The following is a 57,671-nucleotide window of genomic DNA, read 5'->3' on the forward strand; positions in this document are numbered from 1 at the left end:
GGGCGGTCCGCGGCACCGTGGTCCTGCTGGTACTACGTCCTGCGGTCAAACGTCCTTCAGCGTGCGCCCGCCGCGGCGGCGAGCCGCACCTCCGCCCGGCGCTCGGCACCGGCGTCGTCCTCGGACTTGGAGCGCTGAAGTGCCCGCTCCGCCCGGTCGACGTCGATCTCGTCGGCGAGTTCGGCGATCTCCGCGAGGACGGAGAGCTTGTTGTCCGCGAAGGAGATGAACCCGCCGTGCACGGCGGCGATGACGGTGCCGCCGTCGCTGGTCCTGATGGTGATCGGACCGGACTGGAGCACCCCGAGCAGCGGCTCGTGGTTGGCCATGATGCCGATGTCACCCGACTTGGTACGGGCGACGACCAGGTTGGCCTCGCCGGACCAGACGTTGCGGTCCGCGGCGACCAGCTCGACGTGAAGATCGGCCAAGACGGCTCCTCGGGTTGGCACCCACCGCCTGCGGAGGATGCATAGGACACAGAATAAGGGGTGCGACCGGAAGGCTGGTCCGAGGACCCCCTGCGGAGTCCACCGGATCGCCCCCCGGTCGCGTGGGCCTGGCGGCCCGGGTGGTGCGAGGCGTCAGCTCACGCCCAGCTTCTTGGCGTTGGCCTTGAGGTCCTCCAGGCCACCGCACATGAAGAACGCCTGCTCCGGGAAGTGGTCGAACTCACCATCGGCGATCGCGTTGAACGCCGTGATGGACTCGTCCAGCGACACGTCCGAGCCGTCCACACCGGTGAACTGCTTCGCCGCGTGGGTGTTCTGCGACAGGAAGCGCTCGATCCGGCGGGCACGGAAGACGGTGAGCTTGTCCTCCTCGCCGAGCTCGTCGATGCCGAGGATGGAGATGATGTCCTGGAGGTCCTTGTACTTCTGCAGGATTCCCTTGACGCGCGAGGCGCAGTCGTAGTGCTCCTGCGTGATGTACCGCGGGTCCAGGATGCGCGAGGTGGAGTCCAGCGGGTCCACCGCGGGGTAGATGCCCTTCTCCGAGATCGGCCGCGAAAGCACGGTCGTCGCGTCGAGGTGGGCGAAGGTGGTGGCCGGGGCCGGGTCGGTCAGGTCGTCCGCGGGGACGTAGATCGCCTGCATCGAGGTGATCGAGTGACCACGGGTCGAGGTGATCCGCTCCTGGAGCTGGCCCATCTCGTCCGCCAGGTTCGGCTGGTAACCCACCGCGGAGGGCATCCGGCCGAGCAGCGTGGAGACCTCGGAGCCGGCCTGGGTGAACCGGAAGATGTTGTCGATGAAGAACAGCACGTCCTGGCCCTGCACATCGCGGAAGTACTCCGCCATGGTCAGACCGGCCAGCGCGACCCGCAGCCGGGTGCCCGGCGGCTCGTCCATCTGACCGAAGACCAGCGCGGTCTGCGGCAGCACGCCGGACTCTTCCATCTCCGCGATCAGGTCGTTGCCCTCACGGGTGCGCTCGCCGACGCCGGCGAACACGGAAACGCCCTCGTGCAGCTTCGCCACACGCATGATCATTTCCTGGATGAGCACGGTCTTGCCGACGCCCGCGCCGCCGAACAGGCCGATCTTGCCGCCCTTGACGTACGGGGTGAGCAGGTCGACGACCTTCAGGCCGGTCTCGAACATCTCGGTCTTCGACTCGAGGTCGTCGAACTTCGGCGCCTTGCGGTGGATCGCCCAGCGCTCGGTGACCTCGGACTCGGCCGCCGGCTCGTTGAGGATCTGGCCGAGGGTGTTGAAGACGCGGCCCTTGGTGACGTCGCCGACCGGCACGGTGATGCCGTCGCCGGTGTCGGTCACCGGGGCCTGGCGGACCAGGCCGTCGGTGGGCTGCATGGAGATCGCGCGGACCAGGCCGTCGCCGAGGTGCTGCGCGACTTCGAGGGTCAGCGTCTTGGTGGCGCCCGCCTCGGCGTAGTCGTCGACCTCGACGTGGAGGGCGTTGTAGATCTCCGGCATGGCGTCGACGGGGAACTCCACGTCGACGACCGGGCCGATGACCCGGGCTACGCGGCCGGCGGCCACGCCGGCCGTGGGTGCCGTTTCAGCAGTGGTGGTCATAGTGGTCAGTCACTCCCCGCGCTCGCGTCGGCGAGGGCGCTGGCGCCACCGACGATCTCGCTGATTTCCTGGGTGATGTCGGCCTGTCGGGCCGCGTTGGCAAGCCGCGTGAGCGACTTGATGAGGTCTTCCGCGTTGTCCGTGGCGGACTTCATCGCCCGGCGGCGGGCCGCGTGCTCGGAAGCGGCGGCCTGGAGCAGGGCGTTGTAGATCCGGCTCTCGACGTACCGCGGCAGCAGCGCGTCGAGCACGCCTTCCGCGGACGGCTCGAACTCGAACAGCGGCAGAGCCTCGCTCTTCGCCGGTGCGGCGTCGCCGTCGCCGGCCCCGCCGTCCTGGTCCTTGACCGACAGCGGCAGCAGCCGCCGGTCCACCGGGTTCTGGGTCATCATCGACACGAACTGCGTGAAGACGATGTGCAGTTCGTCCACGCCGCCGTCGGCCGTGTCCGCCAGCACCGACTCGATCATCGGTGCCGCCGCGGTCTTGGCGTCGGCGTAGCTCGGGCTGTCCGAGAAACCGGTCCAGGAGCCGGCGACCTTGCGCTCACGGAACGCGTAGTACGCCACCGCCTTGCGGCCGATCAGGTAGGAGTCGACCTCCTTGCCCTCCGCGCGCAGCCGCTCAGTGAGCCGCTCGGCCGCCTTGATCGCGTTGGACGAGTACCCGCCGGCCAGACCGCGGTCGCTGGTGACGACCAGTACCGCGGCCCGGGTGGGGTGCTCCGCCTCGGTGGTCAGCGGGTGCTTGGTGTTGGAGCCGGTCGCGACCGCGGTCACCGCGCGGGTCAGCTCGTCCGCGTACGGGGACGAGGCCGCCACCTGGCGCTGGGCCTTGATGATCCGCGAGGCCGCGATCATCTCCATCGCCTTGGTGATCTTCTTGGTGGCGGTGACGGACCTGATCCGGCGCTTGTAGACCCGAATCTGTGCGCCCATGCGATCAGCCCTCGACCAGCAGCGCGCCCGAGGACGTCTCGAACTGCTTCTTGAAGGCGGCCACCGCGTCGGTCAGCGCGTCCACGGTCTCGTCCGGCAGCTGGCCGGTCTCGACGATCGCGGTGAGCATCGACTTGTGCTCGCGGTGCAGGTAGTCCAGCAGCTCGCGCTCGAACCGGCGGATGTCCTCGACCGGTACGTCGTCGAGCTTGCCGGTGGTGCCGGCCCAGATCGACACGACCTGGTCCTCGATCGGGAACGGCGCGTACTGGCCCTGCTTGACCAGTTCCATCATCCGCTGACCACGGCCGAGCTGCGCCTTGGAGGCCGCGTCGAGGTCGGAACCGAAGGCGGCGAACGCCTCCAGCTCGCGGAACTGCGCCAGGTCCAGCTTGAGCCGGCCGGCCACCTTGCGCATCGCCTTGATCTGCGCGGAGCCGCCGACCCGGGAGACCGAGATACCGACGTTCAGCGCGGGCCGCTGGCCGGCGTTGAACAGGTCGGACTCCAGGAAGCACTGGCCGTCGGTGATGGAGATGACGTTGGTCGGGATGAACGCCGACACGTCGTTGGCCTTCGTCTCCACGATCGGCAGACCGGTCATGGAGCCGGCGCCGAGGTCGTCGGAGAGCTTCGCGCAGCGCTCCAGCAGGCGCGAGTGCAGGTAGAAGACGTCACCCGGGTACGCCTCGCGGCCCGGCGGGCGGCGCAGCAGCAGGGAGACGGCGCGGTAGGCGTCGGCCTGCTTCGACAGGTCGTCGAAGATGATCAGGACGTGCTTGCCCTGGTACATCCAGTGCTGGCCGATGGCCGAGCCGGTGTACGGGGCGAGGTACTTGAAGCCGGCCGGGTCGGACGCCGGGGCGGCGACGATCGTGGTGTACTCCAGCGCGCCGGCCTCCTCCAGCGAGGCGCGCACGCCCGCGATGGTGGAGCCCTTCTGGCCGATGGCGACGTAGATGCAGCGGACCTGCTTCTTCGGGTCGCCGGAGCGCCAGTTGTCGCGCTGGTTGATGATCGTGTCGATGGTCAGCGCGGTCTTGCCGGTCTGCCGGTCACCGATGATCAGCTGGCGCTGGCCGCGGCCGATCGGGGTCATCGCGTCGACGGCCTTCAGGCCGGTCTGCATCGGCTCGTGCACCGACTTGCGCTGCATGACGGTGGGCGCCTGGAGTTCGAGGGCACGCCGGCCCTCGGTCTCGATCTCGCCGAGGCCGTCGATCGGGTTGCCCAGCGGGTCGATGACCCGGCCGAGGTAGCCCTCGCCGACCGCGACGGAGAGCACCTCACCGGTGCGCTGCACCGGCTGGCCCTCCTCCACGCCGTCGAACTCGCCGAGGATGATCGCACCGATCTCGCGCTCCTCGAGGTTGAGGGCGAGGCCGAGGGTGCCGTCCTCGAACTTCAGCAACTCGTTCGCCATGGCCGAGGGCAGACCCTCGACCTTCGCGATGCCGTCACCGGCAACGCTGACCGTGCCGACCTCCTCGCGCGAGGCGGCGTCCGGCTGGTACGACTGGACGAAAGTATCCAGCGCGTCCCGGATCTCCTCCGGCCGGATCGTGAGCTCCGCCATCTGGGTTCCCTGCTCTCCTTGTTGGGCCCTGTATTCCTCACGGCCCAACTAGGGCCGCCTTCATGCTTGTTGCGTTGGTGGCTGTCAGCCGGCCATACGGCGGGCGGCTTCGTCGAGCCGGTCCGCGATGGAGCCGTTGATGACCTCGTCGCCGACGCGTACCCGCACCCCGCCGAGGACCTCGGGGTCCACGTCAAGGTTCAGGTGCACCGGGCGGCCGTAGATGCGGGACAGCGCGTCTGCGAGCCGCTGCTTCTGCCGGTCACTGAGCGGAACGGCCGAGACCACTTCCGCCACCGTCCGGCCCCGGCGGGCCGCTGCCAGCTTGGACAGGGATTCGATCCCGCCCTCCAGGCTACGTCCTCGCGGCGCGGTGACCAGTCGTACGACCAGCCGTTCCGTGACCGGATTGGCGCGGCCGCCGAGCAGCGTGCCCAGCAGGGCAGCCTTGGCGTCCGCGGTCGCGGCCCGGTCGGCCAGCGCGGCGCGCAGCTCGCTGCTGCCCGCGGCGATCCGGCCGAAGCGGAAGAGCTCGTCCTCGACGTCGTCCAGGTCGCCACCGCGCTGGGCGGCGATCAGGTCGGCGGTGTCGGCCAGTTCCTCCAGGGCGTCCACCAGGTCGCGCGAGCGCGACCAGCGGGACCGGACCATGCCGGCCACCAGGTCGGCCGCTTCGCCGCCGATCTGGCTGCCGAGCAGCCTGCGGACGAGCTGCGCCTTGGCCTCACCGGTCTGCGCCGGGTCGGTCAGCGCGCGCCGCAGTCCGCTCTCGCGGTCCAGCAGCGTGGTGACCGAGGACAGCTCACCGGCGAGCCCGGCCGCGTCCACCGACGTACTGTCGGTCAGCGCGTCCAGCCGCTCGCGGGCGGCCGCCAGTGCCTCGCGGCTCGCACCGTTCATCGTGCCGCCTCAGCGGAAGATGCGGCGCTCTGCTCCAGGCCGTCCAGGAAGCGGTCGACCACGCGGGACTGCCGGGCGGAGTCCTCCAGGGACTCGCCGACCACGCGACCGGCCAGGTCGGTGGCGATCTTGCCGACCTCCTGCCGGAGGCTGACCGTCACCTGGCGGCGATCCGCCTCGATCTGGGCATGGCCCGCCGCGATGATGGAGTCGCGCTGCCGCGAACCCTCCTCGCGCATCTCCGCGATGATCTGCGCGCCCTGCTCGCGGGCCTGCTCGGTGATCCGGGCCGCCTCGTGGCGGGCCTCGGCGAGCTGGGCCTTGTACTCCTCAAGCGTGCGATTGGCGTCGGCCTGAGCCTTCTCCGCCCGCTCCAGGCCACCCTCGATCGCGTCGTGCCGCTCTGCGAGGGTCTTCTGGATGTTCGGCAGGAGCTTCTTCCCGAGGATGCCGAAGACGATGAAGAAGCAGAGCAGGCCGACGATCAGTTCCGCGGTGTCAGGGACCAGCGGATTCTGCGACCCCTCCTCCGCAAGGAAGGTGATCATGTCTGAACCTTTCGTCGAGTGGCTACTGGTCGGGAGCCCAGGTCACTTCTGGAAGATGAAGGGGACGACCAGGCCGAGCAGTGCGAGAACCTCGCAGAGCGCGAAGCCGAGGAACATGTTGGTGCGGATGACCGGCATGGCCTCGGGCTGGCGGGCCATGGCCTCGATCGAGTGGCCGAAGACCAGACCGATGCCCACGCCGGGGCCGATGGCGGCGAGGCCGTAGGCGACCGCGCCCAGGCGGCCGGCAACGGTTGCGGAGGCAGCGAGGTTAACGAGCTCGGCAGACATTTCCCTGTCTTCCTTTGTGATGCTGTCCGCTGGGGGGCTTCCCAGCGGAAGGTTCGATGGATGGGTTCCGGGCGCGGGTCAGTGACCCTCTTCGAGCGCTCCACTGATGTAGATCGAGGCGAGCAGCGTGAAGATGTACGCCTGGAGGAACTGGATCAGGATCTCGAAGGCGGTCATGAACGCGGCGAGCGCGAAGGACCCGCCGGCCACGGCGGTGAACGCCGAGGGGGTCAGCAGGTACCAGCTCGCGACGCTGAACATCACGATCAGCATGTGGCCGGCGAACATGTTCGCCCACAGCCGCACCGCGAGGGTGAAGGGGCGGGTGATCACGTTCTGGATGAACTCCAGCAGCACGATCAACGGCACGAGCGGCTTGGGCAGGCCCGGAATCCAGACCAGGTTCTTCACGCCGCCACGGAAGCCGTGCGTCTTGAACGTGAGGTACATGTACGTGATGAAGACCAGGGCGGCGAGGCCCACCGGGAACGCGAACCGCGACATCGGCGGGAACTGCGCGACCGGAATGATCGACATGATGTTCATGAACCACACGAAGAAGAAGATCGACGCGAGGAAGGGGACGTACTTGTCGCCCTTCTTGCCGATCACTTCGCGGGCGATGCTGCGGGCCACGAAGGTGTAGCCGATCTCACCGACCAGCTGCAGCTTTCCCGGCACGAGCTTCGGCTTGCTGAACGCGGCCCAGAAGAATCCGACGACGAGCAGCATGCAGATGATCGCGAGCAGCATCGGCTTGGTGAAGTCGAAGCTGCCGATGCTGAAGATCGGCTTGAAGTCGAACGAGTTGAGACCCGGAGCGGGGAATGCGCAACCGTGCTGGATGTGGCATCCAGCTTCAGCGAGCAGCGTGTGGGCACTCACCCGTGACTCCTTCGTCGTGACGCATAAGTAACGGCAACCTTGTGTGTCAGCGCGGCTGGTGGGGCCGCTGTTCGGCACTGCGGGTAGGGCGTGGCGAAGCTCGCTCGGTCCGCTGAGAGCCCGCATCGCGTCGCGGGCATCCGTCTTCCGTGCCGCCAGTGCGGTTCCGGTTCCGAATACACCGCAGGGCGCGGGGGCTTGACCCTCTGCATGTGCGAGGGGCCCTCACGTCCGGATGCGACTTCGGACGATAGCAGACCTGGATGAAGGCCCCTTACCCTCCCCTTACGTAGCATCGCGCGACCCCGTCCCGACCGCGTCCGCCTCCTGCTTCCGTGCGGCGGGGACCGAGGGTTCGGGATCGACGTAGAGCATCCGGCTGGTCAGCGACTGCTTGATCTGCCCGCCCACCCAGGCGAGCGCGGTGACCAGCAGGGTCAGGCCGAACGCGCGGCCGTTGAAAGCGCTGGTGTTCTTGAAGACGACGATGAAGACGCCGATCAGCAGGATCTGCACGGCGTAGACCAGCATCCCGGCGGACATCGCCAGCTGGGGCCGGTCCTCGGTGATCCGCATCAGCGCCCAGGAGCCGGCCGCGAAGAAGACAGCGACCACTGCAACTGCCACCACCCCGCCGAGCAGTCCCTTCTCGCCTGCGACGAGGGCACTGACCACGGTGGAGATGACTCCGACGGGCCCGGCCACGAGGGCGGAGCCCCGGAGAATCCGGGCGTCGTTGGGCTGCATGGGGCGGCTCCTCCGGCGGGAGTTGGGGCGAGCGGGTGTCGTCGGAGACGAGCGGGGCGAGGCGGGACGGTGGTGAGGGTGTGCCTCTCGCCGGAAGACCGTCTCTCTCAAGGTCTTTCGGCGCGTTCCCTGCTTTCGTGAACGGTATCACAAAGTATTTGATGCGGTCTTTACCATGAAGATGTGCTGCCTGTCACACACAGGAGGTAGCAACACGCCGTCCCTTTTACCTGAGTTGTCCCTCGTTCGGGAAACGACCGATCACGGCGCGTTGTTGATCGGCTACCGTTCACCGGCCGCTGTTGGCGGTGGGCGCGGGGTGGGTGGTGGTGGTCGCGGACCGCTCCGGCAGCCGGGGCCGATCCCCCACCGCCGTCGAGCCGTTGAGCGCCGGCCGGTCCGGGCCGCGCATCTCCCGCTCGGCCGCGGCCGCGGCGGCCGCCAGCCGGCGGCGCCTGCGCCGGTAGCGCGGCGGCACCACCGACTCCGCCCAACGCGGCGCGTGCGGCCGGAAGGCCGGCAGCAGCAGGACCACCAGGCCGATCGCGCTCAGCGCCACGATCACCAGCACGATCCACAGGCTGGAGGAACTCACCGAGAACGCCACCGCGGAGAAGGCGAACAGCGCCGCCCAGAAGTACATGATCAGCACCGCGCGGCTGTGCGTGTGCCCCAACTCCAGCAGCCGGTGGTGCAGATGGCCGCGGTCGGCGGCGAACGGCGACTGGCCGCGCCAGGTCCTGCGGACCACCGCGAGCACCAGGTCCGCGGCCGGGATCGCGATCATCGTCAGCGGCAGCAGCAGCGGCATGTAGACCGGCACCATGAAGTGCACGGTCTGCCGGGTGGACCCGGTGAAGTCGGTGATGGCGTCCGGGTCGACCTGCCCGGTGATCGAGATCGCGCCGGACGCCAGCACCAGGCCGATCAGCATCGAGCCGGAGTCGCCCATGAAGATCCGCGCCGGGTGGATGTTGTGCGGCAGGAAGCCGACGCACATGCCGATCAGGATCGCCGAGAAGAGCGTCGCGGGCGCGGCCTGCTCGATGCCGTAGCCGTACCACATGCGGTAGGCGTACATGAAGAACGCGATGGACGCGATGCACACCATGCCGGCCGCGAGGCCGTCCAGGCCGTCCACGAAGTTGACCGCGTTGATGGTGATCACCACCAGCGCGACGGTGAGCAGCGTGGACTGCACCGGGGTGAAGATGATCGTGCCGAAGCCCGGCACCGGCAGCCACAGGATGGCCAGCCCCTGGAAGACCATGACGCCCGCGGCGATCATCTGCACGCCGAGCTTGATCAGCGCGTCCACGCCCCACTTGTCGTCCAGCACGCCCAGCAGCCAGATCAGCCCGGCCCCGGAGAGCAGCGCCCGCGGCTCGCTGGAGAGCTTGAAGACCCCGGAGAGGTTGCTGAGGTGCGCGGCGACCAGCAGCCCCGCGCACAGCCCGCCGAACATCGCCATGCCGCCCAGCCGGGGGGTCGGCTCCTTGTGCACGTCGCGGTCGCGGATCGGGGGCATCGCGCCGGCCGCGATCGCGAACTTCCGCACCGGGCCGGTCAGCAGATAGGTGACGGCGGCGGAGACGCACAGGGTCAGCAGATACTCGCGCACAGGCAGCCTCCGACGTATTCGGGGGTGCGGCGGGCACGCGCACACGTCCGGGGGATCTTCACAGCGTCACACCCTAGTGGTGGCCGGGCCGGGACGGCGAACACCTATCGAGACTCACAGGCGGCCCGGACGGTTGCAGATGGCCCGTTGTGGGCAGGTAAAGAGATCGGCCCGGCCGCGGTGGCCGCAGAAACCGCAGGTCGGCGGCGAGGCGGCGGTCGGCCCCGGTCGCGGGAGGATTCGCGCGGCGCCCGGAGAGCGACCAAGATCACGGTCCGGCCGCAGCCCGACGGCAGTCGGATCACGGACCGCCGGAGCGGGTCCGGCGGTCGAACGATCGGCCCGTGGGCGGCCGTGGGGCCGTCCCGATGGGGCGGTGGGGCGGTTGCAGTGCGGTGGGGCCGTGCGATGCGGCGGTGGGACGGTTGCAGTGCGGCGGTGGGGCGGTCGGCGGCCGGCGGCCGGTCGCCGGAATCCCGGTGAGCGCGGTCCTCCGGTCAGACGGTCGCCGGAATCCCGGTGAGCGCGGTCACCACCGGGTCCAGGGCGTCGTGGATCTCCTCGCCGATGCTGCGGAAGTACGAGATCGGGGCGCCGTAGGGATCGTGCACCTCGTCGGCGTCCGGGCTGGGGGCCAGCAGCCAGCCGCGCAGCGCGGCCGCGGCCCGGACCAGCGCGCGGGCCCGCTCGGTGACGCTGCCGTCGGGCAGCGTGGCCGGGTCTATCGCCCGCACCAGCCGGGTGAACTCCTTGAGCGTGAAGGTGCGCAGGCCCGCCGCGTGCCCCATCGAGATGACCTGGGCCCGGTGGTCGCGGGTGGCGGTGAGCACCAGGTCGGCGTCGATGACGTGGTCGTCGAGCAGCTCCCGACCGGTGAAGTGGGCCGGGTCCGCGCCGTGCTCGGCGAGCACCGCCGCTGCGTGCACCTCCATCGGGGCCCCTTCGTGGCCCCACGTGCCCGCCGACTCCACGAGGATGGCGTCCGCGCCGGCACCCAGCCGCTGGGCGAGGCCGTGCCGCATCAGCCGCTCGGCGATCGGCGAGCGGCAGACGTTGCCGGTGCACACGTGCAGGACGCGCAGCACGTCGAGTGGGGCGTGAGCGGGGTGGCCGCCTCCCCCGAGTCCGGTCGGCGCAGTGGTGAACCCCCGTATGGCACGCCCGTCGGGCGTGGTCAACGGCGCTCCTCCAAGTCGGGTACCACCTTGCGCAGCTCCTCGGCGCTGATCGCACCGGCCCGCAGCAGCACCGGCACCTTCCCGGTCACGTCGACGATCGAGGACGGCACGGCGGCGGGCGTGGGTCCGGCGTCGAGGTAGATCGCCACGGAGTCGCCGAGCATGCCCTGGGCGGCGTCGCAGTCCTGCGGGGACGGCATGCCGGTGAGGTTGGCGCTGGAGACGGCCATCGGGCCGGTCTCGGTGAGCAGCTCGATGGCGACCGGGTGCAGCGGCATCCGGACCGCCACGGTGCCGCGGGTGTCACCGAGGTCCCAGCGCAGCGACGGCTGGTGCTTGGTGACCAGGGTCAGCGCGCCCGGCCAGAAGGCGTCGACGAGCTCCCACGCCTGCTCGGAGAAGTCGGTGACGATGCCGTGCAGCGTGTTCGGGGAGCCCACCAGCACCGGCGACGGCATGGAGCGGCCGCGGCCCTTGGCCTCCAGCAGGTCGCCGACCGCGTCCTTGTCGAAGGCGTCCGCGCCGATGCCGTAGACCGTGTCGGTCGGCAGCACCACGAGTTCGCCGCGCTTGACCGCCGAGGTGGCCTCGCGCAGCCCGGTGACCCGGTCGGTCGCGTCCGCGCAGTCGTATCGCCGTGCCATGGGAAGTCCTCCATTAGCTCTTCTGCCGCCGTTGCGGGGGATGCTGTGTTCACGGTGCCGCTTTGCGGGCGGAGGTCCGCGCTCTCACGGTGTCGCCTTGCGGGCAGTGGTGAATCGCGGCCGTTTGTTGAGGTCGGGGTGGTCGGCCGCGTCCGCCCAGCCGGCGTCCTCCTTGAAGATCCACGGCACCTGGCCGCCCTGGGAGTCGGCGTGCTCGATGACGACGACGCCGCCGGGCCGCAGCAGGCGGTGCGCGGTGCGCTCGATGCCGCGGATGGTGTCCAGGCCGTCCTCGCCGGAGAACAGGGCGAGTTCGGGGTCGTGGTCGCGGGCCTCGGGTGCGACGTACTCCCACTCGGTGAGCGGGATGTAGGGCGGGTTGGAGACCACCAGGTCGACCTGGCCGTTGAGTTCGGGGAAGGCGGCCAGCGCGTCGCCGTGCCGCAGGTCCACCTTGCTGCCGGCGACGTTCTTGCGGGCCCACTCCAGCGCCTGCTCGGACAGCTCCACGGCGTGCACCCGGGACCGGGGCACCTCCTGGGCGAGCGCGAGCGCGATCGCGCCGGAGCCGGTGCACAGGTCGACGATCAGCGGCTCGGCGACGTCCATGGCCCGGACGGCGTCTATGGCCCAGCCGACCACCGACTCCGTCTCCGGGCGGGGCACGAACACCCCTGGCCCGACCTGGAGTTCCAGGTAGCGGAAGAAGGCCCGGCCGGTGATGTGCTGGAGGGGTTCGCGGGCCTCGCGGCGGGCGACGGCCTCCCAGTAGCGCGCGTCGAAGTCCGCGTCGGCCACGGTGTGCAGCTCGCCGCGCTTGACCCCGTGCACGTACGCGGCCAGTTCCTCGGCGTCGAAGCGGGGCGAGGGCACGCCCGCGTCGGCGAGTCGCTGGGCGGCCTGGGCCACCTCGGCGAGCAGCAGGTTCACGTCCGCCCCCTTCTCAGCTGCCGTCGCCGGCCGCGGCCAGCTTCGCGGCGGAGTCGGCGTCCACACACGCCTGGATCATCGCGTCGAGGTCCCCGTCGAGCACCTGGTCCAGGTTGTACGCCTTGAAGCCGACCCGGTGGTCGGAGATGCGGTTCTCCGGGAAGTTGTAGGTGCGGATGCGCTCGGAGCGGTCCACGGTGCGGACCTGGCTGCGGCGGGCGTCGGACGCCTCGCGCTCGGCCTCCTCCTGGGCGGCGGCCAGCAGCCGGGAGCGCAGGATGCGCATCGCCGACTCCTTGTTCTGCAGCTGGCTCTTCTCGTTCTGGCAGGAGACCACCAGGCCGGAGGGCAGGTGGGTGATCCGGACCGCGGAGTCGGTGGTGTTGACCGACTGCCCGCCGGGGCCCGACGAGCGGTAGACGTCGATCCGCAGCTCGTTGGGGTTGATCTCGACCTCGACCTCCTCGGCCTCCGGGGTGACCAGCACGCCGGCGGCGGAGGTGTGGATACGGCCCTGCGACTCGGTGGCCGGCACCCGCTGCACCCGGTGCACGCCGCCTTCGTACTTCAGCCGCGCCCACACGCCCTGGCCGGGCTCGTGGCTCGCCTTGGCCTTGACGGCGACCTGGACGTCCTTGTAGCCGCCGAGGTCGGAGGCGTTGGCGTCGAGGATCTCGGTCTTCCAGCCGACCCGCTCGGCGTACCGCAGGTACATCCGCAGCAGGTCGCCGGCGAACAGTGCGGACTCCTCGCCGCCCTCGCCGGCCTTGACCTCCAGGATGACGTCCTTGTCGTCGCTGGGGTCCCGCGGCACCAGCAGCAGCCGCAGCCGGTCGGTCAGCTCCTCGCGGTGCTTCTCCAGCTCCTTGACCTCGGCGGCGAACTCCGGGTCGTCGGCGGCCAGTTCACGCGCGGTCTCGGCGTCCTCGCCGGTCTGCCGCCAGGAGCGGTAGGCGGCGATGATGGGGGTGAGCTCCGCGTACCGCTTGTTGAGCCGGCGGGCGTTGGCCTGGTCGGTGTGGACCGCGGGGTCGGCAAGCTGCTTTTCGAGGTCGGCATGTTCGCCGATCAGTTCCTCGACCGCCTCGAACATCATGTATTCCTGGAGGAGTAGGTGCTGCCTGGGACCGGGCCGCCGTGGGACGGGCGCCGCCGGCTGGGACGCGAGGACGACAAAGCGCCGGTCCGGTCACCCTGGGCTGGGCGACCGGAGACCGGCGCTGGTCGGGTCGCTACTTCTTGGCGGACCCGGCGTTCTTGCCGAAGCGGGCCTCGAAGCGGGCCACGCGGCCGCCGGTGTCGAGGATCTTCTGCTTGCCCGTGTAGAACGGGTGGCACTCGGAGCACACGTCCGCGCGGATCTGGCCGCTGGTCTCGGTGCTGCGGGTGGTGAACGAGGCGCCGCAGGTGCAGGTGACCTGGGTCTCTACGTACTCGGGGTGGATCTCGCGCTTCAAGGGTGCTCCTAGGTTCGGGAGGGCGCCGGGTCGCTCATGCGGGTTGCGTGGGCGTGAACCGGGGCCAGCGGACCAGTCTGCCAGCACTGGCCGCAGCTACCAAAACCAGGTCGGGCCCCGGATAATTCCCGCGACGTCCTCGCAGGTCAGCGCGGTGCGCGCGAGGGTGACGCCGGGAGGACGGGGCTGACGCGGCGCGCGGGGCGGACGCCTACGGCGAGGCCGAACCCGACGGCTTCGAGCCGGCCGGCCCCGACGGCTTCGGAGTGGCCGGCGCCGTGGCCTTGCCGCCGACCACCTTGCCGGCGTCCACGTGGTCGGCGACCGAGCCCTTCGTGGCGTCGGCCGGGATCGGCTTGTCGGCGCGCAGCGCGGCCCACACGATGTCGGCCTGCGCCCGGATCGGCTCGACCCGGTTGGGGTTCGCGGGGTCGTAGCGCACCGGCAGGGTCACCATGTGCACGTCGCCGGAGTGCAGGTGCTGCACGCTCTCGGCGAGCCCGGTCAGCTTGTTCACCGAGCCGAGGCCGGTGTCGGTGGTGACCGCCTTGGTGGCGGTGTCGGCGACCGAGAACAGCTTCGTCGGGCTGGTGAACAGCCCCAGGCCGCCGATCCGGTCGATCAGCGCCTTGATGAACGCCTGCTGGAGCTGGATACGGCCCAGGTCGCTGCCGTCGGCGACGCCGTGCCGGGTACGGACCAGGCCGAGCGCCTGGGAGCCGTCGAGGGTGTGGGTGCCGGCCGGCAGGTTCAGGTGGCTCTTGTCGTCGTGGATCGCCTTGGTGGTGGTCAGCGGCACCCCGCCGAGGTCGTTGACGAGGTTCTTGAAGCCGGTGAAGTCGACCTCGATGTAGTGGTCCATCCGCAGCCCGGTGAGCTGCTCGACGGTCTTGACCGCGCAGGCCGGGCCGCCGACCTCGTAGGCGGTGTTGAACATGACCTGCTGCCCGGCCGGCTCGACGGCGCCCTTGGCGCCGGTGCAGGCCGGGCGGTCCACCAGGGTGTCGCGCGGGATGCTCACCACGCTGGCCTTCTTCCGGCCCTTGTCCAGGTGCACGATCATCGCGGTGTCGGAGCGCGCGGTGCCGCTGTCGTGGCCGTACGCGCGGTTCGCGCCGGAGCGGGAGTCCGAGCCGAGCACCAGGATGTCCATCGAGCCGTTGTCGAGCCGGGCCGGGCGGTGGGTGCCCAGGGCGCCGTCGATGTCGACGCTGTGGATGTTGGCGTTGAGCCGGTGGTAGAGGTATCCGGCGCCGGTCGCGCCGAGCAGCACCACTCCGGACGCGGTCCAGGCGACGATGTGCAGGGTGCGCCGGCGGCGTCGGCGGGCCGCTCCGGCCCCGCTGGGGCTGGAGCCGGTCCGCGGCTGCTGCTCGTCCGGCATGGCGGCACCTCGGCTTCCTGAGCGTCCGGTGTCAGGCGTCCCGCGGGTCCGGTGCGGCCCTGCGGCTCCCGACGCCGGGAATGTCCGTAACGTCAGACGTTCCATCGTGCGCCCGGGGTGCGGGTGCCGCCATTCGAGGGGCGAGCGGGCAGTGCGTCGACGGGGGCCCGACGGGGGCGGACGGGGGCCGCAAACCGCGACCGCCCGCGTATCCCCAGGTCAGCTGGGGTACGCGGGCGGTCGGACCGATCCTGGCGGTTACTGTCAGTCGTTGTTCTGGCCAGGGGTGGTCTTGGCGATCTGCATCAGGAACTCGGCGTTGGACTTGGTCTGCTTCATCTTGTCCAGCAGCAGCTCGATCGCCTGCTGCGAGTCGAGCGCGTGCAGCACCCTGCGCAGCTTCCAGACGATCGCCAACTCCTCGCGGTCCAGGAGGATTTCCTCCTTGCGGGTGCCGGACGGGTCGACGTCCACCGCGGGGAAGATCCGCTTGTCGGCGAGCTTCCGGTCGAGCTTGAGCTCCATGTTGCCGGTGCCCTTGAACTCCTCGAAGATCACCTCGTCCATCCGCGAGCCGGTCTCGACCAGCGCGGTGGCCAGGATGGTCAGCGAGCCGCCGTCCTCGATGTTCCGCGCGGCACCGAAGAAGCGCTTCGGCGGGTAGAGCGCGGTCGAGTCGACACCACCGGACAGGATGCGGCCGGAGGCGGGCGCCGCCAGGTTGTAGGCGCGGCCCAGCCGGGTGATGGAGTCGAGCAGCACCACCACGTCGTGGCCCAGCTCCACCAGCCGCTTGGCCCGCTCGATGGCGAGTTCGGCGACGGTGGTGTGGTCCTCGGCGGGCCGGTCGAAGGTCGAGGAGATGACCTCGCCCTTCACCGAGCGCTGCATGTCGGTGACCTCTTCGGGCCGCTCGTCGACGAGGACGACCATCAGGTGGCACTCGGGGTTGTTGGTGGTGATCGCGTTGGCGACCGCCTGCATGATCATCGTCTTGCCGGTCTTCGGCGGGGCGACGATCAGGCCGCGCTGGCCCTTGCCGATCGGCGAGACCAGGTCGATGATCCGCGTGGTCAGCACGCCCGGGTCGGTCTCCAGCCGGAGCCGGTCCTGCGGGTACAGCGGGGTGAGCTTGTTGAACTCCGGACGGCCGCGGCCGGAGTCGGCGCCCATGCCGTTCGCGGAGTCGAGGCGGACCAGCGCGTTGAACTTCTCGCGCCGCTCGCCGTCCTTGGGCTGGCGCACCGCGCCGGTGACGTGGTCGCCCTTGCGCAGGCCGTTCTTACGGACCTGGGCGAGCGAGACGTACACGTCGTTCGGCCCCGGCAGGTAGCCCGAGGTGCGGATGAACGCGTAGTTGTCGAGGATGTCGAGGATGCCCGCGACGGGGATCAGCACGTCGTCGTCGGCGACCTGCGGCTCGCCGCCGCCACCGAACTCCTCGCGCCCGCGGCCACGGCCACGGCGGTCGCGGTAACGGCCCCGGCGACGGCCGCGGCCCTCGCCGAACTCGTCGTCGTCCTGCGGGCCGCTCTGCTGGTGCTGGCCGCCCTGGTGCTGCTGCTGGCCGCCACCACCCTGGCCGCCGCTCTGCTGCTGGCGGTCCCGGCGGCTCTGGCCGCCGCTCTGCTGGCCCTCGCCGCCGTCCTCGCCACGGTTGCGCTGGCGGTCGCGCTGCCGCTCGCGGCGGTCACCGCGCTGGCCGCGCTGGCGCTCCTGGCGGTCGTCCCCGCCGCCCTGCTGCTTGGCGTCGCCGCCCTTGGCCTCGGCGCCCTTGGCCTCACGGCCCTCGGCGCTGTCGGCGGCGGCCTCGGCGGCCCGGTCGGCGCCGCGCTCGCCCTGCGCCCGCTCGCTCGCGGAAGCGGCAGCCTTCGCCTTCTCGCCGGCCGGCTGGCCGGGGATCTCGATCTGCTGCTGCTTCGCCTCCTTCGGCTCCTTCGCGGCCGGTGCGGCGGCCGCGGCGGACTCCGCCGCCTGCTCCAGCCGGGCCCGCGAGGTGGCGCGGCGCTTGGGCTTCTCGGCCGGCGCGCCGGTGGCGGCGGCGGGCTTCTCGGCCGCGGCGGCACCGCCGCCGGCCTGGCGCTCCTTGATCGTCTCGATGAGCTGGCCCTTGCGCATCCGCGCGGTGCCCTTGATACCGAGACCTGCGGCGACCTGCTGGAGTTCGGCCAGGACCATGCCCTCCAGGCCGGTCCCGGACCGGCGGCGCCGTGCGGCCGTGGCAGCACCGGTGGCAGGCGCGGCGGCTTCGGACGCGGCGACAGTGTTGTCTGCGCGCACGCCCATCAGATCGGTGGTGTCGCTCACGAAGGGTCCTTCCCTGGAGCGGGCGTCGGCCTGTCTGGCTCGGCGACCGGTCGTGCTGACCGGGTCTGGCGTTCCCGCTGCTTCGACCCGGGGCGGTGGTCTGCCTGATGGCGGCAGAAATACATAGATGCTCTCGGCACGGGAGAGAACTCGTACCGAATCCGGAGCGTGCTCGACACTTCCCGGACAGGCTGTCCGGCCGACCCGGACTGGCTGCCTATACGGTGTGGGAGGCTCCCGGAGAAAGTGCGGTCCCACTGCGGGGACACAGCCCATCGCGCCCAAAGGGCGGCGAATGCTGGCTTGAGGTTAACACTACCCGGTCCAACAGATATTCCCCCTCTCTTCGACCGGCAATCGTGTCACTGCCCACCTGCGAGCGGCAGGACACTCGCCCCGGCGGCGTCCAACGCCAGGCGGTTGGCCGCCCAGCCGTCACCCGCGAGCCGGGAGACCTTGTCCGCGGCGCCCTCGTCGGTGAGCGCGAGCACGGTCGGCCCGGCACCCGATACGACAGCAGGGACGCCCTCCGCGCGTAGACGGTTCACCAGCGCGAGGGATTCCGGCATCGCCGGCGCCCGGTAGTCCTGGTGCAACCGGTCCTCGGTGGCGGGCAGCAGCAGCTCGGGGCGCCTGGTCAACGCCTCGACCAGCAGCGCCGCCCGGCCCGCGTTCACCGCGGCGTCGACGTGCGGAACGGTACGGGGCAGCAGCCCGCGGGCGGTCTCGGTCAGCACCGGCACCCCCGGCACGAAGACCACCGGAACCAGCGACCCGGCCGGCTCCATCCGGACCGCCCGCGCGGCCCCGCCCTCGGTCCAGGCCACGGTGAAGCCGCCCATCAGACACGCCGCGACGTTGTCGGGGTGCCCCTCGATCTCGGTGGCCAGCTCCAGCAGGGCCGTGTCGTCCAGCCCCGCCGGGCCGCCTATCGTCACCGCGCGGGCGGCCATGATGCCCGCGCAGATGGCGGCGGACGACGACCCCAGACCGCGGCCGTGCGGGATGCGGTTCGCACAGACCACCTCCAGGCCGCGCGGCTGGCCGCCGAGCAGGTCGAAAGCGGTGCGCAGGCTACGGACCACCAGGTGTTTCTCGTCGCGCGCCAGCGTGTCGGCGCCCTCACCGGCGATGTCCACGTGCAGACCGGAGTCGGCGACGCGCACCACCACGTCGTCGTACAACCCCAGCGCGAGGCCGAACGCGTCGAAGCCCGGGCCGAGGTTCGCGCTGGTCGCGGGGACGCGCACTCGTACTGCGGCGGCGCGAAACGCTGGACCGGCCATCGTTCGACGAATCTCCTTGGTGCGTACGCCCTGCGGGCGTGGCTCCGTTGCCAGGCGGCGAGGCGGGAAATGGCGATGCGGCGGCATCAGCCGGAACTCGGCGCGATTGCGCCGCTGGGGTAAGCCTATCGAAACAAGGTTCCCCCGCGACATAGGGCGCACGGACCGCGCGTGATGCGTGTCGCCTTCGCGGCGTGCGCCCCTTACGGGAGTGACCCATGGGGAAGGCGGTGCTCCGGGGGCGCGGGGAGCTGCGCGGACCGGCCCACCGCTGCCGGTGGTCCGGCGAACTCGCCGCGGAGGCCAAGCTCGCGGGCCCGGCGCACCACCGCCGTGGCTGGTCGCGCAGTTCCCCGCGCCCCTGGTGGGTTGCCGTCTTCCGCAGCGGCGCCCACGCACCCGTGGGTGGGCGCCGAATTCCGCGACAGCGCCCACGCGCCCCTGGTGAGTTGCCGTCTTCCGCGACGGCGCCCACGCACCCCTGGTGGGTTGCCGTCTTCCGCGAGGGACCCCCGCCCCGGGGAGGGGGCACCCTGGTCCGTCGGATTCAGGCGAGGCCCAGTTGGGTCGCGGCGGCGTCCGCGTTGACGGGGACCGTGATGGGCTGGGGGGCGCCGGCGACGGCCCAGTCGGGGTCCTTGAGCCCGTTCCCGGTGACCGTGCAGACGATGCGCTGGCCGGGGTCGACGCGGCCCTCGTCCACGGCCTTGAGCAGGCCGGCCACGGACGCGGCGGAGGCGGGCTCGACGAAGACGCCCTCCTTGCCGGCCAGCAGCCGGTAGGCCGCGAGGATCTGACGGTCCGTCACCGCTTCGATGAGGCCGCCCGACTCGTCGCGGGCCTGCTCGGCGAGCTGCCAGGACGCGGGGTTGCCGATCCTGATCGCGGTGGCGATGGTCTGCGGCTCGCGCACCGGCGCGCCGTTGACGATCGGGGCCGAACCGGCCGCCTGGAAGCCCCACATCCGCGGCGTGCGGCCGGCGAAGCCGTCGGCGGCGTACTCGCGGTAGCCCTTCCAGTACGCGGTGATGTTGCCCGCGTTGCCCACCGGGAGCACATGGATGTCGGGCGCGTCGCCGAGCGCGTCCACGATCTCGAACGCGGCGGTCTTCTGCCCCTCGATCCGCACCGGGTTCACCGAGTTGACCAGCGCGACCGGGTACTTCTCGCTGAGGCCGCGGGCGAGGTCGAGGCAGTCGTCGAAGTTGCCGTCGACCTGGAGGATGCGGCTGCCGTGCACCAGCGCCTGGCCCATCTTGCCGAGCGCGATCTTGCCCCGCGGCACCAGCACGGCGCAGACCATCCCGGCCCGTACCGCGTACGCGGCGGCGGAGGCGGAGGTGTTGCCGGTGGAGGCGCAGATGACCGCCTGGGCGCCGGCCTCCTTCGCCTTGGAGATCGCCATGGTCATGCCGCGGTCCTTGAAGGACCCGGTGGGGTTGGCCCCTTCGACCTTGAGCAGGACGTCGCACCCGGTGCGCTCGGAGAGCACCTGGGCCGGCACGAGCGGAGTGCCACCCTCCAGCAGCGAGACCACCGGGGTGTCCACGCCCACCGGCAGGCGGTCGCGGTACTCCTCGATGATGCCGCGCCACTGGTGGGTGCCGGACATTCGGAGCTGGTCGACCTTGACGTTCATAACGGTGCTACTCCCCTTCCACGCGCATGATGCTGGCCACGCCGCGTACGGTGTCGAGTTCGCGCAGACTGGCGACGGTCGCCGAGAGGGCGGCGTCCGTCGCACGGTGGGTGACGACGACGAGCGATGCCTCGCCGCCCTCGCGCTGCCCGCCACCGCTCTGCTCGACGGCGGCGTCGTCGCCGCTGCCTTGGTTCCTGCCCTGCTGGCGCACCGTGCCGATCGACACGTCGTGCTCGGCGAACACCGTCGCGACCTGAGCCAGGACGCCCGGTTTGTCCGCCACGTCAAGGCTGATGTGGTAACGGGTGACCACATCCCCCATGGGGCTGACCGGCAGTCGCGTGTACGCGGACTCGCCTGCTCCGATGGTAGCGGCGAGTTTGTTGCGGCAGGCCGTCACCAGGTCGCCGAGAACGGCGGAGGCGGTGGGCGCGCCACCGGCGCCGGGACCGTAGAACATCAACCGGCCGGCCGCCTCCGCCTCGACGAAGACGGCGTTGTACGCCTCGCGGACCGAGGCGAGGGGGTGGCTGAGCGGGATCATCGCCGGGTGCACCCGGGCGGTGACCGAGCGGCCGTCGGTGCTGCGCTCGCAGATCGCGAGCATCTTGACCGTGCAGCCCATCTTGCGCGCGGAGGCGATGTCGGCGGCGGTCACCTCGGTCAGGCCCTCGCGGTGCACGTCGTCGATGGTGACGCGGGTGTGGAAGGCGATGCCGGCCAGGATCGCCGCCTTCGCGGCGGCGTCGAAGCCCTCCACGTCGGCGGTGGGGTCGGCCTCGGCGTAACCGAGCGCGGTGGCCTCGTCCAGCGCCTCGCTGTAGCCGGCGCCGGTGGAGTCCATCTTGTCGAGGATGAAGTTGGTGGTGCCGTTGACGATGCCCAGCACCCGGTTGACCCGGTCGCCGGCCAGCGACTCGCGCAGCGGCCTGATCAGCGGGATCGCGCCGGCCACCGCGGCCTCGTAGTACAGGTCGACGCCGTGCTCGACGGCCTTGGCGTGCAGGCTCGCGCCGTCGGCGGCGAGCAGCGCCTTGTTCGCCGAGACCACCGAGGCGCCGTGCTCGAACGCGGTGGTGATCAGGGTGCGGACCGGCTCGATACCGCCGATCACCTCGACCACGACGTCGATGTCGCCGCGCTTGACCAGCGCGGTGGCGTCGGTGGTGAGCAGTTCGGCGGGAACGCCGTCGCGCACCTTGTTGGGGCGGCGGACCGCGATCCCGGCCAGCTCGATCGGGGCACCGATCCGCGCGGCGAGGTCGTCCGCCTGCGTCGTGATGATGCGCGTGACCTCGGAGCCGACCACACCGCACCCCAGGAGCGCCACCTTCAGCGGACGCGTACGCATCATCCGACCTCGTCTCTCGTCAAACGTCTCACTCGTCGAACCCTCCGGCCGATCCCGCCGGGCCGGGCTGCGCGAGCAGGCTCTCGCGCGGTCGGGCGCGGGCGCGCCCGCACCTTTGAAAAGTCCAGTCTCACGCACCGGACGGGAGAATCCACGCCCTGTCCGGATCGCGAGACCGTCCGGGCGAACCTTGAGATTTTCCGCCCGCCCGGCGATCTTCCACGAATTGCGTGGGCAACCGGCGGCGCCCACCGCAACTTCCGTCTCCGCGCGCCCTGGTAGCCCACCGCTGCGCGCGCCGGCCTCGTCCCGGCGCGCGGTTGCCGCGCCCCCTGCTGGTGCCCCTCCTGTCGCGGAGGGACCCGTACACGCTCAGGAGCGCGTGGGGGGCACTCCCCCTGGCCCTGGCTCCGCCGGCGGCACTCCCACCCAGGCGAAGCTCTGGGGGGAGAACGGCGCGAACAACCGCCCACCGACAGGTGGTCGTCCCTCAGCCGGCAGAACCACCTGCCCCGGCGGGTCAAGGGCGCCCCCGCACGGGGTCAGCCGACGTCGAGGCGGAGCAGGTCCTCCTCCGTCTCGCGGCGGACGATCACCCGCGCCTGCCCGTCCGCGACCGCGACCACCGGCGGCCGCAGCGCGTGGTTGTAGTTGCTGGCCATCGCCCGGCAGTACGCCCCGGTCGCGGGCACCGCGATCAGGTCCCCCGGCGCGAGGTCGGCCGGCAGGAACGCGTCCTTGACCACGATGTCCCCGCTCTCGCAGTGCTTGCCGACCACCCGCGCCAGCATCGGCTCGGCCGTGCTGGTGCGCGAGACCAGCGCGACGCTGTACTCGGCGTCGTAGAGCGCGGTGCGGATGTTGTCGGACATGCCCCCGTCGACGCTGACGTACGTCCGCAGGCCGTCGAGCGGCTTGATGGTGCCGACCTCGTAGAGCGTGAACGCGGTCGGCCCGACGATCGCCCGGCCCGGCTCGACCGACAGCCGCGGCGGGGTCAGCCGCGCCGCGTCGCACTCCCGCGCCACGATCTCGCCGAGCGCCTTCGCGATCTCCTGTGGCTCGCGCGGGTCGTCCTCCGGGGTGTAGGCGATGCCCAGGCCGCCGCCGAGGTCGATCTCCGGCAGTTCCACGCCGTGCTCGTCGCGGACCTCGGCCAACAGCGACACCACCCGGCGGGCGGCCACCTCGAACCCGGCCATGTCGAAGATCTGCGAGCCGATGTGGCTGTGGATGCCGACCAGGTCGAGGCTGTCGAGCTGGAGCACCCGGCGCACCGCCTCGGCGGCCTGCCCGTCGGCCAGGCCGATGCCGAACTTCTGGTCCTCGTGCGCGGTCGCGATGAACTCGTGGGTGTGTGCCTCGACCCCGACGGTCACCCGGATCTGCACCCGCTGCCGGCGGCCCTGCCGGGTGGCCTCCGCGGCGACCCGGGCGATCTCCTGGAAGGAGTCCAGCACGATCCGGCCGACGCCCTCGCGCACCGCCCGCTCGATCTCCGCGGCGCTCTTGTTGTTGCCGTGCAGCGCGATCCGCTCGGCGGGCATCCCCGCCGCCAGCGCCACCGCGAGTTCGGTGCCCGAGCAGACGTCGAGGTTCATGCCCTCCTCGTGCAGCCACTTCACCACGGCGCGGGAGAGGAACGCCTTGCCGGCGTAGAACACGTCGGCCTCGTGCCCGAAGGCTGCCCGCCAGGCGCGGCACCGGGCCCGGAAGTCGGCCTCGTCCAGGAAGTACGCGGGCGTGCCGTACTCGGCGGCGAGGTCGCGTACGTCCAGCCCTGCGACCTCCGCGGCGCCGTCGGCGTTACGGGTCACGGTGCGCGACCAGATCCGCGGGTCGAGGGAGTTGAGGTCGGCGGGCGGGCCGGCGTAGTGCCCTTCGGGCAGGACATCGGCGTGGCGGGGGCCGGCGGGGTGTGCGGAACGGCTCACTTCGGGACTTCCTCGGGGCGTGCGGGCGGGGGTTCAGGTCGGTCGGGGTCCACGTCCGGCCGGGGTCAGGCCAGACCCGGTCCGGGGTTCGGTCCGGTCAGGCCCGGGGTTCCGTCCGGTCAGGCCCGGTCGGGGGTTCAGATCCGGTCGGGGGCGCTGATGCCGAGCAGGTGCAGGCCGTCCGCGAGCACGATCCCCGCCGCGTCGGTGAGGCGGAGCCGGGCCGCGTGGACGGCCGAGGGTTTCTCGTCACCCTTCGGCAGTACGCCGCACTCGTCGTGGAACCGGGCGAACGCGTCGGCGAGCCGCTCCAGGTGCCGGGCGACCCGGTCGGGGCCGCGCCGGCGGGCGGCGCTCTCCACCACGCGCGGGAAGTCGGCGATCAGGCCGAGGAGTTCGGTCTCCGCGGGGTGGTGCGAAGGGCTCGGTGCGCCCGGGGACGCCGGCGAAGGGCCGCCGCCGTCGACCGGAGCGGGATGCGGGCCGGCCTCTTCGACCGTACACGTGTCCGCCGCGTCCGCCTCGCCGTCGGCCGGCATGCCCAGGTCGTGGGCGTTGCGGAGCAGGGCGCGGGTGCGGGCGTGGGCGTAGCGGACCCGGAACAGCGGGTTGGCCTCGCGCTGGGCGAGCAGGGCGGCGCGGGCGGGGGCGTCCAGGCGCGGGACGTCCTCGGCGGGCGGGCGGAGCAGGGCCCAGCGGGCGGCGTCGCGGCCGAGGGCGGATTCGAGGGCGGCGAGGGTGAGGGGGGCGGTGGGGCCGGTGCTGAGCTCGGCGGGGGTGGCGCTGAGGTCGGCGGGAGTGGCCGGTTCGGCGACTTCGAGGGGCTCGGGCGGGGTGTCCGGGGCGGCCGGGAGTGCGCCGGCGGCCCGCAGCAGGACGTTCGCCACCTCCGCGACGAGCGTGCCGCGTACGGCGCCGTCGGTCGCGGCCACGGTCACCCGCTCGTCGGCGAGCCCGTCGCCGTACCCGTATCTCTCGCGCTCCTCGCGGACCCTGCGCACCACCACGTCGTACGCGCGCGAGCTGAGCGTGATGTTCAGGAAGCCGGCGCCCGCGATCTGCACGCCCGCGATGCCGGGCTCCCGGGCGAGCCGGCGGCGCAGGATCTCCGCGACTTCCCGGGCGGTGCGTCCGGCCGGCCCGGCCAGCTGGAGTGCCACGTTCGTGGCGTAGTCCCCGCAGCCGGGGCGGGGCGGCCGCTGCACCACCACCTTCTCGGGCACCTCCACGGCCAGCTCGGCCGCGTCCACGGCACGGCGCACCGTGGTCAGGACGGTGCGGGACAGCTCGGCGGGGGTCACGGGAAAAGCGTAGGCGAGGGAGGGGGTGGGGAGGCGAGCGGGTTTACGGCCCGGCGTGTGGGCCGGGGCACGGTGGGAGGCGCGCTCAGGCGCCGGAACCGGGTCCGGGGGTGGCGGCGGCCTGGTCCTGGGGCTGGTCGGGCGGCTGGTCCGCGCGGTGCTCCCCCGGCACTCCGGACGGCGGCCCGGGTTCCTCCGGCGCCTCGACGGGGCGGGGGCCGCGCCGGACCAGCCGGCGCACCGTCTCCACGAGCAGCGCGGGCTCGAACGGCTTCGCCAGATACGCGTCGACCCCGCCGGGCCCGCTGACCGCCTCCGGCAGGTTCCCCGCGCTGATCATCACGATGCCCACCTGCCGCGTCCGCGGGTCCGCCCGCAGCCGCATCGCGGTCCGCGCTCCGTCCAGCCGGGGCATCACCACGTCGAGCGTCACCACGTCCGGCTGCACCGAGTGCACGATCTCCAGGCACTCGGCACCGTCAGCCGCGGTCACCACCTCGAAGCCCTCCAGCTCCAGGTTGACCCTGATCAGTTGCCGGATCACCCTGTTGTCATCGACAACAAGCACCCGGCCGGACGCTCCCGCCACACCCGAAATCGTAGGCGCCCCCCTCGCGATGCGTCCGCGTTTTGCCCATTTCTTCCCCGCGACGGGTGAACCCGGCCCCCACCCACCGGCCCTCCCCTCGCACCCCCGAAACCCCGTACACGTCCACCCTCCCCAACCTGCTAATGTTCTTCCCGTCGCCCCCGTAGCTCAGGGGATAGAGCAACGGCCTCCGGAGCCGTGTGCGCAGGTTCGAATCCTGCCGGGGGCACACCTGAAAAGCCCGTTGACCTGCGGAAACGCAAGTCTGACGGGCTTTCATTTTTGCCAAGACATATGGCCAGTGAGGCCGTTGCACTTTTCGCCACGCACCATCGAGCAGGCCGCTGACCAGGCACTTTCAGACGCGAGTGGTTCATCGACCACCCAAACGAGGGGCACTTTCGGCAGCCTGTGGCGTATTCGTGACGCGGAAGGAAGACCGCCGGGCAGGACGCCCAGGGCGCATACGAGCGAGACGTGCCGCCGGTAGACCCTGCTGGAGCGCCTTGAAATCCCGGCTGTCTTGCTGCGGAAACGGAGTTCGCATCGTCACGGAGTGCGACGGCGTCAGCCGCGGCGAAGGGTCGCGCTACTCGTAGTCGCCCAGGAATTTGTCGATGCGGTCATCCGCGACCGTCTGGCGCCCGTAGAGACACTTCGCATAGGTGCGCAGCAGCGTCTCGACGGTGTTGCCGGCTCGTTCGGCGACCTCGGTGGGATCCACTCCCGCGTTCAGCCACGTCGACAGCGCCGAGTGCCGCAGGTCGTACGCGCGAGCAACAAGAGGCGATTCCACCAGATCCGGTGGGAGCGCCAGCACGCGCGCGTCTCGCAAGGTCGTGCAATAGCCGCTGGAACCCAGCACCCGCCCCCGCTCGGTGAAGAACATTCTTCCGTCGGCCGCCGTGCCGAACGTATCGACGCTCTGCCTCCAGATCGTCACCAATTGTGGCGGCAGTGGCACCACACGAACCGCTCCGCTCCTCCGGCTCTTCAGACCGCGCTCATCATGGTTACGGCCGCTGTCCGTGTACTTCTTGCCAGCTTGCGGACGAGTCTCATGCAGCACGAACCGGCCCCAGCCGTGAGCCGGCAGAACACAGTCCTGGTACTTCACGGCCACGGCTTCCTCGGGCTGCAGACCGGCGTAGTGCATCCCCGCGAAGAACCCCACCAGCCGCCGCCCCCGAGCCCGCCCGTACAGCCCCACGTACGACAGGGCGTCCAGCAACGAGCGCGCCTGGCCTGGATTCACCAGAACTCGCGGATCGACCTCCTCGTCGTCCCTCGGCGCCTGCCAGCGGATCTCGGGAGTCAGGTCCTCGCCGGCGCCGCCCCCGCCGAACGCGTAGCCGACCGCATTCACCAGCGCTTTCCTACCGTGGCGTTGCGTGCTTCCCGGCACCGCAGATCCATCCGCTCGAACGCTCAGCGACCGGATAACCCCCCTTCATCACTTCCGGATCCAGAAGATCGTCCACGGGCCGCGTCGCCCGAGCCACCCAGCGCAGCGCCACCCGTTCGTCGCCCGGCACCTCCCGGTTCGCCGGACGCGGCACCACATACGCCCGAAGCCGCAGCGCCCGGCGCAACAGCTCCTCGTCGGGCCGCAGCGTCCGTCCTCTGATCATGGCCAGCGTGATGGCGCACAGTCCCTCGTTGTCTTCACAACGTGTCTTCGCCGCGGTCTGCCGCCAGCGCACGTCCATGTACTCCAGCGCGAAGTCATACCAACTCCGTCCAGCAAAAGGCGAACTGCGACGACCGGCCACGGCAACCCCAGGGCCACCGCCCGCACCGGCTTCGCGCCTCACAGCGCTCACCAACTCAACCGCCAGCTCATCGGCCACGCGCCTGACACTCGCCGACGTGCCTCTGCTGCGCCCACCGCGCCCGGCCTCCCTGGGCGCTTCCCCGCACTCACCTTCCTGGCACGCCCTGCCTCATTCCGCATGACGCTCGCCGCCTCTCTACCTGTTCAACGATCGACGCGGAGGAGTCGTGCCGCTTACCCGGGATCCGCCGACCAAACGATCAGTCGGCGACGATCCAATAGCTGACCGTTACAGCGCAACGCCATACAGGACCGCCTCCCGCAGGCTCGCCTCTCCCCGGCCGCGCGGGGCATACTGCATGTATGCAGCCAGGGGTGCGTTACGCGGACATCCGCCCGTACACGGTTCCCGAGTCGCTCAGCGAGTTGGCCGGGCCGACGAGCGGGATCGTCAGCCTGCCCCTGAGCCTGGACTGGTCCCAGCAGAGCCGCTACGACCTCGCCATCGACAAGGACAGGCGTCGCCTCTACGAGACAGTCATCCGCGAAGCTATGGACGTCACTGAGCTGCGTGGATTCCTCGACGAAGGATTGCTGCTGCGTCTGTGGCCCTCGCTCTGGCTCCCCGTACGCGCGAAATCGCTGTGGCAGGAGAGATTCCCCCAGCTGAGGTCTGCTGCCGCCGCATAGTGTGATCCGCATGGACCACCTCCACGCCCGTCTGACCCGGATCGCCCTGGCGGCCGCAGCCGGGGACGGCTTCGTACTCGCCGGCGGATACGCCGTCCAGGCCCACGGCATCTCCGCGAACGTTGACCCTCCGCACCTACACGGCCAAGGCGAACAGGAACGCCACGTCTGGCATTTCTGTTAGAACTGGCGGACGCGGCCCAGTCCGCCCTCAACCGGCCTGAGTGGCGCGTCACGTCCACTCGTCGGCTTGCTCCTCCATGTGCCTTAGCACTCGCTGGACAGCCGCCTGGAGCCGGTCCGGCGGGTAGCCGTGCCTGCGCAGCAGCCGCAGCACACGCGCCACGACGCGGTCCCGGGCCTGGTCCTTCAGCCGCCAGTCGACCGTGGTGACACTCCTGACCTGGCCGTACAGCTCGCGCGCGAGCCGGGCCAGGACCGGCTCCCCCATCATGTCGGTCACCAGCGGGTCGACCACGAGCGCGTCGTAGAAGGCGAGTTCGTCCTCCGTGAGGTCCAGCCGCCCCGCCCGCTCACGGTCGTCGGACACCTCGCGGGCCAGGCCGACCAGGGACGCCATGACCTCGGAGGCCGTTACCAGGCCGTTGGCGTAGCGGTCCACGGTCTGCCGCGTCCTCCCGGTGAGGGCCTCCTGGCGGACGACGTTGTCCGGGTGCGCCTGCCGGATGTCCCGGAGCAGCGTGCGGCGCAGCGCCTCGACGGCGAGGTGCGGGCGCCGGCTCGCCCGGAGCCGGTCCAGCAGGGCGTCGTCCGGATGGGAGAGGTCCGCTCCGGCCAGGCCGGCGGCGTCGTACAGGTCGGCCGGGCCGCCGGTGTCGTCGGCGGACGCGGCCAGCTTCTCCCGCGCGGTCCGCACGGCCTCGAAGAAGCGGATGTCCGGCAGCAGCTCCCGCACACGGGCGTCCGCCGGGCACAGCGAGAACGCGCCGCGCATGAGGTCCACGTACCGCGTGAACCGGTCGCCGCGCCGGGCCGTTCCCGGCGGCGAGCCGGGCTCGGGGGCGGCGAGGTGGTCCAGTGCCGCCGTCACGGCCTCCCGGTACGCGTCCGGACCGCTCCCGTCGCGGATCTCCCGCCACGGGCAGCCGGCCAGGACGTCCAAGAGCCGCCGGTGGTTGTCCCGTACGGTCTGCACCGCGTGCGCGACGTCCGTGACGGATGCCCCGCTGTCCCGCTCCTGCCCGGTGGCGTCGGCCAGCACCTCGGCGAGCCGCCGGCCGACGCCGCGGTAGTCCACGACCAGGCCGGACGGTTTGCCGTCCCACCTGCGGTTGACCAGGGTGACGGCCTCCAGCAGCGCGGGGCCGCGCATCGGCTGGTCCAGGTAGAGGGTGTGCAGCGGCGGGGCGTCGAAGCCGGTCAGCAGCAGTGACCGGACGATGACCAGTTCCAGTTCGTCGTGGGGGTCCACGATCCGCTGCTGGATCGTCGCCGGCCCTCGCGGCGTGCGGACATGGTCGGTGATCTCGGGGGAGTCGCCGGGATGCCTCGTGACGGCCACCCGGACGCGCCCGTCGGTGTCGGACAGGTGCCCGGTCGCGGGGTCCCGCCTGCCGGACCACTCCGGCCGCAGCCGCATGAGGGCGTCGAAGAGCCGTGTCGCCGCCAGCCGTGTCGAGGTCACCACCATGCCCTTGCCCGGCCGGCCGGTGAGCTTGGCCATCTCGGCGCGCCGCACGTCCCAGTGCGCGAGGACGTCCCGTGCCAGCGCCTCGGTCCGCGCGGGGGAGGCGGCCAGGTCGGCGGCATCGGGAACGAAGCCGACCTCCAGGTCGGAGCCGAAGTCCAGGCCGGGTTCCAGGTCGTCGGGCGGCGTCGGGAGCGGGCGCGACTCGTAGAAGACGGGCACGGTCGCGCCGTCGTCCACCGCCTGCGCCAGGTCGTAGGTGTGGATGGTGTCGCCGAACACGGCGTGCGTGCGGCCGTTCCGGTCGTCCGCCAGGGTGCCGGTGAACGCGATGAAGGTGGCGTTCGGAAGTGCCTCGCGCAGGTTGAGGGCGTGCCGAGCGCTCTGACCGCGGTGGGCCTCGTCGACCACGACGATGAGGTCGCGGCGGGCGGACAGCAGGGGGTGGCGGGCGCCCGCGTCGTGTTCCTCATGGGTGAGGCGGAACTTCTGCACGCTCGCGAGGACGACGCCGCCGCGGGCGTCGCCCCGCAGCAGCTGCCGCAGCTGCGTCGTGTCCTGGGCCTGTACGACACGGCCGACCGCCGCCGTCAGGGTGCTGCTGGCGGTGAAGGTGCTGTGGAGCCGGTTGGCGAGTTCGAGCCGGTCGGTGAGGACGACGAACATCGGATGCGGCAGTTCGGGCGCCCGCGCGGCCTTGCCGACGTAGAACAGCATCTCCTGGCTCCGGCCCGCGCCCTGCGCGTGCCGGACGACCCCGGCGCGGCCGTCCGTGGCGACGGCGGTCTCGGTGGCGCGGACCGCCGCGTTGACGGCGAAGAACTGATGGGCCCTGGCGAGGGTGACGGCGTCCACCGCGCCCGTCCGGCGTGCGGAGTACGAGAGGAAGTTAGCCACCAGATCGAGGAGCCGGTCGGGTGCGAAGGCGCCGGTCAGCATCCGCTCCAGGGCGCGCCCGTCACGCCGTTGCTCCCGGCGCAGCAGCGTGCCGTCGGGATCGGCGTGCCAGGGCGCCATGTGCTCCCAGGCGGTGAACGGGGTGCCCATCCGGGCGGTCGCGCCGTCGGAGACGAGCGTCACCAGGACGTGGGCGAAGGTGTCGGTCTCCGTCAGTTCCCTTCGGTAGGACTGCACTTGGTCGTACGCGTCCCGTGTGCCGTCCCCGGTGCCGGCCCGTTTCAGTTCGACGAGCGCGAGCGGCAGGCCGTTGACGTACAGCACGATGTCGAAGACGGCGGCGCGGCCCTGGGCACTGCGGACCCTGACCTGGCGGGCGGCGAGCAGGTCGTTGGCGTACGGGTCGGCGAAGTCGACCGGGCGTACCACCGCGTGCCGCTCCCCGCCGGCCGCCGCGTCCTGGTAGCGGACGGCGACACCGCTGACCAGCCGCTGGTGGAAGTGGTGGCTCTCGCCGAGGTCGTCCCCGGCGGCCCGCTCCAGCAGGCGGCCGACCGCGTCGTCCACGGACGGCCCGGGCAGGTGCGGGTACCGCCTGGCGATCGCCCGGTGCAGGCGCGGCCGCAGGACCAGGTCGTCCCAGCCGCTCCGCTCCCCGGAGGACGGCCCCAGCTCGGCCCCGTCGACCGGCCGCCAGCCGTACTCGCCGAGCAGTTCCAGGGTGTGCCCCTCCAGCTCCTGCTCGGTCGGCCCGGCGGTGCCCGCGCCGCGCTCGCTCATCCGGCCCCCCCCACCGCACGGGCCGCGTCCCCGACCGGCACCCGGCCGGAGACCAGTCCGGGGAGCAGGGTGTCGCGCAGTGCCGCGAGGGTGTCGTTCTCGGCCGCGGCCTGCGCCGCGCTCGCGTGCAGGGCCTCCAGCCTCGCGGACAGCCCGGCCCGCTCGCCCTCGGCCGGAAGGGGGAGGGGCCAGTCGGGCATGTCCCCCAGCGGAAGCCGGTCCACGGTGGCGCCGTGAAGGGTGCGGCGGCCGATCTCGTCCTGGAACGCGGGGCTGAGGTAGGCGTGCAGGAGCAGCGCGCCACCCGCCGAAGGGGTCTTCGCCCGCAGGAGTGCCATCCGGCGGCCCAGGCAGGCGCGGACACCGGGGGGCATGAGCGCGGCATGGCCGAGCCGGGTCTCGTACGAGAACAGCACGTCGCCGGTTCGCGGCTGGACGCGCCGGGTCCAGCGCGCGAAGTCCTCCTCGGACAGGTGGGCGGAGGCGGCCAGGTCCAGGCGGCCGGCGTCCAGGCTGCTGATGCTGAGGAACCACGGGCCGGACGCGGTCTTCACCGGCGTGGCGTGCGGGCCGTCGTGCAGCTCCGCGACCTCGCCCAGCTGGGCCGGAGGGCCCGCCGGCGCCACCGCGAACGACGCGTCGGCCAGCTCCAAACAGGTGGCGGCCGTGCGCGCGTTGGCCGCGATCTTGTCGTCCAGCGCCCCGAGGACTTCGGCGACGGCCCGCTGCTCGGGCAGCGGCCGGGCCGGGACCGGGAGACCGCCGAGGACGTCCGGGGTGACGTGCGGGACGCCCGTGGTCACGGCACGGGAATGCAGGAGCGCCATCATGGCCGGGTCCCGGAAGCAGTAGTAGAGGAACCTGGTGTCCGCGCGGTCCGGGTCCACCCGTATCCGGGCCTGGGCCGGTGACAGGACGTACCGTTCATGGATTTCGGCGGGCACGATTCCCACCTGGCCGAGCGTACCGCGCTGGGTGAGGACGAGGTCGCCGGGAACGGCGAGGTGGCGGGCGAGTGCCCCGTCCGCCGCGGCGGCCGGGACGAAGACGAGGCCGGCCGACGAGAAGTACCCGTCGCCGGCCAGGTTCTGGCCGCGGATGACCGGAACCCCCTCCGGTACGAAGTCCCGCTTTCCGAGGCGGGAGCCGAGCGGTCCGCCGACGAGGCCGTCCGGCGCGGCGAAGTCCTTCAGGGGCCGCGTGCGGACGGCCGTCACGACACTCTCCGCAACTGCGCGTCGACGACCCTGGCCAGCCGCTCGGACTCGGCGAACTGCTCGCGCAGCAGGGCGGTCAGCCGGGCGACCCTCGCCTCCGGCGGCTCGGCGTCCGGGTCCGCCGCCGTCTCGGCCGCGCCGACGTAACGGCCGGGGGTCAGCACGAAGTCCTGCTCGGCGATGGCGGACAGCGGCACGGTCGCGCAGAGGCCCGGCACGTCCGCGTACGGGCCGGCGCCGGGCTCGCCGCGCCAGGCCCGGACTAGGTCGCCGATGCGGACGATCTCCTCGTCGCTCAGCGTCCGCAGGGTGCGGGCCGCCATGAACCCCAGCTCCCGGGCGTCGACGAACAGCACCTCGCCGCCGCGTTCCCGCGCCCAGCCGACGCCCCGCCCCTTGCCCTCGGCAAGCAGCCACACGCACGCCGGGATCGCCGTGGTGCGGAACAACTGGCCCGGCAGCGCGATCACGCAGGCCACCAGGTCCGCTTCGAGCATCGCCCGGCGGATGTCCCCCTCACCGGACTGCCTGCTGCTCAGCGACCCGTTGGCGAGCACCACGCCCGCCCGCCCACCCGGGGCGAGCTTGCTCGCGGTGTGCTGGAGCCACGCGTAGTTCGCGTTGTTGACCGGCGGGGTGCCGTAGACCCAGCGCCGGTCCATCGCGAGGAAGTCGCCGCCCCAGTCGGAGAGGTTGAACGGCGGGGCGGTCAGCGCCACCTGTGCCTTGAGGTCCGGGTGCCGGTCGTCGCGGAAGACGTCGGCCTGCCCGCTGCCGAGACCGGCCTCGATCCCGTGGACGGCCAGGTTCATGTGCGCCAGCCGCCAGGTGGTGGCGTTCCGCTCCTGGCCGTAGAACGCCACGTTCAGCCGGTCGCCGCCGTGGCGGCTGACCGAGTGCGCCGCCTGGACGAACATGCCGCCGGAGCCGCACGCCGGGTCGTACACCCGCTCGCCCTCCCGGGGGCCGAGGACTTCCACCAGGAGCCGGACCACACTGTCCGGGGTGACGAACTCACCGCCCCTGCGCCCCTCCGAGGCGGCGAACTGGACGAGGAAGAACTCGTAGACCTCGCCGACGAGGTCCGTGTCGACGGGACCGCCGGCCTGTTCCTGGAACACCACGCGGTCGAGCAGCTCCACGAGGTCGGCCAGGCGCCGCCCGTCCACACTGCTGTCGGCGTAGATCTTCGGGAGGGTCCCGAGCAGGGCCGGGTTGTAGCCCTCGATCGCGCGCATCGCGGAGTCGATCGCCTCGCCGATGCCGGCCCCGCCCCCCGCGCCCCTCGCCAGGTCCACCACGTTCTCCCAGCGGGCGGCCGGGGGTACGTAGTAGACACCGGAGCCCGTGTACTCACGGCGCTCCTCCAGGGTCGCGAGCAGATCGGCCTCCTCCCATCCGCCCTCCGCACGCAGCTCGGCCTCCAGCTGCCGCCGCTTCTCGGCCATCGCCGCGGACACGTACTTGAGGAAGACCAGGCCGAGCACGTAGTGCTTGTACTCGGCGGCGTCCAGGCTGCCGCGCAGCTTGTCGGCGGCACGCCAGAGGATGTCCTTCATCTCCTCCGGGGACCGCTTCTTTCGTGGCGGCACAGGTGCCTCGCTTCTCTCGTGTCCGACGTCGTGCTTCCCCCATGGGACCACCGGCTACCGGCTCGGCCGCCGCCGCAACGCCAGCGCGCCGTCGGCGACCCCGGCGGCCAGGCGCTCGGCCAGCGCGTCCAGCGCGTCCAGTTGGCGCCGCACCTCGGCGCGATGCCGGTCGGTCTCGACGAGGACGGCCTCCAGTTCGGTGATCTCCTCGGGCGGCAGCTGCGGCAGGTCCATGTCGCGTACGCTCACCCGCCGCACCAGCGAACCGCTGCCGCGCTGCTGGTTCCTGGGTGCGGCCAGCAGCCGGGCCAGCGGGTGTGGGCCGATCCACAGGCTGCCCGGCCGGACCGGCCCACCCGCCGCCCGCTGCTCCTGGTGCTGCGCGTAGGCGGTGATGCGCAAGCCCTGCACCGGTGCCAGCAGGACGCAGCCGCCCGCGTCGTCCACGTGGGTGCGCACCCCGTGCTCGGTGAGCAGCAGGACGTCGCCGCGCTCGGTCACCGCAGCCTGCGGGTAGCCGGCGAGCGTCTCCAGGGCGATCCGTCGCCGGCCGATGGGCAGGGTGCCCAGCATCTCCTCCCGGCCGATGATGACCAGGCCGGTGTCGGTGACGTCCTCGGCCCGGATGCGGTGGCCCGGGAGGAGTTTCAGCTGGCCGGCCCGTACGTGCTCGTCGAGCCTGCGGTGAAGGACGGGGCCCTCCCGTTTGGCGATGCCCAGACCGCCGATCCATTCCCGCAGGTCAGGCAGCGCCGCGGCGGCCTCCCGGCGCGCGTCCAGGGACGCCCCGAAGTGGTCGAGCCCCCGCTCCGGGGAGGCCAGCCGGTGGGCGGGCAGCAGCGAACCGCCGTCCAGCAGGTGCTCGTCGCGCGGGCCCGCGGCCGCCACGGGAAGGTCGCGGGCCTCCTCGGACGCCGGGGCGTCCGCCGCGCCCAGCGCCTCGGCGACGCCCTGCGTCCAGCGCTCCCCGAGCCCCGTGCGCAGGGCGATCCGGTCGCCGTCCACTAGCCGCACCCGGCCGCGGCGGCCGGGCTCGGCGTCCCGCCGCAGGACGAGCAGGGCCAGCTCCGCGCCGGTGCGGAACGGGTGGATGCGGCGCGGGAGCTGGACGATCCCGGCGACCGCGTCCTCCAGGAGCAGGTACTCCCGCAGGTGGACGTTCGGGCTGCGGACGCCCGTCCGCCGGCGGACCAGGGTCCACGACGGCACGACCACATACGCGGTGCCGCCGGGCGCGAGCAGTCGCACCGCCTCGACGGCCCGGTTCAGCGGCCCGTCATCGGCCGTCTCGCGCTCCCCCGCCGCGTAGGGCGGGTCGGCGACGACGACGTCGGCCGCCGCGCACCCCTCGGCCCGCAGGGCGGGGACGTCGGTGTGCAGGCCGATGCCCCGGACGCCGTGCGCCCGCAGGCGGTGGCCGAGCAGTTCGCGGCGCAGCCCGTCCGGCTCGACCGCGGTGATCCGGCCGTGCCGGGCGTGGTCGAGGGCGAAGAGCAGGTCGCCCGTTCCGGCGTCCAGGCTGATCACGGAGGAGCCGGCGGCCGTACGGCGGACCAGGGCGGCGACCAGGTCCGCGACCACGGCCGGGGTCGCGTCCATCGCCAGGTCGGATTCGAGCCGGCCGACCAGGCCCAGTACGGCGTCGGCGGCGGCGCCCGGCGTCGGCGTACCGGCCAGCAGCTCGGCCACCGCCTGTTCGAGCTGTCCGGCCTGTTCGCGCCCTCCGGGCTCCCGGCCCGCGGCCGGGTCCGGCCGGTCGCCCGCGGCGCTGTCGGCGATCACGGCCAGGGCGGACCTGATCAGCGTCTCCGCCGGGACGCCGTCGTGTTTCAGCGCGACCAGCCGCCGCAGCCGCAGGGCCGCGCGGAAGCGGTCGCCGTACGTCGGCGTACGTCCGTCGTCCTCCCGCTCGGCCTCGGGGACGGGCCGGGCGTCCAGCCACTCGGCGACCTCCTCGGCGTCGAAGAGCGGCTTGCTCTCGGTGCCGCCCATGGCGGCCGGGAAGGACACGTGGCGGCGGCGCCAGTTGCTGACGGTGGGGCGGCCCACACCGGCGAGTTCCTTGATCTCGCCGAGGGTCACCGGCTCGAACCGGTGCGTACGCGCCTGCCGGGCCCCTTCGCCCGCCTCGCTCACCTGGCTCACAGCCGAATCTCCTCCTCTCCGGACAGGACCCGCGCCTTACGGGCCAGCACCTGCGGCACTTGGCCGAACTTCTCATGCAGCGCGGCCGTCTCGGGGCTGACGTAACCCATCAGCGTGAGTGCGGCGGCGAAGCGGGCCTCCAACGGTAGGTGGAAGATGCGCTCGTGGTGGGCGACCCGATTGCGCAGCTCCAGAAGTTTCTTCAAGTCACGGTGCAGTGTGTCGCGGCGGACGCCATGCGCCCGGAATAGGTGCTGGAGCGACGCGTTCCACAGCTGCATCTCGTAATGGCGCCCCTCGCCCCTTGCGAAGAGGCCGACCCAGAAGCCGAACGACAACTGCGCCACGATGTCGCAGGGAGCATCCGGCCTGCGCATCGTGCGCAGCTTGTCTCGGGCATCGGCGATGTTGCCCTGACCGACCTGGTGCAGTCGGATGCGCCGGTCATTCCACCAATCGTCCCGGCGGTACTTGCCCGTGAGTTGTCGGTGGACGGCGTTGCGATAGCAGATCTCCAGGTCCCGCAAGACGCTGTATAAAGCCCGGCTGACCTCGGCATCCCACGCGTACAGGCGCAGCGCCACCGTGGCGTCGTGCTCGGATACCGCTAGGAACGGTTGAAAACGCTCGGCCGACATGGCCCGTACCAGTTCCTGCTCATCGCTCCGCATGGCTACGCCCCCTGTGTCCGACGCAGATGGCAGGTAGCTGTGCTAAACTCTTCTGCGTACGCCTTGGAACCTCTGTCACTGCACGTGGTTGCACACAGCCCGAGGCAATAAGCACGATCTGGCTCCCTGCCCCGAGGTCCGCCCGCAGCGATCAGGCGGACTCCGGGGCATAGCTGTATCCCGGGACACAGCCGTTGAGGCTGGGCGACGTTCACCACTTCGACCAAGGCCAACGATAGCAGCGGCGCTGCCATCAATGCCAAATTTTCAGGTACCCACACCTGAGAAGCCCACTTCTCAGCAGAAGCGTGGTTCGGGTTACGCCTGCCTGACCGCCTGGAACGCGCCACCCGCGGCACGCTACGAACGCGACCGCCCAGGCAACTCGTCCACGTCTCGACATCAGGAAACTCGGCAACATCCCCGACGGCGGCGGCCACAAGATCCACGGCCGGGCAGCCAGCTCGCGCAATAGTTTCGCCCACCGCGGTCCCACCGTGCCCCGCAGAATCCACGGCCGCCCCAACCTGCGCTACTCCTACCTGCACACCACCGTCGACGACCACTCCCGCCAGGCCTAAAGCGAGATTTACCTCGACGAGACGTAGCAGACCGCTACCCCCTCCTGGACCCGCGCGCAGGCGTTCTTCGCATCCGCCGGGATCAACGTCGAGCGTGCCCTGACCGACAACGGCTACTGCTACCGCTCACGACTTGGCGCGACATCCTGGCAGCGGTCGGGATCACCCACAAGCGCACCTGGCCCTACCGGCCCCAGGCCAACGGCAAAGTCGAGCGCTTCAACCGCACCCTGCTCGACGAATGGGCCTACGCCCGCCCCCACCGCTCAGAGACCAAACGCCGCGAAGCCTCTGCACGATGGCTCCACACCTAACCACCACCACTGCGAACACACCGCCCTGGGCGGTCACCCACCCGCCACCCGTGTCCCGAAGCTCACAGGGCAATACACCTGGCCATCCCGGTCGGACGCATCTGCGGCGTTTGCCCTCCCATTGCGCTTCCGGTCGGCTATAACCAGGTCCTGGCGGAATAGATCAGGGTGGCTGTCGAACCTCCTGTAACTACGCGGAGAGGGCCTCGGCCGGGTCTCAGAACAGCGCCATGCCTCAGATGTGCTGTTGAGGAGCGGCGAGCTGCCAGCGTTGGGGGAGCGGTTCTAATGACGATCAGGCGAAGGAGCGTGTTGGGCCGGTGTTCGTGTGGGGAGGGGCGGGGGCGTGAGCGGGCAGGGAGAGTCTTTCGAGGCGTCGGCGTCTGCGGTTGGGTACGTGTACCAGTTCCGCCGGGCATTGCTCTCATGCGTCGAGCAGCTCCGGGTGGGCATCGACTGGAGTCTTGCGATCGAGGCCGGCGACGACATCGAGGTGCAGGCAGACCAGCAAACTGGCTTGTGGCAGCTCAAGCACCGTAAGCCGGGTACGCGGCTGACCGATTCCAGCACGGACCTGTGGAAGACACTGCGGATCTGGTCGACGGCCCTGAACTCGGGCACAGTCCATTTCGACACCACGGACCTGTTCTTGCTGACAACCGCGGACCTGGCGGAGGGCAGCGCCGCCTCCCTTCTGCAGCCGACCTCCTCCGGAGTACGCAACGAAGCCAAGGCCCTTGAGCTGCTACAAGAGGCGCGGACCGCTTCCACCAGCGACACCAACGCCAAGGCATACAAGGCATTCGACCAGCTCAATCCTGCTCAGCGCGCGCTCCTGCTGTCGCGGATCCAAGTACTGGGGAAGGCGCCCGATATCGACCAGGTCAAGGACCTCCTGCGCGGAGAAGTCGCCTTGGCCGTCGACCGGGGCCTGGCAGACGCCTTCATCCAACGTATGGAGGGCTGGTTCCTCCAGCGCGCCGTGCAGCAGATGCGCAGCCCAGCGCCGAATCCGATCAGTGGCGCCGAGTTCGACGAGGCATTCACTTCGCTGCGTAACCAGTTCCGACCGGAGAATCTGCCCATCGACCTGGACGTGGCCTCGCTCACCGGCACCGTGGATGACCACGCCGACAAGGTGTTCGTCTCCCAGTTGGGCCTGGTCGGCGTGAGCGAGGCTCGCATCCGCATCGCAGTCCGCGATTACCTGCGAGCCTACGAGCAGCGGTCGCGCTGGCTGATCGAGAACCTGGTGCAGCCCGGCGAGATCGGGCGGTACGAACAGCGTCTGGTAGAGGAGTGGGAGATCAAGTTCGCGATCATGGAAGACGAACTGGGTCCCCACGCCGTCGAAGAGGAGAAGCGGCTGCACGCTCGCCGCATCTACCGGTGGGTGGAGGAGTCTGCACGGTTCCCGATCCGCCCGCAGTGCGACGAGGCGTTCTTGACCCGAGGCTCGTATCAGATGCTCTCCGACGAGCAGCGTGTCGGCTGGCACCCCGACTTCGTCAGCCGCCTGATAGCCCTGCTTGAACCGGTGACGGCCTCATGACGACGCCCCTCACGTTTTCACTCAGCCGCGAGGAGCGGGCACTGTACAACGACGCCTTTATGGCACTGGTGTGCGCCCGTGCTGTGCAGGGGCATCGCATGCAGTATCAGCAGCGTCCCTGCCCGGTCGCCATCGCCGTTACCGCCGCGGTGATGGCACTGCAGCCAGCAGTGAGAGAAGTTCTCCCCACGACGCTGAACGCGAACTTCCCAAAATGGGTTGGTGACCATCCAGCCGTGCGCGTGCTAATGACCCGCAGTGCCACCGCCCTGTCCGCGGTCGTGCGCCCGGGTCTGCTGTTTGCCCTGCAGACAGGTGTTCTGGCGCTTGAGCCGCCCGGACGGCTGAACCTTCCTGGCCGCCGGATTCCGGCCACGATCAGCGGCGAATCCGCACAAGTCGTCTCCGTCCAGAAAGCCGCCTACCTGCTGGGGCGATGGCTTCCCAGCGCCGGCAGCACGAGCACCGCACTGACATTGCTTGGAGTTAGGCCGTGACCTTCCAGATTGCTTCGGTGACCGTCTACGGCCGAGGGGCCGACCAGGTTCGCACCTTGTCGTTGCGGCCCGGTGAGCTCAACATCGTCACCGGGGACTCACGGACCGGCAAGACGTCCATCTGGACCATCGTCGACTATTGCTTGGGCAGCACGGACTATCCGGTGCGGGCTGGAGTGGTGCGTGACTACGTGGCTGTGTACGCGGTCACCCTCCTACGGGACGGCCAGCAGGTGTTCGTCGCGCGCCCCGCCCCCGAGACGGGCTCAACAACCGCACCCCGGCTGCACGTGGCCTTCCAGTCCGCCGACACTGCGGTGCCGGCCAAGAGCGCCCTCGAATTCGCTGTGCCGCTGGACACCGCCCGGGATCTGCTCTCGGATTTTTGCGGCATCGACCGTTCGGTCGCGATTCCGGCTTCGGGCGGGACCACGCTGATACCTTCCATTCGCCACACCCTCTTCTTCTGCCTGCAAGCCCAGAACGAAGTCGCCAACCCCGACCATCTCTTCCACTCCCAGGGCCAGGAATGGCGTCCGCGGGCGATCCGCGATGTCCTGCCCTACTTCCTTGGCGCCGTCGATCCCCAACAGGCCCTGCTGCGCAACCGTCTGCGACTGCTGCGCGCGGACCTCAAAGCCACGCGGTCGCGGCTGGAGGAGGCAGCCCGTGCCACACCCGCCTCTGGCCAGGCCCTGGCACTGCTGACCGAAGCAGCCGATGCCGGTCTGCTGGAGTCGCCGCCACCAGCTGAGCCTCCCTTGGAAGAGGCGCTGCGCCTCCTGGGCGAGGCCGCTGAGCAGGGGCCGGCCCGCACCGAGCCCCCTGGACCCGATGATCCGGCCGCGGAGCTGGATGCCGAGCGCCGACAGCTACGCGCGCGGTTCGGGCAGACACGCGCTCGGATCAGCGACCTGAAGCAGAATCTCAGCGAGAGCAGCAGCTACCTTGTCCAGGCCGCGGACCAGCGCGAACGACTGGCCTCGCTGAACCTGCTGCGCCTGACTCCCGACGGCGAAAACGACAGGTGCCCGGTCTGCGAGGGCCAGGTGACCCCGGCCCGTCAGACGATGCAGACCATCCGCGCGGATCTCAGCCGCCTAGAGGCCGATGTCGCGTTCGTCAACAGCGACACCTCGCAGATCCAGGCCATGCTGGCCGACGAGGAGGGGACACTTCGCGCCCTGCAGACAGAACTGAACCGCAACCGGGAACAGGCCGAGGAACTGCTCGCCGGCCAGCGGGCCGCAGCCCGGTTCGCCGATCACGCGCTGCGAGCTGCCACCGTCCAGGGCAGGATCAGCCTATATCTGGAGAACGCGGCGCGAGCTGAACGCACCACCCCGGTCATCGACAACCGCGACGACCTCATGCGCCAGATCGACGAAGTCGAGCGCGCCCTCAGCGAGGACAGCCAAAGCGACCGCTTGGCGAGCAGCATCTCCCTGATCAGCTCAAAAATCTGGGATAAAGCCCGCCGGCTGCATCTGGAGCACTCTCAGCATCCGATACGGCTCGACATCCGTCGCCTGACCGTAGTCGCCGACACTCCCACCGGCCCTATCCCACTGAGCGAGATGGGAAGCGGCGAGAACTGGGTCGGCTACCACGTGGCCGCCATGCTCAGCCTCCACGAGTGGTTCGCGGAGCACAGTGCGCCCGTCCCCCGCTTCCTCATTCTCGACCAGCCCTCACAGGTGTACTTCCCCTCCGACTACTCCGGCACCGGCATCGAGCTGGCCGGCGAGGACCGCGCCAACTTGCTCCGCGTCTACACCGCCATCCAGCAGACCGTCGAAGAACTCGAAGGCGGCTTCCAAGTGATCGCCATGGAACACGCCGACCTCGACGACGACACATTCCAGTCCGCCGTCCTGGAACGCTGGCGAGCCGGCAGAGGAGCTCTCGTCCCCTACGAGTGGATCACCGACGCCGCTGCCGAATGAGACGCCAGGGATCGCGGACCGCGCGATGTCGCCGACGCGCTGACCATAGCTTTCCCCGCTACCAAAGCCCTCGAAATCGCTCGCAAGGCGCACTATACGGGTTCCTCGAAGTCATTGCCCGCACCACGGGGCACCGGCCACCCGCGCGATAACTGAATTGACGTGACATGCCGATCCTCCGCAAAGCCGATGCAGGCGTCATCAAAGCGGCCTGCAACACCGCCCCGATGCCCAGCAGAGCCTGGTCGCCCACGTATTCCGCTTCTACGCCCGCACCAGAGCCCACTTCCCGGATGCCCGCCACCAGCCATGGTCCGCCTTACCCGGCTCGATGACGAGCACTACTGTGGACAACGATGTCGAGGGACTGAACGATCGGGAAGCACGAGCAAAGTCGCCTCTTGTTACCGAATGGGCGATTAACATTCAGGACCCGATTGTCACGGGGCGGGGCAGCTCTCTGTTTGCACGCAGGAAGCCCTGCACTTGCTCCATATGAGACGAGAAACCCACAGGACTGTGATCTGCCAGCAGGTCAAGGTGGTCTGCGGGCCAGTCTTCCGGGGTCCCGCGAAGGAGAACCAGCCTCTGGTTAAATCCGTAGTCGGCTTTATCGATCCTCTGGACGAGCGACAGAGCGTGGTCGATTCCCGCGTCGGCGGCTTGGATGAGGACGGGCCGTTGCGGGGCGTCCACTCTTGCGGTGGGACGCACCTCTGAGCCGAGCGGCAGCTTGATAATGGGCCGCCGGGTGTACTGATAGTGCCCACTATCTAGGAATTCATACAGCTGCCGAATGAGCTTGCTTTCCCGCTCCGGAACAGCCAGGTATCGAAGGCCGTCGGCGGTGAGCATGGCGCTTGCAATGTCGGAGGCGAGCTGTTCGGCTTGTCTTACCGGGCGGCGGCCCACGATTCGGCCGTCTACTTCACGGAGCTTGAATGAGGCCAGCAGCTCGGCCCACGCCGTGGCCGCCCTGGTGGTCCCCCAGACGTCGACGCCTGCGTCGGCGAGCCGGGTAGCGGTAATTCCTCCGTCGCTTGCCAGTGCGTCATCATCGGACACACGGATCAAGACAGTGACTCCATCACCGTCAGCGAAGTACTGGCGCCCGGTCAGGGCGACGGTGCCGGATCTGCCGCCTGGGGCCATGTGCCAGCACTTCAAGACTTCAGCTAGTCGTTGATCGACGAATGCTGGAGTGCTCACGGGTAGTCCTCCAGTCCGTCGAAGGTCGCTTGCGTGGCGGGGAGGGCCGGCGGCACCCATGCGTAGTTTCCCCCAATGGTCATCTTGCACTCAGCGATGAAGTCCCGCACCACGCGTTCGTACTCTTCATCCATACTGGCGAGGGTGGCGTTGGCGATCGGGTCAGGTGCGTGACGTATGTCGTCCGGGGCGTACACCTCACCGTTCCCTGTGTCCACGCTCCATTTGTGCTTGTGTGTGCGGGTGAGGTAATCCTCGCCCGCGCCACGGTCTCGGTGGGTGCCCCGGATGTCGAGTCGCCTCAGACACGCTTTGCCCGTCGGATGCAGCAAGAGCAAGCTGTAGTCCCACGGCAGGTCAAGGCCGATCCTCACACGCAACTCCAGACGGCACGAGAGATCGATCTTGATCGGAGCCGAGGCTTCGACATGGACGGCCGCGCTCGTCTTCCTCGGCACGTTCTTCTGCTTCCAAACCAGCGGCGTGTTCAGTGCTCCTCCTACCGTGCCGCTGAGGATCTTCTCTGCCAGTGCATCTGTCATTTCATCGCCAGGCTGCACCTGCCCCCCTTCCCCACATGCAAGGAAGTGAGGATACCGCCCCCAGAAGCTTCAAGACGGCGGCCCGAGGACATAGGTACGTGGGACTCCCCCGTTATATGGACATGGCGTCAGCGACGCGCCGTATACAAGGTCAACACGACCCGGTGGTTCGCGGAGGCGAGTCATGCCTCCGTCGAGAACTCGAGAGGGCTGCCAGCAGGTCCCGGGCCTGATGGAGGTTGATCACCGACCGCGGATCGACCGACCTGGCCTGCTTCGGCACCCGCCAGCGGATGACTACCCAGCTTCCCCTGCTTCATCGCGTAGTAGAGGAGTTCACCAGGACTTTGCGCTTGCGCCGCACCGTCTCCGGTGCCGCCGGGTTCCCGGCGCGATTGAGGCCCAACGCCCCCAGGGCATTGCGGGCCAGGACCGGGTCGTGGAGGTCGACCAGCGGCCTGGATGCCTTCGCTACCCACGCCTGGACCAGCCGGTCTCGAGCGGGGATGTCGTGCTCGCTCACGCCAGCGCCCAGGAACGCAGCGCTCGGTGCAGTGCCTCACCGCTCTCGTTGCGCGTCGTTGCCGCCCGCCCCACCCAGTGATCCCGCGCATAGGTGACAGCGAACGCGTACCAGGTCAGTTCCGACGGCCCCCGTGACCCGTAGGGTCCCGGGCTGGACGGAGCCAGTCCCACCCGGATCGCCCGCGCGAGTCCCGCACCGAACTCCCCCGCCGCCGCGGCCAACCCCGGCCGCGCTCTGCCTGGACGTCGTGCCGGAACTCCCGCCCCTGCTGGCGGCCGATCACCAGGCCGCCCACCGCCCCGGCCACCCCGCCCTGCACCAGACGCTGCACCATGCCCATTCCCGCACGCCGAGGAGGCAGGACTGCCCACCACGCAAAGCCGCTATCCGCACCGCTCCCCTAACGGCCCAACCCCGACCCGCGGGTGTCCCAGTCCTGCCGGCGGAAACCAAGGTCACCCAGCGCAACCATCAACCGCCCGCGCCTCATCGCACTCCTGCACGCCCCCCAACGCCGGTCCCAGTCAGGGACTGCCAGCGGCACCGGGACGGGTACGAATACCGGACGACTGACCAACACGGGCAACCTGACAGCCCCTCATATGCGAGTTCGAAGCAAGTGGCGTATTTGTGGCGCGAGTCCCATGACGAATCGTCAGATAATGCTCTGACCTGCGGAAACCTCTGGGACTGTCACGGCCTCCGGAGCCGTGTGCGCAGGTTCGAATCCTGCCGGGGGCACTTCGCAGAAGGTGCCGACAGACCCCGCCACCAGCGAAGTTGCTGGGTGCGGGGTCTTTGTCTTTGTGCAGGCGGATGCGGGCGAGGGCAGCCGTCTGACAGTGAGCCTCTTCGAGATGGCCACCGATCGGGTGAAGCTCTGCGAGCCGCAACGAGCGAGGCCCCCGGGCCGTTGATCGAGATGTCTGATGTCTCAATCACATTGCTCGGGGGCCTCGTTGGTCATCCATCCTTCCGCACTCGACCTGCCGCATGCGCTCGTCGAGTGGGTCACCATGCTGATTGTCACCCGTGAGGGCGACCGGCGCTGCAAGCTGCGTCCGTCTCAGCGCGCGATGGTGGCACTGGTGTACCTGCGCGAACACACCACACTGGCGAAGATCGCTGCCGGGTTCGGGATCGGTGAGTCGACCGCCCACGCCTACATCAGAGGGGTCGTCGACCTGCTCGCCGAACGCGCACCCGGCCTGCTGAAGACGCTGCGCGAGCACGATCCTGACTTCGTCCTCCTCGACGGGACTCTCGCCGAGTGCGACCGGGTCGGCGACGGCCGGGCCGACTACTCCCACAAGCACCGGCGCCACGGCGTTAACGTGCAGGTCGTCACCGATCCCGGCGGCCGGCTGCTGTGGCTCTCGACCGCCCTGCCGGGCCGCACCCACGACCTGACCGCTGCCCGCACCCACCGGATCATCCGAATCTGCGAGCGCCAGGGCGTTCCCATCGTGGCCGATCTCGCCTACCAGGGCGGCGGCCCCTGGCTGACCACGGGCATCAAACGCAGGCCCCTGCGGGAACTCACCCCCACCGAGAAGACCGGCAACCGTGCCCTGGCTGCGACACGGGCACCCGTCGAACGCGGCGTCGCCCGTCTGAAGTCCTGGCGGATCTTCCGCAGATCCCGATGCAGTCCAAACCGCATGACGTCAATCGCCAAGGCCGTCCTCACCCTGGAGCTGCAACGCTGAAGAAACTCAGTTGGACGAGGAGGCACTCGGGCGGGCCATCGCGGTGCATCTCGGCATGCCCGGGTTCGGGGAGATCGCGGGCCGCACCAGCACTACCGGCGGCCCTGCCAGCCGCCCCAGTCCCCGGGTGTGACCTAGACCACTTCAGACTGACAAAAGACCAGCTCACAGGTTACCCGCTAAGACGGGAACGAGAATCTTGCTCCGGCGTGACGGACTTCGCGCCTCGGCTGCGTCTTCACCGTGACCGCCCACTTCTTCGGCGGTCATCGGACTCGGGCCCCACTGGGCACGGGGTCCGAGGCGATCAAGAGAAAGGAGGGCGCCGTCGATGACCTCAATCGGCGACTCCTTCCACCTGCACCACCCTTCGACGTCGACTCGACGAGCGCACGGCAGGACCAGCCAGGCCCTGCCCGCTCGGACGGCCGATACCGAAGGCGCGACCGCCCGGCGGGAACACCACCGCTCGGGCACGGACACGGTCCACCCGGAACCGAGGCAGGCCGCCAGCCCTGCCTCCGCTCCGGAGGGACTCGCATGAGCGAGATCCTCGACGGCTCCCAGGAAGACTTCGAACTCTGGTGTCGCCAGAATGCAGAGTCTCTCCTGAGAATTGCCTATAGATCCGCTCGCAACCCTGTCACCGCTGAGGATGCAGTTCAAAAGGTCCTGTTCAGATTCTGGAGACACTGGGGCACGTTACGGCTCCGGGAATCTGTGAAGACCATCCCTGGATATGCGGCCCGGGCCGTGATTAATCAGCTTCGCTCGATAGAGAGAAGCGATATCAGGGACCGCGAACGCCTGACGGAGTGGCTTCGCAGTGAGGCAGAATCAATAGACGGCGATATGTACTCGGAAGTCGAATGGGAACTCGGCATCCCGCAGATTCTGGGGAAGCTGAATCCCACGTGGAAGTTGATTATCCAACTGCGCTACCTGGAGAAGGCGACCTTCTCCGAGATCGCTGATCTTCTGGGTATCTCAGAATCAACGGCCAGACGTTACGAGAAGCTTGCACGAGAAGAAGTAATGAAAGCCGGACAAGAATGAGCGGATCGAGAAAGGGGACCGGAATGGATGCCTTCGAGCGTCTTGCCCTGGCTTCCCAGTCTCCTTCCCCGGGAATCGTTCGGCCCCACACGGAGACCTTCCTGGCCCGGGTATTCGACGGGCTGGGGTTCGCCTCCACCGCAGTTCCTGCGACGGGGGCCGGCAGTTCGTCGGCCGGTCCCCGGCAGGTCGATTCCCAGGAAGGATTCAGTCAGGAGGTCAGCTTTCCTCCCGGGCGGGAGGAGCTTCTGGACGAGCTGCAGGCCCTCCTGCCTGCCACAACAAGAGAGGACGGCGGCAGACTCAGACGCATCGCGGAGATCGTGGAAGTACTCGACGGTGAAGAAGCAGCTCAAGCGTGGTGGTGTCACGCAGCATGGGCTGGCGACGAAGTGGCTGTCGCAATCGCCGAGGAACTCCAGCTTCATATCCAGGGAGAGCGGCCCAGCGTCCTCCCGAGCATCACATCGCCTGGCTCCTCAGATGAGGAAGGACTGATCTAAATGATGCGAATCGACAAGAATAACTACGAGGGGGTGAATACGGTGACGCGTCGCCCCTCTCGTCAAACCATCGTTAATTTGCTTATGGGCGTTAGGGCGACCCGACTGTCGATCCTGAGCATCATTGCAACTTTGTTGCACTGACGCTAGACCAAGGAACGGGGGAAGTCCGGGGGAAGCTGGTGGGCCTCTCACTCGACGAAGGGGTCGGGTGAGGGGCCCTTCGCATGGACCTGATCAGACGATCCGTCAAACTCCGCTTTTGCGTCACGAAGAGACGAACGTCACATCGTGACGGAGACGGTGCGGCGGCGGCGTCTTCTTGGTGAGTGACGCGCCAAGGAGGCCGACAGTATGGATATCAATCCGTCAGATGCGGAGATGCCCGAGATGCTGTTTGTGGAAGGGGTCGCCGAGGTGATCCCAGACGCATTGGAAGCCAAGCCGGCTGAGAAACTTCTGAGCAATCGGGCGAAGGCGTGGAAGAACACGAAAAATGGAGCCGGCGTCGTCGTCCGCTTGACCGTTGGTGCCCTGATCCGGATCGGTCTTGAGGACCTCTTCAAGGACGACTTCCTCTGAGCCCGCCCAACCCTCGGACCGCCCCGCCGTTGCGTTGACTCGCAACGGCGGTTTTTTTGTCACAAATTGTCGCGGAGAAGGCAACCTAAGCGGCTAGTTCAGAGAAGGGTTCAGCGCGGACAACGTACTCGCCGAGTCCTGCAACGCGACCTTCAGCCGCGAGCCCATACAAGGACGAAAGAGCTGGCCAACCGAGCGCGATGCCCGACTCGACGCCTTCCGCTGGCTCCACCGCTACAACGCCCGCCGCCGACACGCCTGCCTCGGGCAACGATCACCAATCACCTTCGAGAACGCCGTCCAACTCATACCAACTACGCTGGCACCAACCGAATAGCCGGTGTTCAGGATTCGGGGTCGAGGCCAGCGAGACGCGAGTGGCCGCGCGATTCCGGCACGTGTAAGCGCTACGGATACACGCCTCGTCTACGTCGCAGTCACGCGCGCCTGCCACCAACCGGACTTCGGAGGGCTCACGTGGATCGAGAACCAACCGGCTGCTGTCGGCAGCCATGACAAACCAAGCCGAGACTCTTGTGTGAAAGGGCCGGGAAGAGCAGAGGCGGCACGACGTCAGTCGCTCAGGCAAGCCTCGATCATCAGGGCGAGCCGGCGTTCCATCGCGGTCAGGGTCTCGGAGGACAGACCCTCGTCCTCGCCCAGGAGCGCGCCGATGCCGAAGAGGCCGAGGCCCAGGGTCAGGGATTCGAGCAGGCGGATCTTGGCCTCTGCTTCTGGATCCCCGGCGAGGAACTGGCGCCAGTGCTCCCGCACCCTTCGTTCCAGCTCGTGCTTGAGGAGCGTTCCGCCGTCCAGGTCGATGGACCGGACAAGGGCGAGCGCGGGTGTTCTGCGGTCGATGTCCTGCCAGTAGGCCATGAGGTCGGACGCGAACTCGGCGACATCCGTCAGGGGCTGTGCCTCGTCGACGTGGGAGTGGGCCACCAGCTCGAAGAGCGCCCGCTTGGAGACGAAGTACCGGTTGACCAGGGCCGGCGTGACACCCGCGTCGTCGGCGATGTCCTGGAGGGTCACATGGGCGAAACCGCGTTCCGCGAACCGTCGCGCTGCCGCCCGCTGGATGTCGTTGCGTGTCGCGGCGGAGTCCTTGGGACGGTGTGCGTCGCGCCCTTTCGGTCGGGCCCGTCGTGTCCCGTCCGATGGACCTCCGGCAGTCATACGAATCAGTCTGCCATAATCGTCGTTCATGTCCGGGCAGGCAGACTTTGGGCCGGGGCAGCCGCGGGGCGCGCGAGCCGGCGGGCCAGTGCCCGCAGGTCGGTCGACGGGTCGGTGAGTACCTCGGGTGCCACTACGGCGTTCGTGTCGAGGATTGCCTTCGCGGAGCGGACCGCTTTCGGTTCGTCGAGTCCGGCGACGGCAGCGAGCCGGCTTTCGCGGAGCCAGAACGCCACGAACCGCTCGGGGGTCGCGCCCTCCCGCACCACCACCTGGTCGGTCCCGCGTCCGCGGCCGAACATCTGCAGCGACTTGCCGTACTGATCGGACCAGAAGTAGGGCGCCTCGTCGTTGATGGTGGGTTGCCCGGCCATCGACGCGCCCACCGCCGCGCCGTGGCGCATGGCTACGTCCCAGTGCTCGATCCGCTCACGGACCCCGGTCCGCGGATGGATCTGGCTGGCCACGTCACCGGCCGCCCAGAGCCACGGATGATCGGTGCGGCCGTACTCGTCCACGACGACCCCGCCGTGGACGGTGGCACCGGTTGCGGCGGCGAGTTGGTCGTTGGGGACCACCCCGACGCCGATCACCACGGTGGCGGCGGGCAGCCGTTGGCCGCCGGTCAGGACGACCTCTTCCACGACGCCGTGGCCGGCGTACGTCTCCACGGTCCGGCCGTTGATGACCCGTACGTCGTTGTCCCGGTGCAGTTGGGTCATGAGACCGGCGACCGCGGGGCCCAGCGGGCCGAGCAGGGGAAGTTCCGTCGCCTCGACGATCGTGACGTCGATGCCCATCGTCCGGGCCACCGCGGCGGCTTCGAGTCCGATGAAGCCGCCGCCGACCACGACGAGCGGGCCGCCCCGGTGCAGGCCCGCGAAGATGCGTCGTGCGTCGGTCGCGGTGCGCAGGGTGTGTACGTTGTCCAACTGCTCTCCTGGTGTGCCCAGTCGGCGTGCGGAGACGCCGGTGGTGAGCAGCACCCGGTCGGCGGGCAGCTCGCCACCGCCGGCCAGGATGATCCGGCGGTGTTCCTCGTCGAGCCGGTGTACTCGTAGGCCGATGACCAGGTCGATGCCGTGCTCCCGGTAGTGCTCCGCGGGCAGGATGGGCCGCAGGGCCTGCTCCGGGTCGGGTTCCTTCGACAGCGGCGGCTTCTCGTACGGGAGGAGCGGCTCGGCGTCGACGACGGTGACGGCACCGTCGAATCCGCTGCGCCGCATCGCCATGGCGGCCGACACACCGGCGATGCTGCCGCCGACGATCACGTGGTGGGTCCTGGACACGATGGCCCTCTCGTTCAGAGTGTGTTGGGTTGCCGGGCCCCGGCCGGTCTACGGAGCCGTGGACCGGCTGGGCGTGCCGACGCTGCTGATGTCGATGACGGTCCCGGTCGCGGTGGCGGACTCCTCCCGTGCGGCGAGCAGGACGTACGAACCGACGTAGTCCTCGGGCCGGATGTCGAGTTGCAGGGCCGAGAAGGTCCGGATGGCCTCCCGGATCGGGAGGGCGTCCTCGATGGAGGTTTCCGCCAGGCCCATCGCCCCGGGACCGCGCAGGTCCGTTGCCATGCCGCCCGGGGCGACCGCGTTCACCCGTACGTCGGGGGCGAGTTCGTAGGCCAGTTGCCTGACCAGGCCGACCCCGGCGTGCTTGGACGCGACGTACAGGGGGCCGCCGCCGCGCGGGTAGAAAGAAGCGTTCGACAAGGTGAAGACGATCGAACCCCGAGACGCGGTCAGGGCCGGCAATGCGGCCTTGGCGCCGAGCAGATAGCCCTTCACGTTCACCGCGAAGAGTTCGTCGAATCCGGAGGCGAGTGCCTGCGGATCGCTCTCAGCGAGCGAGCGGTTGAAGTCCCACAGGCCCGCGTTGCCGACGAACGTGTCGAGTTTCCCGCGCCAGTCGACGGCGGCCTCGCAGGCGCGGAGGTTGTCCTCGTAGCTGGTGACGTCACCGACCACGGTGACCACCGACTCGCCGAGTTCGGCCTGGAGTTTGTCGAGTTTCTCCTGCGACCGGTCGAAGGCGACGACGCTCGCGCCCTCGGCGGTGAAGCGGTCGACGATGGCCCGGCCGAGGCCGGAACCGGCCCCGGTGACCACCACCGACGCATTGTCGAGCCGTGCCATGGTCAGCCCTCCTTCACGAGGTAGTTCAGCGGGAGCGCGACGAAGACGACGCCGTCGACGCACTCCACCGGATGGACGGCCACCGGCCTGGTGGCCGGCGGTGAGACGACCTCGCCGGTACGCAGGCTGAACTTGGCCATGTGCAGGGTGCATTCGACGACACAGCCCTCGACCCAGCCGTCCGCGAGGGAGAACGTCTCGTGTGTGCAGGTGTCGTCGATGCAGAACACCTCGTCCTCCGCCGCGAAGACGGAGGTGAGGGGGACGGTGGCGAGCTTGAGCCCTTCATCCTCCGGGAGTTGGTCGACTGGGCAGGCACGGACCCATTTGCGATGGGCGAGTTGGGGCAACGCGGGGGGAAGTGCGTGCTGGGTCATGGCGATCACAGGAAGATGCTGATGCTCGGGGCCAGGAGTGTCGTCTGCTCAAGGACGATCTTCCGAGCTGCGATCCGATAGGGGTAGCCGTAGTCCGGGTCGGCCGGGCGCAGGGTGTCGAAGCGTTCGCCGATGAACCAGTCCTGGTGGCGTTCCAGGCGGCTGCGGTAGACGTAGAAGTTGGAGACGACGTCGAGTTCGCCGGGTTCCGCGCCAGTGGCGACGCGGACGTTGGTGATGAGTCGGCGGGTGCGGGAGGGCGGCTCCTCGGACCAGGAGATGCCGGAGGTGTAGCGGCGGACCCGGCCGGTCAGGAAGTACTTGTCGTCGTCGATGAGGGCGGTCTCGTTCTCATCGGCTATCTCGCGGTGGCGTTCGCGGTTGGTGCGGGTCATGCGGGTGGGCAGCCAGTAGTGGACGTCCTCGGTGAAGAGATCGATCCACTCCTGCAAGCGCCGCTGGTCGAGGAGTTCGGCCTCGGCGAACAGGAACTGCTCGACTTCGTGCTGGAGTTGTACGTCGGTTTTGCGGAACACCGAGGTCGGCGTGGCGGTGCGGTCGATGGTCGTCATGGTGGTCACGCCTTGTCTGTGAGGGCGGCGTCCGCGGCCTCTGACGCTCGGTTCGGCTTCTGTATCTGCGCCCATGGCGTGCCGGTGACCAGGTCGCTCCACCGGCGGTAGAAGCCGCGCGCTGCGTGTTCGGCGTACACGTAGTTGGACGTGCCGGGCAGGCCGTGGACGTCGGTCTCCTCGTAGCCCAGACCCATGCCCGTGTGGAACCTGCTGGTGCGCGCCTTGTGACCGCGCAGCACCTGCTGGATCTCGGTCCAGTTCTCACCGTCGTCGGTCTCGAACGAACCCGCTGGGCTGAACGTCCGCTGGGTCATTTTCCGCATTTCGGCCTTGACCTCGTCCGGGGCGTCCTTGGGGAGGTAGCTCCAGGCCCACACCTCGACCTGTCCGGGGCCACGCGGGTGCCACACCCGCATCGTCGAGAGGCCAAGGGCGAGCCACGAGAAGTTCGGGAAGATCGTGTTGTGGTTGTCGACCTTCAACACCCGTTCAGGTCCGAGCCGTTGCCGGTGTTCGTCTTCCTTGGTCCTCAGCCACTCGTAGGTGGCGTCTCCGAAGTAGGGCGCCTTCATGACGGCTTCCGGCTTGAAGAAGCCGCCGGAGCCGTGCCCGTTGCCGCCGAACTGGCGGCCCGGGATGTTCGGGTCGGTCTGGCCGCCGGAGGCGTTGGGGTCTTCCGTCAGTGCCATCATGGCGGAGGCGTGCGAGACGGGCGCGTGGTACATGTCGCTGGCGAACTGCTCCGCCGCGAACTTCCAGTTGCAGTCGATGACCCACTTGGTCGTTCCCGGCGCCAGCTCCAGGCCGCCGTCGAAGCGGTCGACGACCGCGTCGAAGTAGAAGGCCATGTCGCCGAGGTAGTCCTCGAACTCCGGCGTCTCCTCCGACCACGTGCCGAAGTGGAAGCCGCGGTAGTTCGCGATCCGCGGGACCTTCAGAGCGCCCCACTCGCTCTTGTCGATCTCGTTGCGATATGCCTGCTCCTCCAGCGGCACGTTGATCAGGTTGCCCGCCAGGTCGTAGGCCCACCCGTGGTACGTACAGGTGAAGGTCTTGCTGGTGCCGGCGTCCGTCCGGCAGATCCGCATGCCCCGGTGCCGGCACTGGTTGAGGAATGCCTTCACCGACCCGTCCCGCTGCCGGACCACCAGGACCGGGTCCTCGGCCATGTACGTCTGGATGAAGCTGCCCGGTTTCGGCAACTGGGAGTCGTGCGCGAGGAAGAGCCAGGTCCGCCCGAAGACGTGCTCCAACTCGCGCTCGTACAGGTCCTGATCGGTGTAGATCCGCGGGTCGTTCCATCCCCGATCGGGGTCGACCATGGTGTTCAGGTCAATCATGTCCGCTCCTGGTGGAGGCGATGCGACTCTTTCGAAGTGAAGCCTGCGACAGCGGGTCCGGAAGGCGAACAGTCCCGTTCAGAGGGGCGGAACAGTTCGCTGCCGTGTCCTCGCAACAGAGATCCGCGGGCGCGTGGTTCCCCCTGGTCAGGTGGCGGGGGCGCGTTCTGCGAGCAGGGTGAGGGCGATGTCGATGATCATGTCCTCCTGGCCGCCGACCAGCCCTCGCCGACCGCACTCCATGAGGAGGTCACGGACATCGACGCCGTAGAGCCGGGAGGCGTTCTCGGCGTGACGCAGAAAGGACGAGTAGACGCCCGCGTAACCGAGGGTGAGGGTCTCCCGATCGACCCGGACCGGCCGGTCTTGAAGCGGCCTCACCAGGTCGTCGGCGGCGTCCTGGAGCTTGAACAGATCACAGCCGTGCCGCAGACCTGACAGATCGGCGACCGCGATGAACGCCTCGATGGGACAGTTGCCCGCGCCCGCGCCGTGGCCGGCGAGCGAGGCATCGACCCGGTACACACCGTGCTCGACGGCGACGAGAGAGTTGGCGACGGACAGCGAGAGGTTCTCGTGAGCGTGGATGCCGATCTCGGTGGCCGGGTCCAGGACATCCCGGTACGCGCGGACCCTGGCCTCGACGTCCTTCATGGTGAGCCGGCCGCCGGAGTCGGTGACGTAGACGCAGTGCGCGCCGTAGGACTCCATCAGTTTGGCCTGCCGCGCCAGTTCACGAGGCTCGGCCATGTGGGAGAGCATCAGGAAGCCCGACACGTCCATGCCGATGTCGCGGGCCGAGGCGATGTGCTGCGCGGCGATGTCGGCCTCGGTGCAGTGCGTGGCCACCCGGACGGAACGCACACCGAGGTCCCAGGCCCGCTTGAGTTCGTGGATCGTGCCGACCCCGGGCAGGAGCAGCGTCGTCAGCCGAGCCTGTTCGATCACAGAGGCCGCTGCTTCGATCCACTCCCAGTCGGTGTGCGAACCGGGGCCGTAGGTGAGCGACCCGCCCGCGAGCCCGTCCCCGTGGGCGACTTCGATCGCGTCGACGCCGGCCTCGTCGAGAGCCGTGACGATCCGGCGGACCTTTTCTGGAGTGATGCGGTGGCGTACGGCGTGCATGCCGTCGCGCAGGGTGACGTCCTGGACGAAGATCGAGGTGGTCATCGGGGCTCCGTTCGGGCGGCTATGCGCTGGGCGACCTGCAGCGCCGCCGACGTCATGATGTCGAGGTTGCCCGCGTACGCCGGCAAGTAGTGTGCGGCGCCCTCGACTTCGAGGAACACCGAGACCTGATGGGTGGGCCCGGGCGCGTTCCCCTCCGTCAGGGTCCGGACCGGCTGGTCGGTGGGGATTCCGGTGATCTGGATGTCCTGTTTGAGGCGATAGCCGGGAACGTACGCCGCGACATCGGCCACCATCTTCTCGATGGACGCGCGGATCTCCTGGTGCTGTCGCAGGTCGGGCGCGTCGACCAGGCAGAACACGGTGTCCCGCATGATCAGCGGCGGTTCGGCGGGGTTCAGGACGATGATCGCCTTGCCCCGTCGGGCTCTGCCCACTTCGACGAGGGCCGCCGACGTGGTCTCGGTGAACTCGTCGATGTTGGCGCGAGTGCCGGGACCCGCGGACTTGGCGGCGATGGACGCAACGATCTCGGCGTAGGCCACCGGCACGACGCGGGAGACGGCGGCCACGACCGGAATCGTGGCCTGCCCCCCGCAGGTCACCATGTTCACGTCGGGGGCATCGAGGTGATCGCTCAGATTGACCGCCGGGATCACGTAAGGGCCGATCGCCGCGGGCGTCAGGTCGATGAGCCGCTTGCCGTAGGGCGCGAGCCGGTGGGAGTTGTAGGCGTGGGCCTTCGCGGACGTCGCGTCGAAGACGATGTCGATGTCGGCGAACTCGGGCAGGGCGATCAGCCCCTCGACGCCTTCGGCCGTGGTGGCGAAGCCCAGGCGTGCCGCCCGCGCGAGGCCGTCGGAGTCGGGATCGATGCCGACCAGGGCGCCCATCCGTAGATTCCTGGCCGTCCGCATCACCTTGATCATCAGGTCGGTGCCGATGTTGCCCGAGCCGATGATCGCTACCTGCGTATCGCTCATGATTCTCCTTCGGTGAAGGTCACGGTCACCGCGCCGAGAGGCGAGATCCTCGCGGTCACCTTGTCGCCGGCGGTCACAGGCCGCATCGGGCCGAGGGCGCCCGAGAGGATCACCTGGCCGGCGCGCAGTGGCTCGCCCAACTCCCGGGCCTGCCGGGCCAGCCATGCCACCGCCGTCAGCGGGTCTCCGAGGCAGGCCGCGCCGTTCCCGGTTGTTGCCGCTTCTGTGCCATTGATCGACAGCGACATCACGACGTCCTTCGGCTCGAACTCGTGCAGGCGCGTGTGCCGCGGCCCCAGTACGAAGGCGCCGCTGGACGCGTTGTCCGCCACCGTGTCCGTGAAGCCGATGTCCCAGTTCCGGATACGGCTCCCGCAGATCTCCAGGGCCGCGACGGCGTAGTCGACCGATGCGCGCACCTGCGCGAGGTCGAGAGGACCGTCGGCGAGATCCTGGGCGAGCACGAAGGCGATCTCCGCCTCGGCACGCGGCTGCATGATCGAGTCGATCGGAATCGTGTCGCCGCCGAGGTGGGCCATGTCGTCGAGGAGGACGCCGAAGTCCGGCTGGTCCACGCCCAGTTGCTGTTGAACGGCGTCCGAGGTCAGACCGATCTTCCTCCCGACGACGACCGCGCCACGAGCACGCCGCGACGCGACGACAAGCCGCTGGACGTCATAGGCGGCCCGGAGGTCGTCGCGGCCGATGAGATCCCGTACGGGTGCACAGGGTGTGCGCAGTGCCTCGGCGTCGAGTAGCCGCTGGGCGGCCTCCTCCAGTACCGGTTGTGAAGGGGTGATGGTCTCTGTCATGCCCCGATGGTCGGCGAACCGTCCGCCGCGGAACACAGCGGAGTTCCAAGGGGCGGCACAGTCAGACGGCGGCGCGGGAGAGGTCGCGGGCCATGGAGAGGAGCCGGGGTGCGTAGCGCTTGAGGCTCTGCGGGCGGAAAGAGCAGACGGAGACCGCCGCCACGGACGTACCAGTCCCGGGATCGAGGATCGGTACGGCGACGCAGTGCATGCCGTCCCGCAACTCGCCCTCGTCGTAGGCGAGTCCCTCCTCGCGCACGCGTGCCAGGTCCTGCTCGAGCCGGTCGGCACTGTGGATCGTCCGCGAGGTGAACCGCTGGAACGGGCCGGCCATGACGGCCTCCACCTGTCCGTCCGGGGCGTGCGCGAGCATGGCCTTGCCCAGCGCGGTGGAGTGTGCGGGCCGCCGAGCGCCGACGGCCGTGGGAGAGCTTCCGGTGTTGTGCCCGAACAGTTTCTCCAGGTAGAGCACGTCCGTGCCGCTGAGCGTGGCCAGGTGCACGGTGTCCTGGCTCCCGGCGTACAGCTCGGTCAGGTACGGCATCGCCCGGCGCCTGAGTCCGGTGGACCGGATGGCGCTGGAGCCGGCGCGGTTCCCGACCTCGAAGAGGCGCTCGGTGAGGCAGTAGCGCCCGCCGATCTTCCTGACGAACCCACCTTCGACCATGATCGACAGCAGTCGGTGCGCGGTCGATTTCGGGACCCCGACCATGTGCGCCAGCTCGGTCACGCCCAGGACCGTCTTCGGTCCCCGGAAGGCGTCGAGCATGACCAGCACCTTCGCGGCGGAGGTGTCCGCCAGGCCCGTCCTGGCCTCGGCCTGCCCCGGCCTCGCATCCGACACGTCGGCGGGAACAGTCGTCAGAACACTCACCGTGAGTCGCCTCCCTCGCCGACAGCCACCATGTAAATGGCTATTTACATGCACGAGATCTACGCCTGTCCGGAGCGGCTGTCAAGGCGAGCACGGAGTGCCGGCTGACAGGTGTGCCGCGATGTGGAACAGCGCCCTTCCGGCGGCCTCTGCCTCGCGAGCAGGGTGAACGTCATGTCGGCTCACCCGATCCGCAGTCGGCCCGAGGCCGTCGGCCAGGGTCCGAACGGTGAGCACGAATCACGTAGGAGTGACGTATGCCGCAGACGCTGACGGCCGAGGGAACCAG

Annotated in this window: 51 protein-coding genes, 1 tRNA gene and 2 pseudogenes (1 of these 54 running past the window's edge); 12 read left to right on the forward strand and 42 right to left on the reverse strand. The window is 69.8% G+C overall.

The features are described from left to right. Positions 1–56 precede the first annotated feature (56 nt). From AB0399_RS15475 to AB0399_RS15585, 23 genes are all read right to left on the reverse strand, one after another. Entirely contained in the window at positions 57–431 is a 375-nt protein-coding gene (locus AB0399_RS15475; RefSeq protein ID WP_328469630.1) for a F0F1 ATP synthase subunit epsilon, read from the reverse strand. A gap of 153 nt (positions 432–584) precedes the next feature. Then, positions 585–2,039 carry a F0F1 ATP synthase subunit beta gene (gene atpD, locus AB0399_RS15480; protein WP_329364521.1) on the reverse strand — a complete coding sequence of 485 codons (1,455 nt, stop codon included), beginning with the start codon at positions 2,037–2,039 and terminating at the stop codon, positions 585–587. Positions 2,040–2,044: 5 nt separating this feature from the next. Next, positions 2,045–2,977: a F0F1 ATP synthase subunit gamma gene (locus tag AB0399_RS15485; RefSeq protein WP_329364523.1), complete on the reverse strand. Its 933-nt coding sequence runs from the start codon at positions 2,975–2,977 to the stop codon at positions 2,045–2,047. 4 nt (positions 2,978–2,981) lie between these two features. Then, positions 2,982–4,553, reverse strand: a complete 1,572-nt coding sequence (gene atpA, locus AB0399_RS15490) for a F0F1 ATP synthase subunit alpha (RefSeq protein ID WP_329364524.1) — start codon at positions 4,551–4,553, stop codon at positions 2,982–2,984. A gap of 84 nt (positions 4,554–4,637) precedes the next feature. Beyond that, on the reverse strand, positions 4,638–5,453 hold the full coding sequence (locus AB0399_RS15495) for a F0F1 ATP synthase subunit delta (RefSeq protein ID WP_366411617.1): 816 nt from the start codon (positions 5,451–5,453) through the stop codon (positions 4,638–4,640). Continuing rightward, complete coding sequence (locus AB0399_RS15500) at positions 5,450–6,001, reverse strand: F0F1 ATP synthase subunit B (protein WP_366411618.1); 552 nt, start codon at positions 5,999–6,001, stop codon at positions 5,450–5,452. The genes AB0399_RS15495 and AB0399_RS15500 overlap by 4 nt, the downstream gene beginning before the upstream one ends. A 42-nt stretch (positions 6,002–6,043) precedes the next feature. Beyond that, positions 6,044–6,292, reverse strand: coding sequence for an ATP synthase F0 subunit C (atpE, locus tag AB0399_RS15505; protein WP_366411619.1), 249 nt, complete (start codon positions 6,290–6,292; stop codon positions 6,044–6,046). Positions 6,293–6,370: 78 nt separating this feature from the next. After that, positions 6,371–7,177 carry a F0F1 ATP synthase subunit A gene (gene atpB / locus AB0399_RS15510; protein WP_366411620.1) on the reverse strand — a complete coding sequence of 269 codons (807 nt, stop codon included), beginning with the start codon at positions 7,175–7,177 and terminating at the stop codon, positions 6,371–6,373. Positions 7,178–7,462: 285 nt separating this feature from the next. Further along, positions 7,463–7,924, reverse strand: coding sequence for a hypothetical protein (locus AB0399_RS15515; protein WP_366411621.1), 462 nt, complete (start codon positions 7,922–7,924; stop codon positions 7,463–7,465). A gap of 289 nt (positions 7,925–8,213) precedes the next feature. Then, the gene (locus AB0399_RS15520; RefSeq protein WP_366411622.1) at positions 8,214–9,545 is read right to left on the reverse strand and encodes an MraY family glycosyltransferase; all 1,332 of its coding nucleotides are present in this window, start codon (positions 9,543–9,545) and stop codon (positions 8,214–8,216) included. A 497-nt stretch (positions 9,546–10,042) separates the two neighbouring features. Continuing rightward, the gene (locus AB0399_RS15525; RefSeq protein WP_329373890.1) at positions 10,043–10,630 is read right to left on the reverse strand and encodes a protein-tyrosine-phosphatase; all 588 of its coding nucleotides are present in this window, start codon (positions 10,628–10,630) and stop codon (positions 10,043–10,045) included. A gap of 89 nt (positions 10,631–10,719) precedes the next feature. Next, entirely contained in the window at positions 10,720–11,367 is a 648-nt protein-coding gene (locus tag AB0399_RS15530; RefSeq protein ID WP_328469610.1) for an L-threonylcarbamoyladenylate synthase, read from the reverse strand. A gap of 84 nt (positions 11,368–11,451) precedes the next feature. Next, the gene (prmC, locus tag AB0399_RS15535) at positions 11,452–12,297 is read right to left on the reverse strand and encodes a peptide chain release factor N(5)-glutamine methyltransferase (protein ID WP_329364534.1); all 846 of its coding nucleotides are present in this window, start codon (positions 12,295–12,297) and stop codon (positions 11,452–11,454) included. A gap of 13 nt (positions 12,298–12,310) precedes the next feature. Continuing rightward, positions 12,311–13,390 (reverse strand): peptide chain release factor 1, encoded by a 1,080-nt coding sequence (gene prfA / locus AB0399_RS15540; protein WP_329373891.1) that lies wholly within the window; start codon positions 13,388–13,390, stop codon positions 12,311–12,313. Positions 13,391–13,529: 139 nt separating this feature from the next. Beyond that, on the reverse strand, positions 13,530–13,754 hold the full coding sequence (rpmE, locus tag AB0399_RS15545; protein ID WP_202236258.1) for a 50S ribosomal protein L31: 225 nt from the start codon (positions 13,752–13,754) through the stop codon (positions 13,530–13,532). 211 nt (positions 13,755–13,965) lie between these two features. Further along, complete coding sequence (locus tag AB0399_RS15550; protein ID WP_329364537.1) at positions 13,966–15,138, reverse strand: LCP family protein; 1,173 nt, start codon at positions 15,136–15,138, stop codon at positions 13,966–13,968. 264 nt (positions 15,139–15,402) lie between these two features. After that, positions 15,403–17,445 carry a transcription termination factor Rho gene (gene rho, locus AB0399_RS15555; protein WP_366411623.1) on the reverse strand — a complete coding sequence of 681 codons (2,043 nt, stop codon included), beginning with the start codon at positions 17,443–17,445 and terminating at the stop codon, positions 15,403–15,405. A 362-nt stretch (positions 17,446–17,807) separates the two neighbouring features. Next, positions 17,808–18,731, reverse strand: coding sequence for a homoserine kinase (gene thrB / locus AB0399_RS15560; RefSeq protein ID WP_329364541.1), 924 nt, complete (start codon positions 18,729–18,731; stop codon positions 17,808–17,810). Between the two features lie 547 nt (positions 18,732–19,278). After that, a complete protein-coding gene (thrC, locus tag AB0399_RS15565) occupies positions 19,279–20,343 on the reverse strand; it encodes a threonine synthase (protein ID WP_329373893.1) in 1,065 nt (354 codons plus the stop codon). A 34-nt stretch (positions 20,344–20,377) separates the two neighbouring features. Next, a complete protein-coding gene (locus AB0399_RS15570) occupies positions 20,378–21,727 on the reverse strand; it encodes a homoserine dehydrogenase (protein WP_328469595.1) in 1,350 nt (449 codons plus the stop codon). 539 nt (positions 21,728–22,266) lie between these two features. Next, positions 22,267–23,658, reverse strand: a complete 1,392-nt coding sequence (lysA, locus tag AB0399_RS15575) for a diaminopimelate decarboxylase (RefSeq protein WP_329364542.1) — start codon at positions 23,656–23,658, stop codon at positions 22,267–22,269. Between the two features lie 137 nt (positions 23,659–23,795). After that, on the reverse strand, positions 23,796–24,959 hold the full coding sequence (nrtL, locus tag AB0399_RS15580; RefSeq protein WP_366411624.1) for an ArgS-related anticodon-binding protein NrtL: 1,164 nt from the start codon (positions 24,957–24,959) through the stop codon (positions 23,796–23,798). An 85-nt stretch (positions 24,960–25,044) separates the two neighbouring features. After that, positions 25,045–25,548, reverse strand: a complete 504-nt coding sequence (locus AB0399_RS15585) for a response regulator (protein ID WP_329364545.1) — start codon at positions 25,546–25,548, stop codon at positions 25,045–25,047. Between the two features lie 157 nt (positions 25,549–25,705). Between AB0399_RS15585 and AB0399_RS15590 the strand changes: the two genes are divergently transcribed. After that, positions 25,706–25,777: transfer RNA gene (locus AB0399_RS15590), tRNA-Arg, on the forward strand. Between the two features lie 360 nt (positions 25,778–26,137). Here the strand turns inward: AB0399_RS15590 and AB0399_RS15595 are convergent. Next, a complete protein-coding gene (locus AB0399_RS15595; protein WP_366411625.1) occupies positions 26,138–26,914 on the reverse strand; it encodes a hypothetical protein in 777 nt (258 codons plus the stop codon). A gap of 10 nt (positions 26,915–26,924) precedes the next feature. Beyond that, positions 26,925–27,398, reverse strand: coding sequence for a hypothetical protein (locus tag AB0399_RS15600; RefSeq protein ID WP_366411626.1), 474 nt, complete (start codon positions 27,396–27,398; stop codon positions 26,925–26,927). A gap of 287 nt (positions 27,399–27,685) precedes the next feature. Here AB0399_RS15600 and AB0399_RS15605 point away from each other — a divergent pair, with 287 nt between their 5' ends. Beyond that, positions 27,686–28,012 (forward strand): hypothetical protein, encoded by a 327-nt coding sequence (locus AB0399_RS15605; RefSeq protein WP_093736221.1) that lies wholly within the window; start codon positions 27,686–27,688, stop codon positions 28,010–28,012. Positions 28,013–28,244: 232 nt separating this feature from the next. Here AB0399_RS15605 and AB0399_RS15610 read toward each other — a convergent pair whose 3' ends face one another. The 5 genes from AB0399_RS15610 to AB0399_RS15630 all read right to left on the reverse strand — a co-directional run bounded on the left by AB0399_RS15610 (position 28,245) and on the right by AB0399_RS15630 (position 36,962). Then, complete coding sequence (locus tag AB0399_RS15610) at positions 28,245–31,337, reverse strand: type I restriction enzyme endonuclease domain-containing protein (protein WP_366411627.1); 3,093 nt, start codon at positions 31,335–31,337, stop codon at positions 28,245–28,247. Next, positions 31,334–32,554, reverse strand: coding sequence for a hypothetical protein (locus AB0399_RS15615; protein ID WP_366411628.1), 1,221 nt, complete (start codon positions 32,552–32,554; stop codon positions 31,334–31,336). The genes AB0399_RS15610 and AB0399_RS15615 overlap by 4 nt, the downstream gene beginning before the upstream one ends. Continuing rightward, on the reverse strand, positions 32,551–34,113 hold the full coding sequence (locus AB0399_RS15620; protein ID WP_366411629.1) for a class I SAM-dependent DNA methyltransferase: 1,563 nt from the start codon (positions 34,111–34,113) through the stop codon (positions 32,551–32,553). Before AB0399_RS15620 ends, AB0399_RS15615 begins: the two co-directional genes overlap by 4 nt. An 87-nt stretch (positions 34,114–34,200) precedes the next feature. Beyond that, positions 34,201–36,291, reverse strand: coding sequence for a hypothetical protein (locus tag AB0399_RS15625; RefSeq protein WP_366411630.1), 2,091 nt, complete (start codon positions 36,289–36,291; stop codon positions 34,201–34,203). Continuing rightward, positions 36,288–36,962, reverse strand: a complete 675-nt coding sequence (locus tag AB0399_RS15630; RefSeq protein ID WP_366411631.1) for a hypothetical protein — start codon at positions 36,960–36,962, stop codon at positions 36,288–36,290. The genes AB0399_RS15625 and AB0399_RS15630 overlap by 4 nt, the downstream gene beginning before the upstream one ends. Before the next feature lie 395 nt (positions 36,963–37,357). On the opposite strand from AB0399_RS15630, the pseudogene AB0399_RS15635 reads away from it, so the two are divergent. The 4 genes and pseudogenes from AB0399_RS15635 to AB0399_RS15650 all read left to right on the forward strand — a co-directional run. Continuing rightward, positions 37,358–37,912, forward strand: a pseudogene (locus AB0399_RS15635) (integrase core domain-containing protein); the annotation flags it as partial. A 291-nt stretch (positions 37,913–38,203) separates the two neighbouring features. Continuing rightward, entirely contained in the window at positions 38,204–39,409 is a 1,206-nt protein-coding gene (locus AB0399_RS15640) for an ABC-three component system protein (protein ID WP_366411632.1), read from the forward strand. After that, positions 39,406–39,906 carry a three component ABC system middle component gene (locus tag AB0399_RS15645; RefSeq protein WP_366411633.1) on the forward strand — a complete coding sequence of 167 codons (501 nt, stop codon included), beginning with the start codon at positions 39,406–39,408 and terminating at the stop codon, positions 39,904–39,906. Before AB0399_RS15640 ends, AB0399_RS15645 begins: the two co-directional genes overlap by 4 nt. Further along, complete coding sequence (locus tag AB0399_RS15650; protein WP_366411634.1) at positions 39,903–41,852, forward strand: DUF3732 domain-containing protein; 1,950 nt, start codon at positions 39,903–39,905, stop codon at positions 41,850–41,852. Before AB0399_RS15645 ends, AB0399_RS15650 begins: the two co-directional genes overlap by 4 nt. A gap of 426 nt (positions 41,853–42,278) precedes the next feature. Here the strand turns inward: AB0399_RS15650 and AB0399_RS15655 are convergent, their stop codons facing one another. Both AB0399_RS15655 and AB0399_RS15660 read right to left on the reverse strand, forming a co-directional pair. Beyond that, positions 42,279–43,061, reverse strand: a complete 783-nt coding sequence (locus AB0399_RS15655) for a hypothetical protein (protein WP_366411635.1) — start codon at positions 43,059–43,061, stop codon at positions 42,279–42,281. Beyond that, on the reverse strand, positions 43,058–43,603 hold the full coding sequence (locus tag AB0399_RS15660; RefSeq protein WP_366411636.1) for a hypothetical protein: 546 nt from the start codon (positions 43,601–43,603) through the stop codon (positions 43,058–43,060). The genes AB0399_RS15655 and AB0399_RS15660 overlap by 4 nt, the downstream gene beginning before the upstream one ends. 1,485 nt (positions 43,604–45,088) lie before the next feature. Here AB0399_RS15660 and AB0399_RS15665 point away from each other — a divergent pair. From AB0399_RS15665 to AB0399_RS15685, 5 genes and pseudogenes are all read left to right on the forward strand, one after another. Further along, complete coding sequence (locus tag AB0399_RS15665; protein ID WP_366411637.1) at positions 45,089–45,838, forward strand: transposase family protein; 750 nt, start codon at positions 45,089–45,091, stop codon at positions 45,836–45,838. A 540-nt stretch (positions 45,839–46,378) separates the two neighbouring features. After that, entirely contained in the window at positions 46,379–46,894 is a 516-nt protein-coding gene (locus AB0399_RS15670; RefSeq protein WP_366411638.1) for a sigma-70 family RNA polymerase sigma factor, read from the forward strand. Between the two features lie 23 nt (positions 46,895–46,917). After that, entirely contained in the window at positions 46,918–47,397 is a 480-nt protein-coding gene (locus AB0399_RS15675) for a hypothetical protein (RefSeq protein ID WP_366411639.1), read from the forward strand. Between the two features lie 354 nt (positions 47,398–47,751). Beyond that, positions 47,752–47,979, forward strand: a complete 228-nt coding sequence (locus tag AB0399_RS15680) for a hypothetical protein (RefSeq protein WP_366411641.1) — start codon at positions 47,752–47,754, stop codon at positions 47,977–47,979. A gap of 124 nt (positions 47,980–48,103) precedes the next feature. Then, positions 48,104–48,316 (forward strand): annotated as a pseudogene (locus AB0399_RS15685) (integrase core domain-containing protein); the annotation flags it as partial. 236 nt (positions 48,317–48,552) lie between these two features. Here AB0399_RS15685 and AB0399_RS15690 read toward each other — a convergent pair. From AB0399_RS15690 to AB0399_RS15735, 10 genes are all read right to left on the reverse strand, one after another. Then, a complete protein-coding gene (locus AB0399_RS15690; RefSeq protein WP_366411642.1) occupies positions 48,553–49,188 on the reverse strand; it encodes a helix-turn-helix domain-containing protein in 636 nt (211 codons plus the stop codon). Next, entirely contained in the window at positions 49,185–50,447 is a 1,263-nt protein-coding gene (locus tag AB0399_RS15695; protein WP_366411643.1) for an FAD-dependent oxidoreductase, read from the reverse strand. The genes AB0399_RS15690 and AB0399_RS15695 overlap by 4 nt, the downstream gene beginning before the upstream one ends. Before the next feature lie 48 nt (positions 50,448–50,495). Next, positions 50,496–51,293 (reverse strand): 3-(cis-5,6-dihydroxycyclohexa-1,3-dien-1-yl)propanoate dehydrogenase, encoded by a 798-nt coding sequence (gene hcaB / locus AB0399_RS15700; protein WP_366411644.1) that lies wholly within the window; start codon positions 51,291–51,293, stop codon positions 50,496–50,498. A 2-nt stretch (positions 51,294–51,295) separates the two neighbouring features. Continuing rightward, positions 51,296–51,679 (reverse strand): bifunctional 3-phenylpropionate/cinnamic acid dioxygenase ferredoxin subunit, encoded by a 384-nt coding sequence (locus AB0399_RS15705; RefSeq protein WP_366411645.1) that lies wholly within the window; start codon positions 51,677–51,679, stop codon positions 51,296–51,298. Further along, entirely contained in the window at positions 51,676–52,242 is a 567-nt protein-coding gene (locus AB0399_RS15710; RefSeq protein WP_366411646.1) for an aromatic-ring-hydroxylating dioxygenase subunit beta, read from the reverse strand. The genes AB0399_RS15705 and AB0399_RS15710 overlap by 4 nt, the downstream gene beginning before the upstream one ends. A 5-nt stretch (positions 52,243–52,247) precedes the next feature. Next, a complete protein-coding gene (locus AB0399_RS15715; RefSeq protein WP_366411647.1) occupies positions 52,248–53,585 on the reverse strand; it encodes an aromatic ring-hydroxylating dioxygenase subunit alpha in 1,338 nt (445 codons plus the stop codon). Positions 53,586–53,732: 147 nt separating this feature from the next. Next, positions 53,733–54,755, reverse strand: a complete 1,023-nt coding sequence (gene dmpG, locus AB0399_RS15720; protein WP_366411648.1) for a 4-hydroxy-2-oxovalerate aldolase — start codon at positions 54,753–54,755, stop codon at positions 53,733–53,735. Then, positions 54,752–55,696 carry an acetaldehyde dehydrogenase (acetylating) gene (locus tag AB0399_RS15725; RefSeq protein ID WP_366411649.1) on the reverse strand — a complete coding sequence of 315 codons (945 nt, stop codon included), beginning with the start codon at positions 55,694–55,696 and terminating at the stop codon, positions 54,752–54,754. The genes dmpG and AB0399_RS15725 overlap by 4 nt, the downstream gene beginning before the upstream one ends. Beyond that, positions 55,693–56,508 carry a fumarylacetoacetate hydrolase family protein gene (locus AB0399_RS15730; RefSeq protein WP_366411650.1) on the reverse strand — a complete coding sequence of 272 codons (816 nt, stop codon included), beginning with the start codon at positions 56,506–56,508 and terminating at the stop codon, positions 55,693–55,695. Before AB0399_RS15730 ends, AB0399_RS15725 begins: the two co-directional genes overlap by 4 nt. A 61-nt stretch (positions 56,509–56,569) precedes the next feature. Next, on the reverse strand, positions 56,570–57,382 hold the full coding sequence (locus tag AB0399_RS15735) for an IclR family transcriptional regulator (protein WP_366411651.1): 813 nt from the start codon (positions 57,380–57,382) through the stop codon (positions 56,570–56,572). 257 nt (positions 57,383–57,639) lie between these two features. Here AB0399_RS15735 and AB0399_RS15740 point away from each other — a divergent pair, with 257 nt between their 5' ends. Next, positions 57,640–57,671, forward strand: the 5' portion of a protein-coding gene (locus tag AB0399_RS15740) for an alpha/beta hydrolase (protein ID WP_366411652.1). Its footprint extends 814 nt past the window's final position; the window shows 32 of its 846 coding nt (coding positions 1–32); the start codon lies at positions 57,640–57,642; the stop codon falls past the right edge of the window.

Origin of the sequence: Streptomyces sp. NPDC088194 (assembly GCF_040702025.1) — a bacterium.
Classification (GTDB): domain Bacteria; phylum Actinomycetota; class Actinomycetes; order Streptomycetales; family Streptomycetaceae; genus Actinacidiphila.

Bases quoted from the DNA above. Each gene is read 5' to 3' on its own strand.
- hcaB (WP_366411644.1), bottom strand. From the start codon at position 51,293: ATGGCACGGCTCGACAATGCGTCGGTGGTGGTCACCGGGGCCGGTTCC.
- AB0399_RS15630 (WP_366411631.1), bottom strand. From the start codon at position 36,962: ATGCGGAGCGATGAGCAGGAACTGGTACGGGCCATGTCGGCCGAGCGT.
- AB0399_RS15645 (WP_366411633.1), top strand. From the start codon at position 39,406: ATGACGACGCCCCTCACGTTTTCACTCAGCCGCGAGGAGCGGGCACTG.
- AB0399_RS15730 (WP_366411650.1), bottom strand. From the start codon at position 56,508: ATGACAGAGACCATCACCCCTTCACAACCGGTACTGGAGGAGGCCGCC.
- AB0399_RS15610 (WP_366411627.1), bottom strand. From the start codon at position 31,337: ATGAGCGAGCGCGGCGCGGGCACCGCCGGGCCGACCGAGCAGGAGCTG.
- prfA (WP_329373891.1), bottom strand. From the start codon at position 13,390: ATGTTCGAGGCGGTCGAGGAACTGATCGGCGAACATGCCGACCTCGAA.
- atpA (WP_329364524.1), bottom strand. From the start codon at position 4,553: ATGGCGGAGCTCACGATCCGGCCGGAGGAGATCCGGGACGCGCTGGAT.
- AB0399_RS15715 (WP_366411647.1), bottom strand. From the start codon at position 53,585: ATGATTGACCTGAACACCATGGTCGACCCCGATCGGGGATGGAACGAC.
- AB0399_RS15550 (WP_329364537.1), bottom strand. From the start codon at position 15,138: ATGCCGGACGAGCAGCAGCCGCGGACCGGCTCCAGCCCCAGCGGGGCC.
- AB0399_RS15725 (WP_366411649.1), bottom strand. From the start codon at position 55,696: ATGAGCGATACGCAGGTAGCGATCATCGGCTCGGGCAACATCGGCACC.
- AB0399_RS15485 (WP_329364523.1), bottom strand. From the start codon at position 2,977: ATGGGCGCACAGATTCGGGTCTACAAGCGCCGGATCAGGTCCGTCACC.
- AB0399_RS15675 (WP_366411639.1), top strand. From the start codon at position 46,918: ATGGATGCCTTCGAGCGTCTTGCCCTGGCTTCCCAGTCTCCTTCCCCG.
- AB0399_RS15570 (WP_328469595.1), bottom strand. From the start codon at position 21,727: ATGATGCGTACGCGTCCGCTGAAGGTGGCGCTCCTGGGGTGCGGTGTG.
- dmpG (WP_366411648.1), bottom strand. From the start codon at position 54,755: ATGACCACCTCGATCTTCGTCCAGGACGTCACCCTGCGCGACGGCATG.
- AB0399_RS15670 (WP_366411638.1), top strand. From the start codon at position 46,379: ATGAGCGAGATCCTCGACGGCTCCCAGGAAGACTTCGAACTCTGGTGT.
- AB0399_RS15660 (WP_366411636.1), bottom strand. From the start codon at position 43,603: ATGACAGATGCACTGGCAGAGAAGATCCTCAGCGGCACGGTAGGAGGA.
- AB0399_RS15530 (WP_328469610.1), bottom strand. From the start codon at position 11,367: ATGGCACGGCGATACGACTGCGCGGACGCGACCGACCGGGTCACCGGG.
- thrB (WP_329364541.1), bottom strand. From the start codon at position 18,731: ATGGCCGGTCCAGCGTTTCGCGCCGCCGCAGTACGAGTGCGCGTCCCC.
- atpD (WP_329364521.1), bottom strand. From the start codon at position 2,039: ATGACCACCACTGCTGAAACGGCACCCACGGCCGGCGTGGCCGCCGGC.
- AB0399_RS15515 (WP_366411621.1), bottom strand. From the start codon at position 7,924: ATGCAGCCCAACGACGCCCGGATTCTCCGGGGCTCCGCCCTCGTGGCC.
- AB0399_RS15690 (WP_366411642.1), bottom strand. From the start codon at position 49,188: ATGAACGACGATTATGGCAGACTGATTCGTATGACTGCCGGAGGTCCA.
- thrC (WP_329373893.1), bottom strand. From the start codon at position 20,343: ATGTCCGGCACCCACCAGTGGCGCGGCATCATCGAGGAGTACCGCGAC.
- AB0399_RS15710 (WP_366411646.1), bottom strand. From the start codon at position 52,242: ATGACGACCATCGACCGCACCGCCACGCCGACCTCGGTGTTCCGCAAA.
- AB0399_RS15620 (WP_366411629.1), bottom strand. From the start codon at position 34,113: ATGAAGGACATCCTCTGGCGTGCCGCCGACAAGCTGCGCGGCAGCCTG.
- atpE (WP_366411619.1), bottom strand. From the start codon at position 6,292: ATGTCTGCCGAGCTCGTTAACCTCGCTGCCTCCGCAACCGTTGCCGGC.
- AB0399_RS15605 (WP_093736221.1), top strand. From the start codon at position 27,686: ATGCAGCCAGGGGTGCGTTACGCGGACATCCGCCCGTACACGGTTCCC.
- AB0399_RS15495 (WP_366411617.1), bottom strand. From the start codon at position 5,453: ATGAACGGTGCGAGCCGCGAGGCACTGGCGGCCGCCCGCGAGCGGCTG.
- AB0399_RS15680 (WP_366411641.1), top strand. From the start codon at position 47,752: ATGGATATCAATCCGTCAGATGCGGAGATGCCCGAGATGCTGTTTGTG.
- AB0399_RS15500 (WP_366411618.1), bottom strand. From the start codon at position 6,001: ATGATCACCTTCCTTGCGGAGGAGGGGTCGCAGAATCCGCTGGTCCCT.